At 71.4% G+C, this 56614-nt stretch carries 57 protein-coding genes and 1 tRNA gene (1 of these 58 running past the window's edge); 25 read left to right on the forward strand and 33 right to left on the reverse strand.

All coding sequences use genetic code 11. From position 1 onward, the window contains the following. Positions 1-85 precede the first annotated feature (85 nt). Positions 86-1519, reverse strand: coding sequence for an L-serine ammonia-lyase (locus tag AB0J93_RS19000; RefSeq protein ID WP_363923528.1), 1434 nt, complete (start codon positions 1517-1519; stop codon positions 86-88). Positions 1520-2019: 500 nt separating this feature from the next. On the opposite strand from AB0J93_RS19000, the gene AB0J93_RS19005 reads away from it, so the two are divergent. Then, positions 2020-2226 carry a PspC domain-containing protein gene (locus tag AB0J93_RS19005; RefSeq protein ID WP_363923530.1) on the forward strand — a complete coding sequence of 69 codons (207 nt, stop codon included), beginning with the start codon at positions 2020-2022 and terminating at the stop codon, positions 2224-2226. A 152-nt stretch (positions 2227-2378) separates the two neighbouring features. Here AB0J93_RS19005 and AB0J93_RS19010 read toward each other — a convergent pair whose 3' ends face one another. The 7 genes from AB0J93_RS19010 to pdxH all read right to left on the reverse strand — a co-directional run bounded on the left by AB0J93_RS19010 (position 2379) and on the right by pdxH (position 8458). Further along, positions 2379-3131 carry a DUF4230 domain-containing protein gene (locus AB0J93_RS19010; protein WP_363923532.1) on the reverse strand — a complete coding sequence of 251 codons (753 nt, stop codon included), beginning with the start codon at positions 3129-3131 and terminating at the stop codon, positions 2379-2381. Positions 3132-3230: 99 nt separating this feature from the next. Next, complete coding sequence (locus AB0J93_RS19015) at positions 3231-4391, reverse strand: acyl-CoA dehydrogenase family protein (RefSeq protein ID WP_363923534.1); 1161 nt, start codon at positions 4389-4391, stop codon at positions 3231-3233. After that, positions 4388-4693: a type II toxin-antitoxin system VapB family antitoxin gene (locus AB0J93_RS19020; protein ID WP_363923536.1), complete on the reverse strand. Its 306-nt coding sequence runs from the start codon at positions 4691-4693 to the stop codon at positions 4388-4390. Before AB0J93_RS19020 ends, AB0J93_RS19015 begins: the two co-directional genes overlap by 4 nt. 189 nt (positions 4694-4882) lie before the next feature. Beyond that, entirely contained in the window at positions 4883-5485 is a 603-nt protein-coding gene (locus tag AB0J93_RS19025) for a nitroreductase family protein (RefSeq protein ID WP_363923538.1), read from the reverse strand. A 41-nt stretch (positions 5486-5526) separates the two neighbouring features. Then, complete coding sequence (locus tag AB0J93_RS19030) at positions 5527-6456, reverse strand: aldose 1-epimerase family protein (RefSeq protein WP_363923540.1); 930 nt, start codon at positions 6454-6456, stop codon at positions 5527-5529. Positions 6457-6467: 11 nt separating this feature from the next. Continuing rightward, entirely contained in the window at positions 6468-7808 is a 1341-nt protein-coding gene (locus AB0J93_RS19035; protein WP_363923542.1) for an MFS transporter, read from the reverse strand. Then, the gene (gene pdxH, locus AB0J93_RS19040; protein ID WP_363923544.1) at positions 7805-8458 is read right to left on the reverse strand and encodes a pyridoxamine 5'-phosphate oxidase; all 654 of its coding nucleotides are present in this window, start codon (positions 8456-8458) and stop codon (positions 7805-7807) included. Before pdxH ends, AB0J93_RS19035 begins: the two co-directional genes overlap by 4 nt. 254 nt (positions 8459-8712) lie before the next feature. Here pdxH and AB0J93_RS19045 point away from each other — a divergent pair, with 254 nt between their 5' ends. The 3 genes from AB0J93_RS19045 to sepH all read left to right on the forward strand — a co-directional run bounded on the left by AB0J93_RS19045 (position 8713) and on the right by sepH (position 12731). After that, positions 8713-9819: a citrate synthase 2 gene (locus AB0J93_RS19045; protein ID WP_093404137.1), complete on the forward strand. Its 1107-nt coding sequence runs from the start codon at positions 8713-8715 to the stop codon at positions 9817-9819. 391 nt (positions 9820-10210) lie between these two features. Next, on the forward strand, positions 10211-11338 hold the full coding sequence (serC, locus tag AB0J93_RS19050; RefSeq protein ID WP_363923547.1) for a phosphoserine transaminase: 1128 nt from the start codon (positions 10211-10213) through the stop codon (positions 11336-11338). A gap of 310 nt (positions 11339-11648) precedes the next feature. Continuing rightward, entirely contained in the window at positions 11649-12731 is a 1083-nt protein-coding gene (gene sepH / locus AB0J93_RS19055; RefSeq protein WP_363923549.1) for a septation protein SepH, read from the forward strand. A gap of 155 nt (positions 12732-12886) precedes the next feature. On the opposite strand, the gene thpR is transcribed toward sepH, so the two are convergent. From thpR to AB0J93_RS19080, 5 genes are all read right to left on the reverse strand, one after another. Further along, positions 12887-13489: an RNA 2',3'-cyclic phosphodiesterase gene (thpR, locus tag AB0J93_RS19060; protein ID WP_363923551.1), complete on the reverse strand. Its 603-nt coding sequence runs from the start codon at positions 13487-13489 to the stop codon at positions 12887-12889. A gap of 17 nt (positions 13490-13506) precedes the next feature. Beyond that, positions 13507-14013, reverse strand: a complete 507-nt coding sequence (locus AB0J93_RS19065; protein ID WP_363923553.1) for a hypothetical protein — start codon at positions 14011-14013, stop codon at positions 13507-13509. Between the two features lie 193 nt (positions 14014-14206). Beyond that, positions 14207-15484: an MFS transporter gene (locus AB0J93_RS19070; RefSeq protein ID WP_363923555.1), complete on the reverse strand. Its 1278-nt coding sequence runs from the start codon at positions 15482-15484 to the stop codon at positions 14207-14209. Positions 15485-15565: 81 nt separating this feature from the next. Next, positions 15566-16015 carry a MarR family transcriptional regulator gene (locus AB0J93_RS19075; RefSeq protein WP_216592721.1) on the reverse strand — a complete coding sequence of 150 codons (450 nt, stop codon included), beginning with the start codon at positions 16013-16015 and terminating at the stop codon, positions 15566-15568. A gap of 130 nt (positions 16016-16145) precedes the next feature. Beyond that, complete coding sequence (locus AB0J93_RS19080) at positions 16146-17624, reverse strand: NCS2 family permease (RefSeq protein ID WP_363923557.1); 1479 nt, start codon at positions 17622-17624, stop codon at positions 16146-16148. Positions 17625-17713: 89 nt separating this feature from the next. Between AB0J93_RS19080 and AB0J93_RS19085 the strand changes: the two genes are divergently transcribed. After that, complete coding sequence (locus AB0J93_RS19085; protein WP_363923559.1) at positions 17714-17956, forward strand: DUF2530 domain-containing protein; 243 nt, start codon at positions 17714-17716, stop codon at positions 17954-17956. A gap of 21 nt (positions 17957-17977) precedes the next feature. Here the strand turns inward: AB0J93_RS19085 and AB0J93_RS19090 are convergent, their stop codons facing one another. Then, complete coding sequence (locus AB0J93_RS19090) at positions 17978-18814, reverse strand: DUF3027 domain-containing protein (protein WP_363923561.1); 837 nt, start codon at positions 18812-18814, stop codon at positions 17978-17980. Between the two features lie 87 nt (positions 18815-18901). On the opposite strand from AB0J93_RS19090, the gene AB0J93_RS19095 reads away from it, so the two are divergent. The 3 genes from AB0J93_RS19095 to AB0J93_RS19105 all read left to right on the forward strand — a co-directional run bounded on the left by AB0J93_RS19095 (position 18902) and on the right by AB0J93_RS19105 (position 22164). Continuing rightward, positions 18902-20518, forward strand: coding sequence for an MFS transporter (locus AB0J93_RS19095; protein WP_363923563.1), 1617 nt, complete (start codon positions 18902-18904; stop codon positions 20516-20518). Continuing rightward, on the forward strand, positions 20515-21165 hold the full coding sequence (locus AB0J93_RS19100; RefSeq protein WP_363923565.1) for a futalosine hydrolase: 651 nt from the start codon (positions 20515-20517) through the stop codon (positions 21163-21165). The genes AB0J93_RS19095 and AB0J93_RS19100 overlap by 4 nt, the downstream gene beginning before the upstream one ends. A 150-nt stretch (positions 21166-21315) precedes the next feature. Next, the gene (locus tag AB0J93_RS19105; RefSeq protein ID WP_363923567.1) at positions 21316-22164 is read left to right on the forward strand and encodes a 1,4-dihydroxy-6-naphthoate synthase; all 849 of its coding nucleotides are present in this window, start codon (positions 21316-21318) and stop codon (positions 22162-22164) included. Here the strand turns inward: AB0J93_RS19105 and AB0J93_RS19110 are convergent. Beyond that, on the reverse strand, positions 22125-22511 hold the full coding sequence (locus AB0J93_RS19110) for a cold-shock protein (RefSeq protein WP_281565742.1): 387 nt from the start codon (positions 22509-22511) through the stop codon (positions 22125-22127). The genes AB0J93_RS19105 and AB0J93_RS19110 overlap by 40 nt on opposite strands. Before the next feature lie 28 nt (positions 22512-22539). Then, the gene (locus tag AB0J93_RS19115; RefSeq protein WP_363923570.1) at positions 22540-23163 is read right to left on the reverse strand and encodes an HAD hydrolase-like protein; all 624 of its coding nucleotides are present in this window, start codon (positions 23161-23163) and stop codon (positions 22540-22542) included. Positions 23164-23246: 83 nt separating this feature from the next. Here AB0J93_RS19115 and AB0J93_RS19120 point away from each other — a divergent pair, with 83 nt between their 5' ends. Next, a complete protein-coding gene (locus AB0J93_RS19120) occupies positions 23247-25715 on the forward strand; it encodes a helicase-associated domain-containing protein (RefSeq protein ID WP_363923572.1) in 2469 nt (822 codons plus the stop codon). Between the two features lie 12 nt (positions 25716-25727). Here the strand turns inward: AB0J93_RS19120 and AB0J93_RS19125 are convergent, their stop codons facing one another. Continuing rightward, positions 25728-25967 carry a hypothetical protein gene (locus tag AB0J93_RS19125; RefSeq protein WP_363923574.1) on the reverse strand — a complete coding sequence of 80 codons (240 nt, stop codon included), beginning with the start codon at positions 25965-25967 and terminating at the stop codon, positions 25728-25730. A gap of 479 nt (positions 25968-26446) precedes the next feature. Between AB0J93_RS19125 and AB0J93_RS19130 the strand changes: the two genes are divergently transcribed. Continuing rightward, complete coding sequence (locus AB0J93_RS19130; RefSeq protein ID WP_363923576.1) at positions 26447-28126, forward strand: DNA repair helicase XPB; 1680 nt, start codon at positions 26447-26449, stop codon at positions 28124-28126. A gap of 104 nt (positions 28127-28230) precedes the next feature. On the opposite strand, the gene AB0J93_RS19135 is transcribed toward AB0J93_RS19130, so the two are convergent. After that, a complete protein-coding gene (locus AB0J93_RS19135) occupies positions 28231-28983 on the reverse strand; it encodes a TIGR03089 family protein (RefSeq protein ID WP_363923578.1) in 753 nt (250 codons plus the stop codon). Positions 28984-29099: 116 nt separating this feature from the next. On the opposite strand from AB0J93_RS19135, the gene AB0J93_RS19140 reads away from it, so the two are divergent. Both AB0J93_RS19140 and AB0J93_RS19145 read left to right on the forward strand, forming a co-directional pair. Beyond that, positions 29100-30137: a hypothetical protein gene (locus tag AB0J93_RS19140; RefSeq protein WP_363923580.1), complete on the forward strand. Its 1038-nt coding sequence runs from the start codon at positions 29100-29102 to the stop codon at positions 30135-30137. Between the two features lie 85 nt (positions 30138-30222). Then, positions 30223-31362 (forward strand): hypothetical protein, encoded by a 1140-nt coding sequence (locus tag AB0J93_RS19145; protein WP_363923582.1) that lies wholly within the window; start codon positions 30223-30225, stop codon positions 31360-31362. A 17-nt stretch (positions 31363-31379) separates the two neighbouring features. Here the strand turns inward: AB0J93_RS19145 and ligD (AB0J93_RS19150) are convergent, their stop codons facing one another. Continuing rightward, on the reverse strand, positions 31380-32291 hold the full coding sequence (gene ligD / locus AB0J93_RS19150) for a non-homologous end-joining DNA ligase (protein ID WP_363923584.1): 912 nt from the start codon (positions 32289-32291) through the stop codon (positions 31380-31382). Continuing rightward, positions 32281-33222: a non-homologous end-joining DNA ligase gene (gene ligD, locus AB0J93_RS19155; RefSeq protein ID WP_363923586.1), complete on the reverse strand. Its 942-nt coding sequence runs from the start codon at positions 33220-33222 to the stop codon at positions 32281-32283. The genes ligD (AB0J93_RS19150) and ligD (AB0J93_RS19155) overlap by 11 nt, the downstream gene beginning before the upstream one ends. 85 nt (positions 33223-33307) lie before the next feature. Here ligD (AB0J93_RS19155) and AB0J93_RS19160 point away from each other — a divergent pair, with 85 nt between their 5' ends. The 5 genes from AB0J93_RS19160 to AB0J93_RS19180 all read left to right on the forward strand — a co-directional run bounded on the left by AB0J93_RS19160 (position 33308) and on the right by AB0J93_RS19180 (position 37938). Next, positions 33308-34315, forward strand: coding sequence for a Ku protein (locus AB0J93_RS19160; RefSeq protein WP_363923588.1), 1008 nt, complete (start codon positions 33308-33310; stop codon positions 34313-34315). A 190-nt stretch (positions 34316-34505) separates the two neighbouring features. Beyond that, a complete protein-coding gene (locus AB0J93_RS19165; protein WP_363923590.1) occupies positions 34506-35141 on the forward strand; it encodes an FKBP-type peptidyl-prolyl cis-trans isomerase in 636 nt (211 codons plus the stop codon). Between the two features lie 179 nt (positions 35142-35320). Then, a complete protein-coding gene (locus AB0J93_RS19170; protein WP_363923771.1) occupies positions 35321-36145 on the forward strand; it encodes a hypothetical protein in 825 nt (274 codons plus the stop codon). A gap of 87 nt (positions 36146-36232) precedes the next feature. Then, positions 36233-36886: an HAD family phosphatase gene (locus AB0J93_RS19175; RefSeq protein ID WP_363923592.1), complete on the forward strand. Its 654-nt coding sequence runs from the start codon at positions 36233-36235 to the stop codon at positions 36884-36886. A 41-nt stretch (positions 36887-36927) separates the two neighbouring features. Then, a complete protein-coding gene (locus AB0J93_RS19180) occupies positions 36928-37938 on the forward strand; it encodes an NADPH:quinone reductase (RefSeq protein WP_363923594.1) in 1011 nt (336 codons plus the stop codon). Between the two features lie 183 nt (positions 37939-38121). On the opposite strand, the gene AB0J93_RS19185 is transcribed toward AB0J93_RS19180, so the two are convergent. Further along, the gene (locus AB0J93_RS19185; RefSeq protein WP_363923596.1) at positions 38122-39771 is read right to left on the reverse strand and encodes a fatty acid--CoA ligase; all 1650 of its coding nucleotides are present in this window, start codon (positions 39769-39771) and stop codon (positions 38122-38124) included. A 55-nt stretch (positions 39772-39826) separates the two neighbouring features. Here AB0J93_RS19185 and AB0J93_RS19190 point away from each other — a divergent pair, with 55 nt between their 5' ends. Beyond that, positions 39827-40318 (forward strand): NUDIX domain-containing protein, encoded by a 492-nt coding sequence (locus AB0J93_RS19190; protein WP_093404100.1) that lies wholly within the window; start codon positions 39827-39829, stop codon positions 40316-40318. Positions 40319-40385: 67 nt separating this feature from the next. On the opposite strand, the gene AB0J93_RS19195 is transcribed toward AB0J93_RS19190, so the two are convergent. Beyond that, positions 40386-40934, reverse strand: a complete 549-nt coding sequence (locus AB0J93_RS19195; protein WP_363923599.1) for a type 1 glutamine amidotransferase domain-containing protein — start codon at positions 40932-40934, stop codon at positions 40386-40388. Between the two features lie 145 nt (positions 40935-41079). Here AB0J93_RS19195 and rfaE2 point away from each other — a divergent pair, with 145 nt between their 5' ends. Together rfaE2 and AB0J93_RS19205 are read left to right on the forward strand one after the other, a co-directional pair. Beyond that, entirely contained in the window at positions 41080-42990 is a 1911-nt protein-coding gene (rfaE2, locus tag AB0J93_RS19200; RefSeq protein WP_363923601.1) for a D-glycero-beta-D-manno-heptose 1-phosphate adenylyltransferase, read from the forward strand. After that, positions 42987-43853, forward strand: coding sequence for a glycosyltransferase (locus tag AB0J93_RS19205; RefSeq protein WP_363923603.1), 867 nt, complete (start codon positions 42987-42989; stop codon positions 43851-43853). The genes rfaE2 and AB0J93_RS19205 overlap by 4 nt, the downstream gene beginning before the upstream one ends. 13 nt (positions 43854-43866) lie before the next feature. Here AB0J93_RS19205 and AB0J93_RS19210 read toward each other — a convergent pair whose 3' ends face one another. From AB0J93_RS19210 to AB0J93_RS19220, 3 genes are read right to left on the reverse strand one after another with little or no spacing between them, the layout of a single operon-like run. Beyond that, positions 43867-44970 carry a glycosyltransferase family 9 protein gene (locus AB0J93_RS19210; RefSeq protein WP_363923605.1) on the reverse strand — a complete coding sequence of 368 codons (1104 nt, stop codon included), beginning with the start codon at positions 44968-44970 and terminating at the stop codon, positions 43867-43869. Between the two features lie 8 nt (positions 44971-44978). Then, on the reverse strand, positions 44979-45512 hold the full coding sequence (locus AB0J93_RS19215; protein WP_363923607.1) for an Hsp20/alpha crystallin family protein: 534 nt from the start codon (positions 45510-45512) through the stop codon (positions 44979-44981). After that, positions 45509-46015 (reverse strand): DUF2231 domain-containing protein, encoded by a 507-nt coding sequence (locus AB0J93_RS19220; RefSeq protein WP_363923609.1) that lies wholly within the window; start codon positions 46013-46015, stop codon positions 45509-45511. The genes AB0J93_RS19215 and AB0J93_RS19220 overlap by 4 nt, the downstream gene beginning before the upstream one ends. A gap of 151 nt (positions 46016-46166) precedes the next feature. On the opposite strand from AB0J93_RS19220, the gene AB0J93_RS19225 reads away from it, so the two are divergent. Further along, a complete protein-coding gene (locus tag AB0J93_RS19225; protein ID WP_363923611.1) occupies positions 46167-46784 on the forward strand; it encodes a pyridoxamine 5'-phosphate oxidase family protein in 618 nt (205 codons plus the stop codon). Positions 46785-46932: 148 nt separating this feature from the next. Here the strand turns inward: AB0J93_RS19225 and AB0J93_RS19230 are convergent, their stop codons facing one another. The 3 genes from AB0J93_RS19230 to AB0J93_RS19240 all read right to left on the reverse strand — a co-directional run bounded on the left by AB0J93_RS19230 (position 46933) and on the right by AB0J93_RS19240 (position 49340). Then, entirely contained in the window at positions 46933-47616 is a 684-nt protein-coding gene (locus AB0J93_RS19230; protein ID WP_363923613.1) for a GPP34 family phosphoprotein, read from the reverse strand. A 96-nt stretch (positions 47617-47712) separates the two neighbouring features. After that, positions 47713-48432 (reverse strand): ABC transporter permease, encoded by a 720-nt coding sequence (locus AB0J93_RS19235; RefSeq protein ID WP_363923615.1) that lies wholly within the window; start codon positions 48430-48432, stop codon positions 47713-47715. 26 nt (positions 48433-48458) lie between these two features. Then, entirely contained in the window at positions 48459-49340 is an 882-nt protein-coding gene (locus tag AB0J93_RS19240) for an ABC transporter ATP-binding protein (protein ID WP_363923617.1), read from the reverse strand. 108 nt (positions 49341-49448) lie between these two features. Between AB0J93_RS19240 and AB0J93_RS19245 the strand changes: the two genes are divergently transcribed. Genes AB0J93_RS19245 through AB0J93_RS19255 form a run of 3 tightly spaced genes read left to right on the forward strand, consistent with a single transcriptional unit; the run spans position 49449 to position 51626 of the window. Continuing rightward, a complete protein-coding gene (locus AB0J93_RS19245; protein WP_363923619.1) occupies positions 49449-50603 on the forward strand; it encodes a histidine kinase in 1155 nt (384 codons plus the stop codon). Next, positions 50600-51205 carry a response regulator transcription factor gene (locus AB0J93_RS19250; protein WP_363923621.1) on the forward strand — a complete coding sequence of 202 codons (606 nt, stop codon included), beginning with the start codon at positions 50600-50602 and terminating at the stop codon, positions 51203-51205. Before AB0J93_RS19245 ends, AB0J93_RS19250 begins: the two co-directional genes overlap by 4 nt. A 28-nt stretch (positions 51206-51233) precedes the next feature. Further along, the gene (locus AB0J93_RS19255) at positions 51234-51626 is read left to right on the forward strand and encodes a DUF4260 domain-containing protein (protein WP_363923623.1); all 393 of its coding nucleotides are present in this window, start codon (positions 51234-51236) and stop codon (positions 51624-51626) included. A gap of 80 nt (positions 51627-51706) precedes the next feature. Here the strand turns inward: AB0J93_RS19255 and AB0J93_RS19260 are convergent, their stop codons facing one another. The 4 genes from AB0J93_RS19260 to AB0J93_RS19275 all read right to left on the reverse strand — a co-directional run bounded on the left by AB0J93_RS19260 (position 51707) and on the right by AB0J93_RS19275 (position 53912). Beyond that, the gene (locus AB0J93_RS19260; RefSeq protein ID WP_363923625.1) at positions 51707-52117 is read right to left on the reverse strand and encodes a hypothetical protein; all 411 of its coding nucleotides are present in this window, start codon (positions 52115-52117) and stop codon (positions 51707-51709) included. 260 nt (positions 52118-52377) lie between these two features. Next, on the reverse strand, positions 52378-53016 hold the full coding sequence (locus tag AB0J93_RS19265) for a hypothetical protein (protein ID WP_363923627.1): 639 nt from the start codon (positions 53014-53016) through the stop codon (positions 52378-52380). Further along, complete coding sequence (locus AB0J93_RS19270) at positions 53016-53531, reverse strand: SigE family RNA polymerase sigma factor (protein WP_363923629.1); 516 nt, start codon at positions 53529-53531, stop codon at positions 53016-53018. Before AB0J93_RS19270 ends, AB0J93_RS19265 begins: the two co-directional genes overlap by 1 nt. A gap of 308 nt (positions 53532-53839) precedes the next feature. Next, a tRNA-Thr gene (locus AB0J93_RS19275) sits at positions 53840-53912 on the reverse strand. A 128-nt stretch (positions 53913-54040) separates the two neighbouring features. Between AB0J93_RS19275 and AB0J93_RS19280 the strand changes: the two genes are divergently transcribed. Next, complete coding sequence (locus AB0J93_RS19280; protein ID WP_363923631.1) at positions 54041-55828, forward strand: metallophosphoesterase; 1788 nt, start codon at positions 54041-54043, stop codon at positions 55826-55828. A gap of 130 nt (positions 55829-55958) precedes the next feature. Here AB0J93_RS19280 and ricT read toward each other — a convergent pair whose 3' ends face one another. Beyond that, positions 55959-56614: the 3' portion of a regulatory iron-sulfur-containing complex subunit RicT gene (gene ricT / locus AB0J93_RS19285; RefSeq protein WP_363923633.1), read on the reverse strand. Its footprint extends 175 nt past the window's final position; only the last 656 of its 831 coding nucleotides appear in the window; its start codon lies beyond the right edge, outside the window; its stop codon occupies positions 55959-55961.

Below are 56614 nucleotides of genomic sequence, written 5' to 3' on the forward strand. Positions count from 1 at the left end.
GGCCCGCCTCGCCTGCACCGCCCTACTGCCGGTCGCGCTGAACGGACGACAGGTTAGCAGCCGGTGAACGCCGCCCCACGAGCGCTCAGCACTCGATCACGTTGACGGCCAGGCCACCGCGCGCCGTCTCCTTGTACTTGACCTTCATGTCGGCGCCGGTCTCCCGCATGGTCTTGATGACCTTGTCGAGCGAGACGGCGTGCACCCCGTCGCCACGCAGCGCGAGCCGGGCGGCGGTGATCGCCTTGATGCTAGCCACCGCGTTGCGTTCGATGCACGGGATCTGCACCAGGCCACCGACCGGGTCGCAGGTCAGACCCAGGTTGTGCTCCATGCCGATCTCGGCGGCGTTCTCCACCTGCGCCGGCGTGCCGCCCAGCGCCTCGGCCAGTCCTGCGGCGGCCATCGAGCAGGCCGAGCCGACCTCGCCCTGGCAACCCACCTCCGCGCCGGAGATCGACGCGTTCTCCTTGAACAGCACCCCGATGGCACCGGCCGCCAGCAGGAACCGCACCACCCCTTCGTCCGAGGCGCCCGGCACGAACCGCGTGTAGTAGTGCAGTACCGCCGGGATGATCCCGGCCGCCCCGTTGGTCGGCGCGGTCACCACCCGGCCGCCGGCCGCGTTCTCCTCGTTGACGGCCAACGCGAACAGCGTCACCCAGTCCATCACGTGCAGCGGATCCCCACCGGCACCCGCTCCTGGGCCGGCCAGCACTGCACCGGTGGGCGCGGCCCCGGCCGGGGCGTCGGCGTCGGCGTCGGCCTCCAGGCTGCGACGCAGTTCGGCGGCCCGACGCCGCACCTTCAGGCCACCGGGCAGGGTGCCGTCGCGGGTGCAGCCGCGCTCGACGCACTCCCGCATGACCCGCCAGATGTCGAGCAGCCCGGCTCGGACGTCCGCCTCGGCCCGCCAGGACACCTCGTTGGCGAGCATGACCTCGCTGATCGAGAGCCCGGTCGCGGCGGTCACGGCGAGCAGCTCTGCGCCGGTGAGGAACGGGTACCGGACCGGGGTGCTGTCCGGCTTGATCCGATCCGCTCCGGCCGCTGCCTCGTCCACCACGAACCCGCCACCCACCGAGTAGTAGGTACGCGTCCGCACCTCGGCCCCGCCCGCGTCGTACGCCGAGAAGATCATCCCGTTCGGGTGGTACGGCAACGACCGGCGGCGGTGCAGCGTGAGGTCCCGCTCCGGGTCAAAGTCGATCTCGTGCGTGCCGAGCAGGCACAGCCGGTGCTCCGCCCGGATCCGGCCCACCCGCGCCTCGACGCCGTCCGTGTCGACCGTCTCGGGAGCCTCGCCGGCCAGGCCGAGCAGCACCGCCCGGTCGCTGCCGTGCCCGTGCCCGGTTGCGCCGAGGGAACCGAACAGCTCGGCCCGCACCCGGGCGGTGTCGGTGAGCAGACCGTCGGCCTTGAGCCCGGCGACGAAGGTACGCGCCGCCCGCATCGGCCCCACCGTGTGCGAGCTGGATGGCCCGACACCCACACTGAACAGGTCGAACACGCTGATCATGACTGCACTTCCTCGCCACCGCCGGGGTCGCCGGACAGCTGCCGTTTCATGGCCGGCTCCGCCGGAGTCGGCCGGTCATGGCCGTTCCCGGGTGTGGCCCGGCCCTGGTGACGCCCAGGTGAGAGCGCCCGACCGGCGAGCCTACTCCCCCGGCCACCCCCCGACCTGGCGTTCGGGTTACCACCCGGTTGACACCTGTACGCCACCGGTGGCCCCCACCGGATCACACTCGATCCCGGATCGAGGGCCCCAGCGGCTCGGACACCACTCGATCCGGGATCAAGCATGATCATGACTGCTCGCCGGGGAGTCGGGACAAGGGTGGGTGTGGAGGCGGGACGAGGTGCGGGCGGGTGGTAGGCGTCGTCGGGTGGCTGGGCGGGTATGCACCTACGGGTCGGCGCGGTGGCGTTCATCCCTGGGACCGAGGGCGGGACGGCCACCCGTGCCTAGCGTTGATTCCAGGAGCGGCGGACCGCCGCAGAGGGGAAGTGACACCCATGAGTCGCAAACTCGTCCGGCCCCGGCAGGGGCGCATGTTCGCCGGGGTCTGCGCCGGGCTGGCGCAGCGGTTCGGCACCTCGGCCGGGTTCATCCGGCTGCTGTTCCTGCTGTCACTGCTGCTGCCAGGCACCCAGGTGATCGTCTACCTGGCGCTCTGGATCATCATGCCCAACGAGGACCGCTACCTCGTCGCCGGCCGCTGACCCGCTGCCCTGCCCGATTCCCCACGACGCCACCCACCCGCGATGCTGCAACTTCAGGGTTGTTGCTGTCTCCCCTGCGATGGAGGCAGCAACCCTGAAGTTGCTGATCCTGCATGGCCAGGCGGCGGTGCGGAGCGGCTGAGGGTTGCGGGTCAGGGGGCGATGTAGGTGACGCGGACCTGCTCGAAGCCGAGCGAGCGGAGCAACCCTTCCAGCATCTTGCGGGTGTTCTCCTCGGCGCGGGCATTCAGGCCGCTGTCCCGGGCCGCTGCGGTGATCCGGTCCTCAGCCAGCCGGTAGACCTCCTGCTGCCGGTTCGGGTCACCGCCGATCAGGTCACCGACGCGGTTGAGCAGGCCGCGCTCCTCCGCGAAGACGTAGCTCTTCTCCAGGTCGAGGTTGGTCTCGGCCAGTTGCGGCGCCGGCAGCTTGATCTCAACCGACTTCCCGTCGGCCGACTGCACGATCGCCCCCTCGGTGAGGGTGCCGAAGTCGACGTACGCCTCGACACTGCCCGACCCGACGAACAAGGTCCGCTGGTTGAGCAGCCAGTCCGGCACGTTGCGCCGGTCGTTCTGCAGGTCGACCACGACCTGGAAGTTGCCCTCGGCAGCCACGTAGCGGCTGAGGTCCTGCATCGACTCGAGCAGCGCGGGCTGCGAGCGGTCGGTCTGCTCCTTGGTGAACGGGTTGCGGAACTCGGGCAGGATCCCGGTGGTCTGCACGCCGAGCAGCACCACCACCGCGAGCGCCGCGGCGCCGAGCACCCAGAGCAGGGCACGGACCGCACCGCCACCTGACTGCGGGGCCTGCGGTGGTGTGTCCGGGGCGTCCGTGAGCACATCGCCCGACCGGTGGTCGGCAAAACTGCTGGTGGGCTCGTTGATGTCGCCGTCGCGTGCCATCGCCCTCACCGTCCTCGTCAGACGCCGTCTTTAGTTGATGACGGTAAGCCCAACGTACGACAGCCGCTCGCTGAGCCCGTCAGATGGAGCGGGCCAGGTTCAGGTGAACGCCGAGACGCCGGTGAGTCGCTGGCCGATGACCAACTGGTGGATCTCCGAGGTGCCCTCGTAGGTCAGCACGCTCTCCAGGTTGTTGGCGTGCCGCATCACCGGATAGTCCCCGGAGACCCCGTTGGCGCCGAGGATGGTCCGGCACTGCCGGGCAATGGCCAACGCCTCCCGCACGTTGTTCAGCTTGCCGACGCTGACCTGCTCCGGGCGCAGCTTTCCGGCGTCGGCCAGCCGGCCCAGCTGAAGGGCCAGCAGACAGCCCTTGTTCCACTCGACCGCCATGTCGGCGAGCTTGGCCTGGGTGAGTTGGAAGCCGGCCAGCGGCCGACCGAACTGGGTGCGGGTCGTCGCGTACGTCAGCGCGGTCTCCAGGCAGTCGCGGGCCGCGCCGAGGGCGCCCCAGACGATGCCGTGCCGGGCCTCGGTCAGGCAGCTCAGCGGCGCCTTCAGCCCGGTCGCGTCGGGCAGTTGCGCGTCCGCCGGCAGCCGGACGTCGTCGAGGGATATCTCCCCGGTCAGCGACGCACGCAGCGACATCTTCCGGGTGATCTCCCGCGCCGTCACCCCCGGCGTGTCCATCGGTACGGCGAAGCCCCGCACACCGGAGTCGGTGCGCGCCCAGATCACCGCCACGTCGGCGATCGGCGCATTGGTGATCCACATCTTGCTGCCGTTGAGCACCCAGTCGTCGCCGTCGCGGCGCGCCCGGGTGGCCATCGACGCCGGGTCGGAGCCGTGGTCCGGCTCGGTCAGCCCGAACGAGCCGATCGCCTCGCCGGCCGCCATCGCCGGCAGCCAGCGCTGCTTCTGCTCCTCGCTGCCGTAGCGCCAGATCGCGTACATCGCCAGCGAACCCTGCACCGAGACCAGCGACCGGACACCGGAGTCACCGGCCTCCAGTTCCAGGCAGGCCAGCCCGTACGCGACGGCCGTCGAGCCGGCGCAGCCGTACCCGGTCAGGTGCATGCCGAGCAGGCCGAGCCGGCCGAACTCGCGGGCCAGTTCGCGGGCCGGCACGTGACCGGCCTCGTACCAGCCGGCGACGTGCGGGCGGACCAGATCGTCGACCACCTGGCGCACGACGGCGCGGATCTGTCGCTCCTCCTCGGTCAGCGACGCATCCAGGTCGAGCAGGTCAACCGCTGTCACTCAACCGCCTCGGCGAGCAGCAACACCCGGGCGTGGATCTGGTTGCGCTGTTGCAGCGCGGCACGCAGCGCCCGGTGCAGACCGTCTTCCAGGTAGAGACCACCGTTCCACTGCACGACGTGCGGGAACAGGTCACCGTAGAAGGTGGAGTCCTCGGCGAGGAGCTTGTCCAGCGCCAGCTCGCGCTTGGTGGTGATGAGTTGATCCAGGCGCAGCGGGCGCGGCGGGATCTCCGCCCACTGCTTCAGGGTCAGGTTGTGTTCCGGATAGGGACGCCCGTCCCGGACCGCTCTGAAGATCACGACGGCACGCTCCCCTCCCCCTGGCCGGCCGGTACCACGACGCCGGGCCGGGTCGCGGCACGGCGCCGCGACCTGCGGCGCCGATGACCGTGCCAGCGTAGCCGGACTCCGCACCCCACGTTCTGCTCCCTGATGCCAGTTTCGCCACCGGTCGTCCGGTTCTCAACCGGACGAAACCACCGGTTCGGGTCAGCTCCACCGCCCGCGCCGGACGACCTCGTCCACCGGACGGCGCCCGCGACGCAGCGATGGTGACCGGTGGTCGGCGGCTCGATAACCGACAGTGAGGGCACCGATCGGGTGGTACGCCTCCGGCACACCGAACGCCTCCCGATAGGACGCCAACCGCTGTGGCGGGATGCCGAAGAAACAGGAACCCAGCCCCTCGTCCACGGCGGTGAGCATCATCAGCAGCGCGGCGAAGCCGGTGTCGACATACCAGTAGGGCACCGGCCAACGATCCGTCGACCGGTCCGCCCAGCCCTTGTCCGGCTCCGCGTACCGCTCCAGGTAGACCGAGCGGTTGGCGTGCGGCACCACGATCAGCGGTGCCCGCCGCATCCCGGTCAGCCAACGCTGCATCCCGCCGCCCTCCGGGGTGCTGGCCGCCCAGAAACGCTCCCGGTCCGCCGGCGACTCGAGCACCAGGAAGCCCCAGCCCTGCGAGAATCCGGCCGACGGGGCCCGCACCGCGTGCTCCAGCAGCCGTTCCAGCACCTCCGGCGGGACCGGCCGGTCCGGGTCGTAGTTGCGCACCATCCGACGCCGCCGGACCACCTCCGCGAACTCCACGCCGTACTCCTCACTTGCCCGCCCGGTCCGCGACCGGACGCTCAGACGCCGGGCCGGATGCCCCAACTCCCGCGCCAGGTGTCGCCCGGCGCCAGGGTGATGAGATCCCGGCCGGAGCGGAACGCGTCCGGCGGGCAGGTCATCGGCTCCACCGCCACCGACCGGCGGAACCGCTCGCCGGTCAGCGTGTCACCGGTGAAGACCTGCCACCAGCCGAACTGGTCGTCGGCCCAGATCCGTAGCCCGGCCGAGGGATCCGGCCCGGTCAGCGTCACCGAGGAGCCACCGTCGGCGTCCCGGTTCACCTGCCCGAAGGCGAGGTCCAGGACGGCGTCTCCGATGCGACGCGGCTCGGTGTAGTCGTATTCGGTGCCGGTCACCACGGCCGCACCGACCGGCAGCAGTCGACCGTCCAGCATCAGCCGGGTCCGGCCGGGTACCCGCAGTGCGATGTCCTCCACGGACACCCCCGGCAGCCGCAGGTACGGGTGCACCGAGAAGCCGAAGGGCACCGCCTCGGTGCCGACGTTCGTGACGTCGTGCTCGGCGCGCAGCCCGTCGGCTCCCACGCTCCACCTGGTACGCAGCCGCAGCGGCCACGGATATCCGGGCTGCGGCAGCAGGTCGAAGCCGACCGTGACCTCGTCCGGCCGCTGCTCGATCAGGTGCCACGACGCCCAGTTCACCAGGCCGTGGATGGCGTTGTGCCGCTCCGGCTCGGTCAGGTTCAGCTGCCTCGACTGGCCGCCGAAGGTGTAGACGCCGTCGCGGATCCGGTTCGGCCAGGGTGCGAGCACCTGCCCCGCCGAGCCCGGGCACACCTCGTCGGTGGCGTACCCGTCGACGTGCTCGACCCCGTCCTGGCGGTAGGCGCGGAGCCCGCCGCCCACCTCGACGATGACCGCCTCATGGCCGGCGGCTGAGATGCTCCACTGCGCTCCCGACAGGGGAAGCGGATCGCGGCTGTCCATGTCGCCAGACCCTAGCCGCCGACGCCGTTGTTCGCTCGCCGCGGTCGACGGCCCTCGTCGTGCTCATGTCCGCCCGCTCCGGTCGGCGGCCGGTAGCGGGTCAACGCCGGGAAGGCCACGGCGAGCAGCACCGCGAGCACCGCCGCCGCGACACCGCCACCGACCCAGGCCACCCCACTGCCGAGCCCGGCCGCCATCGCACCGGCCCGCAGGTCGCCCAGGCGCGGACCGCCGGCCACCACGACGGTGTTGACGCCCTGGAGCCGGCCGCGCATCCGGTCCGGCGCGTAGATCAACAACATGGACTGCCGTACCACCGAGCTGACCAGGTCGGCGGCGCCGGCCAGCACCAGCAGTACGACCACCAGCCAGAGCTGGCCGGCCAGTCCGGCCAACGCCACCGCGACGCCCCAGGCAACCACGGCGAGCACCAGTACCAGACCCTGCCGGCGGACCCGGCCGATCCAACCCGAGACCAGGCCGGCGAGCAGCGAGCCGATCGCGATGGAGCTGTAGAGCCAGCCCACCGCCGCGCCGCCACCGAACCGTTCCGTCGCCACCTCGGGGAAGAGGGCCCGGGGGAAGGCGAACACCATCGCGATCAGGTCGATGGCGAAGGAGAGCAGCAGCACCGGGCTGCCGGCCAGGTACCGCACCCCGTCGACGATGCTGCGCAGCCCCGCCTGCCGGGTCCCGCCGTCCGGATCGGGTTCCGGCGGCATCGCCGGTAGCCGCAGTGCCGCCCAGACCAGGGCGGCGAGCAACGTCGCGTCCACGGCGTACGCGACCGGCAGCGCCACCCCGAGATCCCAGATCGCCAGGATCAGGCCGGCGGCCAGCGGCCCGAGGACCGCGGTGGCCATGGCGGTGGTGAAGTTCAACGTGGTGGCCGCGGGCACCAGCTCGGTCGGGACCAGCCGGGCCACGAGCGCCCCCCGGGCCGGCCCGGCGATCGCGAACGCCACCGAACTCAGCGCCACCAGGGTCAGCAGCAGGACCGGGCTGCCGACCCCCAGCAGCGCCTGGACCAGCAGTCCCAGCACGGCGACCCAGAGCAGGGCCGAGCCACCCAGCAGCACCCGCCGCCGGTCGATGGCATCGGCGACCGCCCCACCCCAGAGCCCGAAGACCAGCAGCGGTACGAAGGCGGCGACGCCGAGCAGACCGACCCAGAGGGAGTCCTCGGTCAGCGCGTACATCTCCACCGGCACCGCGACGGCGGTGAACTGGAAACCGAACATCGCGATGGCGTTGCCGACCCAGAGCCGCCGGTACGCCGGCACCCGCAGCGGACGCAGATCGATCGCCCAGCGGCGCTGCTCGCGCGGCCGGTCGGTGCTGCCGACGGTCACGGTGCCAGCCGCTCCACGACCCAACCCGTGCCGGTACGTCGGAATCGCAGCCGGTCGTGCAGCCGGCTGGCCCGGCCCTGCCAGAACTCGACCGACTCGGGGTACACCCGCAGCCCACCCCAGTGCGGCGGGGCGGGGATCGGATCCACCTCGGCGAAGCGCTCCGCCGCGGCCCGGTAGGCGTCGTCGAGGGCGGACCGGTCCGGCAGCACCGACGACTGGGCGCTGGCCCAGGCACCGAGCTGCGAGCCACGCGGCCGGCTGGCGAAGTACGCCTCCGTCTCCGCCCGGTCGAGTCGTGCCACCCGGCCGGCGACGATCACCTGCCGCTGCATCGGGAACCAGGGAAAGAGCAGGCTGGCGTACGGGTTGGCGGCCACCTCGGCACCCTTGCGGGAGCCGTAGTTGGTGAACAGTACGAAACCCTCCGGGTCGTACCCCTTGAGCAGCACCGTCCGCGCGCTCGGCCGCCCGACGGCGTCGGCGGTGCCGAGCACCATGGCGTTCGGCTCGGGCAGTTCGGCGGCGACCGCGTCGGCGAACCACCTGTCGAACTGGGCGTGCCAGTCGGCGGCCAGCTCGCTCTCCATCAGGCCGGAATCGGCGGCGTACTCGTGCCGCATCCCGGCCGGCACCGGTGTGTCCCCCATCACGTTCCCGCTCCTCCCCCGTCGGGCCGGTACGCGCCCGCCGACCAGCCCGTCCGGCCCAGTCTTATCCGTGCCGGAAGGGGCCCGGCAAGCGGGATGTCGCCAGCAGCACATCGACAGCGTCTCGCGCACCCGGTCCCCAGCAGGCAAGATGTCACGAACACATCCCTGAGGGTCGCCTAAGGCGCTCACCCGGCCGGGGCCGGGACACCGAGCCCGGGCGGGCGCACCGACCACACACCAGGAGCAGTGAGATGGCCGATTTCAAACCCGGACTTGAGGGCGTCGTAGCCTTCGAAACCGAGATCGCCGAGCCCGACCGCGAGGGCGGTGCGCTGCGCTATCGCGGGGTCGACATCGAGGACCTGATCGGCCAGGTCTCCTTCGGCAACGTCTGGGCGCTGCTGGTCGACGGCCGTTTCGGCCCGGGCCTGCCGCCGGCCGAGCCGTTCCCGGTGCCGGTGCACTCCGGCGACATCCGGGTCGACGTGCAGTCCGCCGTCGCCATGCTCGCTCCGTACTGGGGTTTGCAGCAGTTGCTGGACATCTCCGACGAGCAGGCCCGCGAGGACCTTGCCCGGGTGTCGGTCACCGCACTCTCCTTCGTCGCCCAGTCCGCTCGCGGCCTCGGGCTGCCGGCGGTACCGCAGAAGGAGATCGACAAGGCGGAGACGGTCGTCGAGCGCTTCATGAAGCGGTGGCGCGGCGAGCCCGACCCCCGGCACGTCAAGGCCGTCGACGCGTACTTCATCTCGGCCGCCGAGCACGGCCTGAACGCCTCCACCTTCACCGCCCGGATCGTCGCCTCCACCGGGGCGGACGCCGCCGCCTGCATCTCCTCGGGCATCGGCGCGCTCTCCGGCCCGCTGCACGGCGGCGCGCCGTCGCGGGTGCTGACCATGCTGGAGGCGGTCGAGCGCAGCGGTGACGCGGAGGGCTACGTCAAGGGCGTGCTCGACCGGGGTGAGCGGCTGATGGGCTTCGGCCACCGGGTCTACCGGGCCGAGGATCCGCGTGCCCGGGTGCTCCGCCGCACCGCCCGGGAGTTGGGTGCCCCGCGCTTCGAGGTCGCCGAGGCCCTGGAGAAGGCCGCCCTCGCCGAGTTGCAGGCCCGCCGGCCGGACCGGGTGCTCGCCACCAACGTCGAGTTCTGGTCCGCCGTGGTGCTCGACTTCGCCGAGGTACCGGCACACATGTTCACCTCCATGTTCACCTGTGCCCGGATGGGCGGCTGGAGCGCGCACATCCTGGAGCAGAAGAAGCTCCAGCGGCTGGTCCGCCCCTCGGCCCGCTACGTGGGCCCGGGCACCCGCAAGCCGCACGAGGTCGACGGCTGGGACGCCGTCCCGCACGACGTCTGAGAGGTAAGGAGGGGCACCGTCGCGTCGCCTCGGGTGGCGGACGGGCCCCTTGTCGACGGAGCGCGGAGATCTCGGCCGACCAGCCGGGGTCTCCGCGACGCCGCGCGCCCCGACCAGCGTCAGCACGAACAGCGGCGCGCCCGGCGTACCCGGGGCGCTCGGGGTTCGTTCGGTGGTTCCGGTCGGCGGCGGGCGATGTGGTGCAGGACTCAGGCCCGGTCGTGGGACCAGCGGCCGGTCGGGGTGGCGCTGGTGCGAGGATAAGGATCGGCAGTGTCGCCGGACCGGGGCCCGGATCCCCTGACGAGCCGTGCGAGGTACGCATGGCGTCCTCGATCCGCACCGGCGTGGACCGGGCCCGCCTCGCCCATTCGGAAGGATCTTCAAGACCGTGGCTGACGCACCGACCATCCGGATTCCCGACGAGATCAAGCCCGCCGACGGCCGCTTCGGCTGCGGGCCGTCCAAGGTCCGTCCGGCGGCGGTCTCCGCGCTCGCCGAGGTGGCCACGAGCTACCTGGGCACCTCGCACCGGCAGAAGACCGTCCGCGACCAGGTGGCCCGGCTGCGCTCCGGCATCGCTCAGTTCTTCTCCCTCCCCGAGGGCTACGAGGTGATCATCGGCAACGGTGGCACCACCGCCTTCTGGGAGGTCGCCGCGTTCGGCCTGATCCGCGACCGGGCCCAGTTCGCCAGCTTCGGTGAGTTCGGTGCCAAGTTCGCCAAGGCCGTCAAGGACGCGCCCTTCCTCGGCGAGCCGACGGTCCGCAAGTCCGACGCGGGCAGCGCCCCGGCCCTCGCCGCCGAGGCCGGCGTGGACGTCTACGCCACCCCGCACAACGAGACCTCGACCGGCGTGGCGGTGCCGATCGGCCGGGTGGCCGGTGCCGACCCCGGCTCCCTGCTGCTTGTCGACGCCACCTCGGGCGCCGGCGGGCTCGAGGTCAACGTGGGCGACACCGACGTGTACTACTTCGCCCCCCAGAAGTGCTTCGGCTCCGACGGCGGGCTCTGGCTGGCCCTGATGTCGCCGGCTGCGCTGGAGCGGGCCGCCGAGGTCAAGGCCTCGGGGCGGTACATCCCGGCGTTCCTCGACCTGGTCACCGCGATCGACAACTCGCGGCTGGAGCAGACGTACAACACCCCGGCGCTGGCGACCATCTTCCTTGCCGCGGAGCAGACCGACTGGATGAACTCCCAGGGCGGTCTGGCCTGGGCGGCCAAGCGCACCGCCGAGAGCGCCTCGATCGTCTACGGCTGGGCGGAGCGCTCCTCCTTCGCCACGCCGTTCGTCACCGACCCGGCGCTGCGCTCCAACGTGGTCGCCACCATCGACTTCGCCGACGGGGTGGACGCCGGGGCGATCGCCAAGGCGCTGCGCGCCAACGGCATCGTCGACACCGAGCCGTACCGCAAGCTGGGCCGTAACCAGCTGCGGGTCGCGCTCTTCCCGGCCGTCGAGCCGGCCGATGTCGAGGCGCTGACCGCGTCGATCGACTACGTCGTCGAGCGGCTGTAGGACCGACGACAGGGCTTGACCGCAGGCCCGGCACCCCGCCTGGGGCGCCGGGCCCGGGCACAGTACGACGCCGCGGCCGACCCCGGCGAGCGGGTGAACCGGGTGGGTTGAACCGCACCACTTCGGACCGGTACGCGCCACTGTCAACCTTCGGCCGCTGACCCGCGACACAGCGGCGGAGCAGGCGGATCCGCCGCTTACCCGGGCGTGGCGTCTCCCACCGGGGGACGGATGGGCGTACCGTGGAGCGCAACGCCCCGGGTGGCCGGCTCGTGGCGTACGGCCAGCGAAGCGGGACGGAGGCAACGCGATGCGCCCAGTACGCTTCGTCGCCCTCTCCGAGGACGGCCAGGCCCTGGTGCTCGCCGACGAGGTCGGGCGGCTGCTCGCCCTGCCGTTGGACGAGCGTATCGCCGGAGCGCTGCACGCCGAGCCGGGTACGCCCACGCTCGCGGTGGCACCGGCCGCCGCCGACCCGGTGCCCTCGCTGTCTCCTCGGGACATCCAGGCCCGGATCCGCTCCGGCGAGTCCGCGGAGGACGTCGCCCGGATCGCCGGTGTCCCGGTCGACCGGGTGCTCCGTTACGCCGGGCCGGTGCTTCAGGAGCGCGCGATGCTCGCCCAGCACGCCCGGCGCACCCGGCTCAAGGGTGCCGAGAAGCCGACGCCGCTGGCCGAGGTGGTCAACGGTCGGCTCGCGCAGCACGGGATCGACACCGAAAAAATCTCCTGGGACGCGTGGCGTCGCGATGACGGCACCTGGCGGATCGTCGCGACCTGGCCGTCCGGCAAGGCCACCGCCCAGGCGGTCTGGGATCTGGACAAGGCCCGGCAGTCGGTCGCCCCGCACGACGACATGGCGCAGTATCTCTGCGCCGAGCGTCCGACGCCGATCCTGGGCCAGGAACCGGCACCGGAGCGGGGCGGCCACGCCCTGCCCGGCCCGTCGCGTGGCGAGCCGAGCCGCGGTGGGCACGGGCTGCCCTCGCCCGCCGAGTCGGGGCGCTCGGGTCGTGACCCGATCCGAGCTGGCCGCGACGCCCTGCTCGCCTCCCTCGACCGGCCACTCGGCTCGACCTCGGGCCGTGGTCTGGAACCGCGCTCACCGGCCGCGCTTGCCGGCGGTCCGGACGCACAGCGCCAGCGGGCGGTCGGCGGGGGCGCTGCGGCGCTGCTCGGCGGCGGTCAGGGCTCGGCCTTCGACGACGACGCGGACGCGCCCAAGGAGGTCCCGGCCGTGCCCTCGTTGGCGGTGCTGCGACCCCGCCGGACGAACGCACCGGCCGCTGGCGCCTCGGAGTCCAACGAGGCCGGCGGCAAGCCGCGCAAGCGCCTCCCCAGCTGGGACGACGTCCTCTTCGGCACCGGCCCGGCGGCCCGCGAGTCATCCTGACCCACGGCCCCCACCCCCCCACCCCCCGCCCCACCCCGCCCCCGCCCCTCGCTGCGTCGATCTTGCACTTTCTGTCGGGACATCAGTCCGATAACGGACGTTTCAGCGACCAAAAGTGCAAGATCGGCGAGAAGTCGGCGGGGGTGGTGACGGGGTTAGAGGGGGCAGGTGGCGAGTTGGTGGTAGTTCGACGGGGGGCCGGGGAGGCTCTGCACAAGCACCAGTTCGCGGGCCGGCCAGGGCGGGCCGAGGTAGTCGTCGAGGGTGGCCAGGTCCGCCTCGATGTCGGCGTGCGGCACCCGGTCACCCGGACGGGCGATGGTCAGGTGCGGTCGGAACGGCTTCTCGTCGCCGGGGAACCCGGCCGCGGTCAGTCCGGCGCGTACGGCGCCGGCCAGCGTCCCCAGGCGGGCGACATCGCCGCGCACGTCGACCCAGAGCACTGTGCTTCGGCCCCAGCCGAATCGACCACCGCCGCCCAGCCGCAGCACCGGCGGGCCGTCGCACCCGGCGGGCGCCTCCGCCGCAGCACCGCTGCGAGCAGCCTCCACGGCGCATGCGAGGACCTGCCGCAACTCGGCCAGCCGGGCGGGGTCGACCTCGCCGAGGAAGGCCAGGGTGAGATGGGCCCTGGTGGGCTCGATCAGCCGGACGTTCGTGCCGGCGGTCGAGGCCGCCGCCAGGCGCAACTCGGCCAACCGGGTGGTCAGGTGCGCGATGGCCTCGACCGGTGGGTAGATCGCGATGAAGAGTCGCACCTGTCACAGGGTGGCAGTTAGTGGTTCCGCTCGGGTTGCTCGGGCCGGGCGGCCGGCAGCCGTAGGCCGGCGGCGTCCAACTCGGCCTCGACGCGTACCCGTTCGATCTGCCGGTCCAGGCCGGTCAGCTCGGCGAGATGCTCGGTGATGCCCAGCGCGCGGCAGGCCAGCCGAAGCCGCTCGTCGTACGCGTCGAGCACGTCGCTGTGCCACACGACCGGTCTGGTGCCGCCGGCCCGGTCCCGGCGCAGACACCGCAGGTCGGCGGCGATCTGCTCCAGCGACCGCCGGTCCGCCCGGTCGAGCGAGTCGAGGTCGATCCGGTCGGCGACCGCGACCGCGTCGGCGGCCTCGTTCAACCGGGCGATCAGGCACCGTTCGCGGCGCCGCTGTCGCCACTCGCCGTACCGACAGATCAGCCGGTCGATGACCTCGTCGGTGCAGATGGCCAGCGCGATCAGCACCGGCACGAAGACCACGGCCGTCAGCGCCACAGCCAGGAGCAGTAAGCGTAGGACCTCCACCCATCGAAGCTATGCCGATGCGTAGCGTCACGTAACCGATTTTCCGCATTCGGCGGACCAGGTGGGCCGGCACGGCGGACCAGGTGGGCCGGTGCGATGGACCAGGTGGGCCGGTGCGATGGACCAGGTGGGCCGGCGTGATGGACCAGGTGGGCCGGCGCGACGGTGGGCCGACCTGCTGCTTGAACTCCGCTTACATCTCGGTGACGTAGAAGCGGGGCAGCGGGAGGACACGGAACCGCAGCCGGGCCCCGGCCCGGCGTAGCTGCCAGGCCAACGCCAGCAGCGCGGTGGTCAGCGAGAGCAGGCCACCGGCCCAGATGCTGGCACCGGCGCCGAAGGTCTCCGCGACCCAGCCGATGATCGGCGCGCCGACCGGGTTGGTGCCGAGGAACACCAGCACCCACAGCGCCATCACCCGCCCGCGGAACGCGGCGTCGGTACCGAGTTGCACCCGCTGGTTCGCCGCCTGGGCGAAGTAGACCATGAAGAAGCCGGTCGGCGGCAGCAGGGCGACCACCATCCAGTACGCCGGGGCCAGCCCGACGAGCGTGCCGAAGGTGGCGCAGCCGACCGCGGCACCCAGCACCAGCCACACCGAGGGGCGGCTGCGCCGCCCGGTCCCGGCGAGTGCGCCGATCAGCGCGCCGACCGCGAGCGTGGTGCTGAACAGGCCGAACGAGGCCGCCCCGGTGTTGAAAACGGTCTTCGCCAGGGCTGCCAGCGTCAACTGGAAGTTGAACAGCGACATCCCGATCACCGACATCACCACCATCGGGAGCAGGAGATCGGGGCGGCGACCGACGTAGCGCAGCCCGTCGAGGACGGTGGCGGCGGCCCGCTCGTCCCGCGGTGGCAGCGGATCCCGGTGCAGCTCGGCCGGGCGCATCCGGATCACCGTCACCAGCGGCGCGATCGAGCTGAGCGCGGTGAAGAGGAAGACCGGCCCGACGTCGAAGACGGCGATGGCCAGGCCGGCCACGGCCGGGCCGACGATCCGGGCCGAGTTGAACACGGCCGCGTTGAGCGAGAGCGCATTGGGCAGCAGCGCCGTGCCGACCAGCTCGGAGACGAACGCCTGGCGCACCGGGGTCTCCACCGCGTTGGCCACACCGAGCAGAGCGGCGAAGACGAAGACGTGCCAGAGCTGGACCAGATCGGTGAGCACCAGCACGCTCATGGCCAGCGACAGCACGGTCCAGAACACGTTGGCGACGAAGAGGAGCATCCGCTTGTCGTACCGGTCGGCGAGCCGGCCGGAGAGCAGCGTGAGCAGCAGTACCGGGGTGAACTGGAGCGCGACGACCACGCCGAGCGCGGTGGCCGAGTCGCCGGAAAGCTCGAGGACCAGCCAGTCCTGGGCGATGAACATCATCCAGACACCGATCAGCTTGACCAGTTGCCCGAATGCGAAGAGCCGGTAGTTGCGGACCTGTAGGGACTGGAACATCGTGCTCAGCCGTGCCTGCACTCTTGGTGCGCCTCCTCGCGGTCGTACGCGTCGTCAACGACGGACGGCACGGCGCGGGGCGCACACCAGGTGTGCGCGGCGTCAGGCGCGGGAGATTCGTTGCAGGATCTCCGCGGCCCGGTGCAGGGTCTCCCGGTCGGTGTCACTCAGCTCGGCCAGCCGGCGGGCCAGCCACTCGTCCCGGACCCGCTCGAACTGGTCGAGCACGGCCCGGCCCCCCTCGGTCGTCGCAAGGATGACCTGCCGGCCGTCGGTCGGGTGGGGGGTGCGCTGCACAAGGCCACGCTCCTCCAGCTTCGCGACGATCTTGGTCATCGTCGGTGGCTGCACCCGTTCGACGTCGGCGAGCTCCCGCGGCGTGAGCGCGCCCGCCAGCCGAAGGCTGGTGAGCGCGGACAGTTGGGTGACCGTGAGGTCACCAACCGGCCGGGCCTGGCGGACCCGCCGGTTCAACCGGGTGATCGCATCACGCAGCTGGAGGGCCAGCTGCGCCGGTGGCATGCTCTGAGCCGTCACCGTCCGCTCCGTCACGATAGTTAGCCTAACTAATTAGCTGACCGAGCCGCAGCGGATATGACCATGCTCACCTCGACGTTCTTCCTGCTCCGGGCCGAGTGTGCGGATCACGTCAGGTGGATCACACACCCGGCCCGGGCCGCTGTCAGAAGAGCAGCGCCTCGATCGGACCGCGCAGGAAGTACACCACGAACAGCGCCGCAACCGCGTACAGCAGCGGGTGGATTTCCCGGGACTTGCCCTTGGCCAGCTTGATCACCACGTACACGATCAGCCCGGCCCCGATCCCGTTCGAGATCGAATAGGTGAACGGCATCAACACGATGGTGAGGAAGGCCGGGATGGCGATCTCGTAGTCGGACCAGTCGATCGTCCGTACCGCCGTCATCATCAGGAAGCCGACCACCACCAGCGCGACGGACGCCGCCTCGAACGGGACGACCACCACCAGCGGCGCCAGGAACATGGCCAGCAGGAAGAGCACGCCGGTGACCAGGTTGGCCACGCCGGTCCGGGCACCCTCCGCGACACCGGCGGCACTCTCGATGTACGACGTGTTGCTGGAGACGCTGGCCGCACCACCACTGGCCGCCGCGATCGAGTCGACCAGCAGGATCTCCCTGGTGCGCGGCGGGGTGCCCTGCTCGTCGAGCATGCCGCCCTCCTGACCGACGGCCACCATCGTGCCCATCGTGTCGAAGAAGTCGGTGATGAGCAGGGTGAAGATGAACATCAGCACGACCAGCCAACCGGCCCGCCCCCACGAGTCCAGCACGTTGAACTGGCCGAGCAGGGACAGGTCCGGAACGTCGAACGGGTTGCTCGGCAGCGTCGGAACGTTTAGCGCCCAGCCCTTCGGGTTCGGCACACCGTCGACGAAGGACGGGCCGATGTTGCCCACCGCCTCCACCACCATGGCCAGCACCGTGGAGGCGAGGATGCCGACCAGGATGGCACCCTTGACCCGGCGTACCACCAGCACCAGGGTCACCAGCAGGCCGACCACGAAGACCAGCATCGGCCAGCTGACGAGTTTGCCGCCGATACCGAGACCGACCGGGACGGTGGTGTTCGCCTCGTCCGGAATCCGCCGGACGAAGCCGGCGTCCACCAGGCCGATGATGGTGAGGAACAGGCCGATGCCGACGCCGATCGCCGTCTTCATCTGGGTCGGCACCGAGCGGAACACGGCGGTACGCAGCCCGGTCAGCACCAGCACCGCGATGATCAGACCCTCGATCACCACCAGGCCCATCGCGTCGGCCCAGGTCATCTCGGGCGCGATCTCGTACGCCACCAGGGCGTTGACGCCGAGCCCGGCGGCCACTGCCAGCGGGAATCGACCGACCACGCCCATCAGGATGGTCATCAGACCAGCGACCAGCGCAGTGGCCGCCGCGATCGCGGGGATCGGCAGGGTCTGGTTGTCACCGTCGACGGCGCTGCCGAGGATGAGCGGGTTGAGCACCACGATGTACGCCATCGTGAAGAAGGTGGCCAGGCCGCCGCGTACCTCGCGAGTGAGCGTCGAACCACGGGCCGAGATCTCGAAGTACCGGTCGAAGCCGTTACGCGGCGGGCCGGAATCGGGTGGGGTGCCGTTGTCGGGCGGCGCTACTGCCATCGGGAACCTCACAGCGGATCATCGGGTTGTCGCGCGCATCGTCGCAGATGGCCGGCCTGTCGGAAAGCGGGGTCACGTACGCTGACCGGGTGCCCACCCCGCCACCCCGCCCCGAGCCGCTCGACCCGCCGATGGTGCCGTTCGCCCTCGCCGGGATGGCAGCCTGGGCCGTCGCCGGACTGGTGCTGCTGATCTTCCGCGACCGGCTGGCCGCCAGTGGCCACGAGAACTGGCTCTGGATCTGCCTGGCCGGATTCCTGTGGGGCTTTCCCGGTCTGGCGGTGATGATGCGACACGACGCCAACCGTCGCCGCCGTCGCGCCGCCGGTTGAGCCGGCAGCGGCCGGCCACGGTCAGGAGTGCCCGTACGGCTCCGCCGGCTCGCCGCTCTCGACGGACCCGGCGGCACGACTGACCGCCATCGGCTCCACCGCGCTGTCGTCGTAGACGGTGGGCATCTCGTCGACCGCCGTGTCGGCGTCGACCAACGTCTCCGAGTGGGCACCGCAGCCGTGGTCGGCGCTGACCACCCGGCCGTCGTCCGGCGCGTAGAAGTTGCCGCAGACACCGAAACACTGCCGCAGCTTGCCCGCGAGTGGCAGGTAGAAGCCACAGGTGCCGCAGCGGGCGGCGGCGGGTGCGGAGGCGGAGATCGGCGCCGAGGGGCCGTGATCGCCGTCGTACCAGCGCTGAGCCGTCTCGATCCGCCCTTCCCGCGACATCACCCGGGACCGGCCCAGCCCCAACTCCCAGACGGTCTCCTCGACCGCCGGGTCGTCGGAGAGGAGGTAGCCGGGTTGGAGTCGCTCGTCGTCCGACGGAGTCGGCAGCAGGTCGCCGGGGCCCAGGTCGCCGGGCTTCAGTCGCTCCTGCCACGGCAGCCAGCCGGGAGCGAGCAGCGCGTCCGGGCCGGGCAGCAGGACCGTCTCACAGATCGTCACCGTACGACTGCGCGGAACCCGGGTCACGGTGACCGCCCACCGCCAACCGCGGTAGCCGGCCAGCCGGCACTCGAAATAGTGAGTGACGAGCCGGTCACCCTCGGCGACAACCTGGAGGTGGTCGCCGACGTCGTCGGGGCCCACCTCGGTGATGCCGGCGCGCGCCACCTCGACGGCGGCGGCGCAGACCTGGTCAAGACGAGCGGCGCGGGCGGAGGCGGGCCTGGTCACCCGACCATTGTTCCCCATCGGGTGGGTCGACTGTGAGGCACTCCCCAGAGGTGTTCTCCGCCGGTGGCGCAGCATCGCCCCGGCCGATGGGTCAGGATGGGTGCCATGCCGCTGTTCTCCCGCGCTGAGCGGTCCCTCCTCGGGCGGACCGTCGGCACCGGCATCCGCGCCACCCGACTGATGCTGCGCGGCTCACTGACCAGTGGTCGCTGGGTGACCCGCAGCGCCGCCCGGGCCCGGTCCCGGGGTGCCGGCGGGGAGACCGGCATGGTCCGCCTGTTCGACCTGCACGCGATCTCCTGCGCCGGTGACACGCTGATCGCCATCGGGCTGGCCGGGACGATCTTCTTCAACGTGCCGCTCGGCGAGGCACGGAGCAAGGTCGCGCTCTACCTGCTGGTGACCATGGTGCCCTTCGCCATGCTCGCTCCCGTGGTCGGGCCACTGCTCGACCATTTCCGGCACGGCCGCCGGTACGCCCTGGCCACAACCATGCTGGGCCGGGCGTTCCTGGCCTGGCTGATCTCCGACTACATCCACGGCTTCGGGCTCTACCCGGCGGCCTTCGGCGTGCTGGCGCTCTCCCGGGCGTACGGGGTGGCGCGTTCCGCAGCCGTTCCCCGGTTGCTGCCGGAAGGGCTCGGTCTGTCGCAGGTCGGTGCGCGGGCAAGCGTCTACGGCACGGTCGCGGGAGCACTTGTCGCCCCGATCGGGCTGGCCGCGTTCTGGTTCGGGCCGCAGTGGCCGTTGCGGGTGGCTTCGGTGATCTTCCTGGTCGGCATGGTGATCTCCCTCCGGCTACCGCCGAAGGCCGACTCCGAGCCGCCGGAACGGGTACCGCGACCACTGCGGGCACTGCGCCGGGGCACGGACGAGCGACCACTGGGCCGGGGCAGACCCGCCGGACGGCTGGTGATCTCGACCCTAGTGGGCGCGGCCACGCTGCGCGCGGTCTACGGCTTCCTGCTGCTCTTCCTGGCCTTCACCATCAAGGCCGGCGACCTGACCACCGTGGTGTTCGGGCGTGACCTGGGGGACGAGGGATCACTCGGCCTGGTCGGCGGCGCGCTGGCCGTCGGCACCTTCCTCGCCACCGCGATCGGTACCCGACTGCGCATCCATCGCCCGGCCGCCCTCCAGTCCAGCGGCATGGTGATCGTCGCCGGGGTGGCGGTACTCACCGTGGTGAACTTCTCGCTGCCGATGGTCGCCCTGCTCTGCGTGGTCACGGCCATGATGAGCGGCATCGCCAAACTGGCTGTGGACGCCTCGATCCAGGAACGCATCCCGGAACGGTTGCGGGCCAGTTCCTTCGCCCATTCCGAGACGGTGCTGATGCTCGCCTTCGTCGCCGGTGGCGGGCTGGGCCTCGTACCCTTCGACGGCCGGATCGGCATCGCCGTCGCCGCTGGTGTCGGTGGCATCGCCGCCGCCCGTGGCCTGGTGATGGCCCGGCGACTCCGGGCCGAGAAGCTGCACGGACGGCCACTTACCGACGACGAGTTGACCGCCGAGAAGCAGGCCGAGGCGGAACACACAACCGAGGCGGAAGGCACCGGGAACACCCCCACGTCCCCGGCCCCCTTCCAGGGCGGACGTGATCCAGAGGAGCCCGGAATGGCACCACCGGGCTTCCACATCTATCGCCCGTCCTCGACGGTCACCGGTTCCGGTGGCGGCGACGACGAGACGCGGCGCAGCTCACCGGGTTCGCTCACGTGAGCGGTCTGCTCGTGGTGACCGCGGTTCCCGCCGAGGCGGAGGCGATCCAGGCCGGCCTCGCCGACCCGACCGTGGCGGTGCTGCCGGTAGGGGTGGGCCCGGCGGTCGCCGGTGCGGCGACCGCCCGGCTGCTGGCGCTAGCCGAGACGGCTGGCCGCCCGTACCGGGCGGTCGTCAGCGCGGGGGTGGCTGGCGGCTTCGCCGGCCGGATCGCGGTCGGTGGCACCGTGCTCGGCACCCGGGCCGTCGCCGCCGACCTGGGCGCGGAGTCGCCCGACGGCTTCATTCCAATCGACGAACTTGGCATGCCGGCCGAACTGCTGGGCGGTGGTCCGGCCCTCGACGCCGATCCGGCGCTGCTGGCCGCCCTGCACACAGCGCTGCCGGCCGCGACCGTGGGACCGGTGCTGACCGTCAACACCGTGACCGGCACCACCGCCGGCACCGAGGAACTGGTCCGGCGTCATCCGGAGGCGGTGGCCGAGGCCATGGAGGGGTACGGCGTGGCGGTCGCCGCCAGCCAGGCCGGCGTGCCGTTCGTCGAGCTGCGTACCATCTCGAACCCGATCGGTCCCCGCGACCGCGACGCGTGGCGCATGCGCGACGCCCTCACCGCCCTCACCGCCGCCGCCCCCGCCCTACGCTGACCCGCCAACCTCATCCCAAGATCCGCGCAACTTCGGGATGTCGCTGATTCCGGCGAGTTCAGGCAGCAACATCCGGGAAGTTGCCCGGATCTTGGGTGGGGGCACTGCCGCGCTGGCAGCGGGTCGGGTCGGCGGGGCTACGGTGGGGACGTGGCGCTCTCCCTGGCGATCTCGCCCTGCCCCAACGACACGTTCGTCTTCCACGCCCTGGTGCACGGGCAGGTACCCGGTGCGCCACCGGTGACAGTGACGTACGCGGACGTCGACGTCACCAACACGGCCGCCGAGCGCGGCGCGTTCGACCTGGTGAAGGTGAGTTACGCGGCGCTGCCGTGGCTGCTGGAGGACTACCACCTGCTGCCCTGCGGGGGTGCGTTGGGTCGGGGCTGTGGCCCGTTGGTGCTCACCCGCACCGACCGCGGCGGCGGGCCGGAGCGCGACGATCTCACCGGTGCCACCGTGGCGGTGCCCGGTGACCGGACCACGGCGTACCTGCTGTTCCGGCTCTGGGCGGCCGGACGGACGCCGCAGCGCATCGAGGTGGTGCCGTTCCACGAGATCATGCCGGGCGTGGCCGCCGGTCGGTACGACGCCGGACTGGTGATCCACGAGGCCCGGTTCACCTATCCCCGACACGGCCTCACCGCCCTGGTCGACCTGGGCGAGTGGTGGGAGTCGGACACCGGGCTGCCGATCCCGCTCGGTGCCATCCTCGCCCGGCGAGGCGTGGTCGACCCACAACAGGCCGCCGGCTGGATCCGGGACTCCGTCCAGCGGGCCTGGGCCGATCCGGCGGCCAGCCGGGCGTACGTGCTGGCGCACGCCCAGGAGATGGAGCCCGACGTGGTGGACCGGCACATCGGCCTCTACGTCAACGAGTTCACCGCGGACCTGGGTGAAGCCGGTTTCGCTGCCGTCGAGGCGCTGCTCGGCCGGGCCGCCGACGCCGGGCTCGTGCCTCAGACCTCCAGTTCGCGGGCGACCGCGTGGACCAGCTGAGCGATCTTCTGCGCGGTCCTGCGGTCCGGGAAGCGGCCCCGGCGCAGGTCGGGCTGAACCTTCGCCTCCAGCACCTTGATCATGTCTTCGACCAGGCCGTGCAGCTCCTCGGCGGGACGTCGGCGCAGTTCCGCCACGGACGGCGGAGCGTCAAGCAACTTCACCCCCATCGCCTGCGCACCCCGCCGGCTGTCCACCACGCTGAAGTCGACCCGCTGGCCGCCCTTGAGATCGGTGACCCCCGCCGGTAGCGCGGCCTTCGGCAGGAACACGTCGCCACCCTCGTCACTGGTGACGAACCCGTATCCCTTGGTCGCGTCGTACCACTTCACTCGACCCGTAGGCACCTGAGAACCTCTGCTTCGCTTGAACCGTCTACTGCCTCAAGGCTAGCCGGATCATCCCGTCGAGCGCCGCCGGGAATCCGGTGAGATCCGCCAGCACCGCCGCCGCCCCGGCGACGCGCAGCTCCTCCGCCGAACACGGGCCCGTGGCCACCGCGATCCCGGGCACCCCGGCCGCACCGGCGGCCACCATGTCCGCCACGTGGTCGCCGACGTAGTGGGTCGCCCCGTGCGCCCGCAGCGCGGTCGCCTTCTCCTCGGCGAACAGGTCACCGGCCAGCTCGTCCACGGCCAGCCCCAGATGGTCCAGGTGCAGCCGGGCCAGCCGGCCGATCTTGGAAGTGACCACCAACACCCGGCCACCCCGGTCGCGGACCGCGGCGAGGGCCGCCACGGCGCCGGGCAGCGGCACGGTCGGCGTGATCGCGTACGCCGGATAAAGCTCGCGGTAGATGGTCACCGCCTCCTCGACCTGCTCGGGCGGGAACCAGCGGGCGATCTCGGTGCGAAGTGGCGGGCCGAGCCGGGACACGGCGGCGTCGGCATCGACGGGTACACCCGTCCGCGCCGTCAGCGCGCGGTAGGTCGCGGCGATGCCGGGACGCGAGTCGACGAGGGTCATGTCGAGGTCGAATCCGACGGTCAACGAAGGCATCCTGGAAAGCTACCCGGCCAGCCGGACCGGCCGGGTCGTCCGATGGGCGAACCTGCCCCCGGCCGGGCTAGCGTGGAACGACGATGAGCACCTCACTCGCCGACCACCTGCGGTCGCTGCCCGACGAGTCCCTCGCCGCGCTCCTTCAGCTCCGGCCCGACCTCGTCGTACCGGTTCCCGCCGACGTGGCCGCCCTCGCCATCCGGGCCCAGTCCCGGGTCTCGGTGTCGCGCGCGCTCGACGGGTTGGACCAGTTCACGCTCCAGATCATGGACGCCGCCAGGTTGACCCGTGACCCGGCCGACGGCACCACCTCGGTCGACGGGGTTCTCGCCCTGGCCACCACCGGCCCCAACCCGCCCGCGCCCACCGCCGTCCGGGCCGCCGTCGACCGGCTACGTGCCCGCTTCCTGCTGTACGGTCCCGACAGCGCCCTGCACCTCGTCGGTGGCATCGACGAGATCTCCCCGTACCCTGCGGGGCTCGGTCGACCGGCGACGGAGCTGGACCCGCGCACGGCCGCGCTCTGCGCGGACCCGGCGAAGCTGCGGCGGACGCTGCTGTCCGCGCCGCCGTCGGCGCGGGCGATCCTCGACCGGCTGGCCGCCGGCCCACCGGTCGGCAGCGTGCCGCCCGGCGCGTTGCAGGCACCGGCGGTCGGCGCGGACGACGACCTGCCGCCGGACGACACCAACGGCGGGGCCCCGACCGGCTCTCCGGTGCGCTGGCTGGTCGACCACCGGCTGCTGGTGCGGGTCTCCGGCGGCAAGGGTGGCACCACCGGCATGGTCGAGCTGCCCCGGGAGATCGGGCTGCTGCTGCGCCGCGAGACCGGTCCGTTGGGCCCGTTGAGCAGCAGCCCACCCCTGGTGTCCGCGACGCCGCGCGAGCCGAAGGCGGCCGACTCCGCCGGGGCCGGGCAGACCATGGAGGTGGTACGCCACACCGAGGCGCTGCTGGAGCAGCTGGCCGCCGACCCGGCGCCGGTCCTGCGTTCCGGCGGAATCGGCGTACGGGACCTGCGCCGGCTGGCCCGGACCACCGGGTTGGACGAGTCGACCGCCGCGCTGCTGCTTGAGGTGGCGTACGCGGCGGGGCTGACCGGTGAGATGGAGCTGCCCGGTGCCGCCGGCCGGTACGGCGCCGACCAGCAGGTGCTGCCCACCGCCGGGTACGAGATGTGGCGGGCCGGTTCGCTGGCCCAGCGCTGGGAGCAACTGGCCCGGGCCTGGCTGACCATGACCCGGCAGGTCGGACTGGTCGGGCAGCGCGACGACCGGGACCGGCCGATCACGGTGCTGTCGGCGGAGGCGGAACGGGCCGGTGCCCCGGCCACCCGACGTTCGGTGCTCGGCGTACTCGCGGATCTGGAACCGGCCACCGCGCCCAGTGCCGAGGAGGTACTGGCGCTGCTGGACTGGCGGGCGCCCCGGCGCAGCCGTGGCCGGGAGAACGCGCATCGGGAGGTGCTGGCCGAGGCGGCCACGCTGGGCGTGACCGGGCTTGGAGCGCTCACCTCGTACGGACGGCTGCTGCTGGCCGAGGCGACGGCGGGCGAGGACGGCGCCACGGACGACCCGCTGGGCCTGCGGGCCGAGGCGGAGGACGGCGGCAGCGCGATCCGGGCCCTGGACACACTGCTGCCCGCCCCGGTGGACCACTTCCTCGTCCAGGCCGACCTGAGCGTGGTGGTGCCCGGGCCGCCGGAGCCGGCGCTCGCCGCCGAACTGGAGGTGATCGCCGAGCCGGAGTCGGCCGGTGGAGCGAGCGTGCACCGGATCACCACGGGCAGCGTGCGCCGGGCCCTGGATGCCGGCTACTCCGCGGAGGACCTGCACGACCTGTTCCGCCGCCGATCCCGCACGCCGGTGCCGCAGGGATTGACGTACCTGGTCGACGACGTGGCCCGCAAGCACGGTGGGCTGCGCATCGGCTCCGCCGGTGCGTACCTGCGCAGCGACGACGAGGCGCTGCTGGCCGAGGTGCTGGCCGACCGGCGGGTCGAGGCACTGGCGCTGCGCCGGCTCGCGCCGACCGTGCTGGTGACCCCGTACCAGGGCGGCCGGCTGCTGAGCGTGCTACGGGAGGCCGGCTACGCCCCGGTGGCCGAGGACGCCACCGGGTCGACGGTGCTCACCCGGCCGAAGACCCGACGGGCACCGGCCCGGGTGTCGGTGGCGACCCGGGCGCTCGACCCGCTCGCCACCCCACGCCTGCCGCTGCCGCGCCTGCTCGGCGTGGTGGAGCAGATCCGGCGGGGTGACGCGGTGGCGCGGGCGGCCCGACGGGCCCCGGCGGTGGTGCGCGGCGCGGCACCGGACGGGCCGGCTCCGGCGCACAGTCACCACGACGCCCTGGCCGTGCTCCAGCAGGCGGTACGCGACAAGGCGCTGGTCTGGGTCGGCTACGTCGACGCGCACGGGGCAACCGCGTCCCGGCTGGTGCGACCCGTCTCACTCGGCGCGGGCTACCTGCGTGCCGAGGACGAGCGCACCGAGATGCTGCACACCTTCGCGCTGCACCGGATCACCGCGGCGGTGCTGGAGAAGTGAGGGGCGGCGGATTCAGCGGCGGCTGCGCCGTACCGACCCGACGATCGCCACGACCAGCAGCAGGGCGAACCCGGTCCCGGCGGCCTCGCCGACCGAGTCGATGAAGCCCTGTTGGAGCACCAGCCAGCCGAACAGGAACCAGCCGAACAGGACGACCCCGACGATCGCGTACGCGACCACCGTGGCGGTGGAGACGGGTTCGGACGGCTCTGCCTGCTTGCGCTCGGGGACAACTTCCTGATCAACGGTCATCTGCCCTCCCCCGTACGGTCCGGCCCTGGACGTCAAGGGTGTCACCCTTGACGTCTGTCGGCCAGCACCATTTCGTACAGATCCGACTCGGCTCGTACCCTGCGAGGCCCGGCGACCAAACGGTGAGGTGGGGTCGCCGGTACGGCCCGGGCGCGCCGCTCGCCCCCGTTGGCTTCCACTGCGACGGGAACGGCCCCCGCTTTCCTGGCCCGTCCGGCCGTGGATCGAACGCGCTACGCACCGGCACCGACCGGCATGACGACCGCGAGGGCGTACGGTGGCCCGTTTCGCGACCCATCGGGCCGCCGACCTCGACAACTCGTCCCCTACTGCTAGACGCACCGGGACACCCGCTGGGTTGCGCGGGATGAGCACTTTCTCGCCACCCGCCCGCGCGTGCAACACTGGATGGTCGCCCTTTGGCAGGTCAGCCACCTGCTTCGGCGGCCGGATCAGCCGTACGGACGAGAGGATTCGGCGTGAGTGGTGGACCGCTTATCGTGCAGTCGGACAAGACCCTCCTGCTGGAGATCGACCATCCCGACGCACAGGCCTGCCGGATGGCCATCGCCCCCTTCGCCGAGTTGGAACGCTCGCCCGAGCACGTGCACACGTACCGACTGACGCCGCTCGGGTTGTGGAACGCCCGCGCCGCCGGCCACGACGCCGAGGGCGTGGTGGACGCGTTGATCAAGTATTCGCGGTACCCGGTGCCACACGCGCTGCTGGTGGACGTGGCCGAGACGATGGACCGGTACGGGCGGCTCCAACTCGCCAACGATCCGGCGCACGGCCTCGTCCTGCGCGCCCTGGACCGGGTGGTCCTGGTCGAGGTGGCCAAGAGCAAGAAGCTCGCCGGGATGCTCGGCAACCGCATCGACGACGACACCATCGCGGTGCACCCCTCCGAGCGGGGGCGGCTCAAGCAGGCGCTGCTCAAGCTGGGCTGGCCGGCGGAGGACCTCGCCGGGTACGTCGACGGCGAGGCGCACCCGATCGAGCTGGCCGAGGCCGGCCAGGACGGTGGTAAGCCGTGGACGCTGCGGTCGTACCAGCGGGAGGCGGTCGAGGCGTTCTGGGCCGGCGGGTCGGGCGTGGTGGTGCTGCCCTGCGGGGCCGGTAAGACGCTGGTCGGGGCGGCGGCGATGGCCGAGGCGAAGGCCACCACGCTGATCCTGGTCACCAACACGGTGGCCGGCCGGCAGTGGAAGCGCGAGCTGATCGCCCGCACCTCGCTGACCGAGGAGGAGATCGGCGAGTACTCGGGTGAGCGCAAGGAGATCCGCCCGGTCACCATCGCCACGTACCAGGTGCTCACCTCACGACGCGGCGGCGCCTTCACCCACCTGGACCTGTTCGGTGCCCGCGACTGGGGCCTGGTCGTCTACGACGAGGTACACCTGCTGCCCGCGCCGATCTTCCGCTTCACCGCGGACCTCCAGGCCCGCCGCCGGCTGGGCCTGACCGCCACCCTGGTACGCGAGGACGGCCGGGAGGGCGACGTGTTCAGCCTGATCGGTCCGAAGCGCTACGACGCGCCCTGGAAGGACATCGAGTCGCAGGGGTGGATCGCCCCTGCCGAGTGCGTCGAGGTCCGGGTGACCCTGACCGACGCCGAGCGGATGGCGTACGCGACGGCGGAGGCGGAGGAGCGCTACCGGATGGCGGCCACCGCCCGCACCAAACTGCCTGTGGTACGCGCCCTGCTCGACCGGCATCCGAACGAGCAGACGCTGGTCATCGGCGCGTACATCGACCAACTGCACCAGTTGGGCGAATATCTCGACGCCCCGATCGTGCAGGGCTCCACCACGAACAAGGAACGCGAACGCCTCTTCGACGCCTTCCGCACCGGGGAGATCCGGACGCTTGTGATTTCCAAGGTGGGCAACTTCTCCATCGACCTGCCCGAGGCGGCGGTGGCGATCCAGGTGTCCGGCACGTTCGGCTCCCGACAGGAGGAGGCGCAACGTCTGGGCCGGGTGCTGCGCCCCAAGGCCGACGGCCGGCAGGCGCACTTCTACACGGTGGTCTCCCGGGACACCATCGACACCGAGTACGCCGCCCACCGCCAGCGCTTCCTCGCCGAGCAGGGATACGCGTACACCATCGTCGACGCCGACGACGTCCTCGGCCCACCGTTGCCCACCGTCGACTGACCGCGTCACCAGCCAGATCCCCGCAACATCCCTGTTGTTGCTGCCTCAACTCGGGCCGATAGCAACAACAGGGATGTTGCTGCATTGGGTTGACCCTGGGGTCCTCAGAGCACGCGGGTGACCTGCTCGGCGGCGGCGACGGCGTCCCGGTCGGCGGGGTCGAGGTTGGCGCAGAGCAGCACCGAGGCACCTGCGGAGAGCGGCGCGAGCAGCCACTTGAGCGGCTGGTCGTGCTCGGCGACGTCGACAAGCAGCCGGTCACCGGTCCGCAGGTCGAGTTGCTCGGCCACCGCCTTGGCGATCGAGCCCCACTCGGCATAGCTGGTGCCGTCCGGGCTGGCCGCGTCGTTCGCGTGCAGCACGGGCCGGTCGGTCGGGGCGACGCCGTGCCGCAGCACCTCCACGGACCAGTCGAGCCAGCCGGCCGGCACGTCGACCAACGGCTGTGGCCCGGTGCCGACGAGGTACCGGTGCAGCCCGTCGGGTACGTCCTCCAGCCAGTCGTCGAGCCGTTCCGGGGTGACCAGGACCACGTCGTACGGTCGGTCGCCACCGGGCTCCAGCACCGGCAGCCCGGCGGTGGCGCGCGGCCGGAACGACACCGCCAGCCCCACCGCCCAGGCCCCCAACAGCACCGCGGCGGTACGCCAGTGCGGCGGCAGCAGCACCGCCACCCGGCTGCCCGGGGCCAGCCCGCAGCCGTCACGCAGCAGCCCGGCGGCCCGCGCCGCCAGGTCACCCAGCGCGGCGGCGGTCAGGTCGTGACGCGCGCCGGTCCGGTGGTCGAGGTAACTGAGCAGCGGTCGGTCCGGGTCGGCGAGACCGGCGGCGGACGGTACGGGAAGGGCAGCGCGCATACGTAGGTCCTACTCCTGCCACCCGGGCATGTCGAGGCCGACCCGCCCGGCGGGCCGGTGAAGACATGACTGATGGCATTGGTGGAGGGTGCCCCCTCGCATGGAGAGTCAGAGCCATGACCACCCACGGGCTAGCGCGACTCGACGGCGGCCGGCAGCCGATGCTGCGACGACTCGTACCGGTCGTGGCGCTCCTGTTCCTCGCCCCCTGGGCCGCCGAATGCTCGTGGGGCGGGTTCGCCGGCACCGACATGCTGCTCGTCGTGGTGGTACTGGCGCCGATGTACGGGGGCGCGGCGGTGCTCATCCGGGAGGCGGCCCGGCGTACCGGCGGTGGCTGGCCGATGATCGTACTGCTGGCGGCGGGGTTCGGGGTGGTCCAGGCGGGCCTGGTGGACCAGTCGCTGTTCAACCCCGACTACCTGGCCGACACCGAGTTCGCGGAGCTGAGCGCGGCGGACCGCACCCGCGTTCCGGTGCTGGGTATCAGCGCGCAGGAGGCGATCAGTTTCCTCGGCAACCATGTGGCGTTGACCATCTGCGCGCCGATCGCCATCGTCGAGTCGTACCTCTCCCCGGCCCGCCGGCTGCGGCCTTGGTTGCGGGCACCCGGCCTGGCCGCCATGACCGTCGTCTACCTGCTGGGCAGCCTGCTCGTCTTCGCCGACGACAGTGGACGCAAGGGGTTCCTGGCCAGCCCCGGTCAGCTCATCGGGGCGACGTCGGTCGTTCTCGCCCTGGTCGTGGTGGCGGCCCTGCCCCGCTGGCGGCGTCGGCCGGTGCCGGCTCCGACCGGCGCACCCCGACCGTTCCGTCCCGGCCTGTTGGTCTTCCTCGTCTACCTGGGTGTCGCCATGCTCTCCGGCTGGATCGGCGTCGCCGTGTCGGTCGTCGCCGTCACCGCGCTGGTGGGCGTGCTGGTCCGGTGGTCGGGACGCTCCGGGTGGGGTCAGGGACATGTGCTGGCCAGTGCTGCGGGAGCACTCGTCGGGGCGGCCGTGCTGGCTTACCTGGTGCCTCCGTACTCACCGGCATCGCCCACCCAGGCCCTGCTCAGTGACGTGATCGTCAGCCTGCTCGCGGCCGCCGTGCTCACCGGCGCGTACGCGCGACTGCGGCGACACGACGGGTCGGCGCCGGCCCACAAGTGCTGAGAGCGCGACCGTTGCCGGAGGCTGCCAGACTCGTGGCGCGGGCGTCCGATGTCGACGCCGGGTGTTGTCGGGCGGGAGGCTGGCAATGAGGCGATCGACGCGGCTACGGGCCGCACTGGTGATGCTCACGGTGGGCGCGGTGCTGGCCCCGCCGGCAGCCGCGGCGGCTGATCCGCTACCCAACGTCGCGGTCATCGCGACCGTGTGGGCGAACCAGCCGGCCGCGACCGAGTACACAGTCGACAACGGCTGGAGCTGGTCCTCCACCGAGGGTGACATTGTCGTACGGCGGACCGGCACCGGGGCGTACACGGTCGAGTTGCAGCACGCGGCGACAAGCACCGGCGTCGCGCACGTCGTGGCGTACGGTGGCGGACCCGTGCACTGCACGGTGGCCAGCTGGTATCGGAGCCTGCTGGGCGGTAACCACCTGCTGATCCAGGTACGGTGCTTCGGGGCGACCGGCGCACCGGTGGACAGCCGGTTCGTGGCGACCTTCACCAACCGGCAGCAGATCCATCAGGGACGGTTGGCCTGGTTCACCACCGACCAGGCGACGCCGGTCGGTCTGCGTACCGTCCCGGCCGGTCTGCGGTACGACTCGACGGGTGGGGCGATCAGCTATGAACGGCTCGGCACCGGCCGCTACCGCTTCCACATGAACCCCAACCCGGCAAGTGAGTCGGGTGCCCCGATCTTCCCGATGGCACACGTCACGGCGCTGGGCGGCAGCGCGGTGAACTGCCAGATCGACTGGCCGGACGGCCGGGAGGTGCGGTGCGCCAACGCCGCCGGTAACGACGTCGACGCCCGGTTCGCGGTCACCTACGGCTCCCGGGTCGACCTGCTCGGCCACTCGGCGGGCCCACGGTTCGCCAGCGGCACCCTCTACGGCGAGAACGTCACCGATAGTGGGTTCATCGGCGGCGACAGCTACAACTCGACGCTGCCCGGCTATGGCGGCGCCAGCGGCACGCTGCTCGGCACCGGCCGTTACCAGATGATCTTCAGCGGCACCGGAACCGCGTTCGGCACCGCCTTCGCCAACGCCCACCTGGGCATCCTTCCCGGCAGTCGGCCTCGCGGCCACTGCGTGCTCGCCGGCTGGGGGCGATCCGGGGCGAACACGGTGGTCCTGGTCAACTGCTACGCCTGGCTCGGCGTACCGGCCAACCTGAACGCCCGGATCTCCTACACCACCTGGCCCGCGGGCACCGCCATGTGAGCATGGGCGGTGGTCGTCTACTCCGGCAGTTCGGGGCCGCCGTCGAGCAGCGGGGCAAGCAGGTCGCCATGCTCCTCGACCCGCTCCAGCACCTCACCGGCGGTGTACGGCCTGGTGGCCGGACGTCGGCCCGCCGCACCGGCGGAGACCTCGTCCCAGGTCAGCGGCGTCGACACCGACGGGACGGGCTGGGCGCGCAGCGAGTACGGCGCCACCGTGGTCTTCGCCGCGTTGTTCTGGCTCCAGTCGATGAAGACCTTGCCCGGCCGCAGGTTCTTCGCCATCTTCGAGACCACCAGTTTCGGCTGGTCGCGTTCGAGTTCCTGGGCGATGCGCCGGGCGTAGGCCGACACGTCGTCGGCGGACTGGGTGCCGGAGATCGGGCAGCAGAGTTGCATGCCCTTCTTCCCGGAGGTCTTCGGGTAGGCGTCCAGGCCGTCGGCGGCCAGCCGGTCGCGCAGCGACAGGGCCACCTGGCAGCACTGCTTCAGTGCCGCAGGGGTGCCCGGGTCCAGGTCGACCACCATCAGGTCCGGGTGGGCGCCGACCTTCCACTGCGGGGTGTGCAGTTCCAGGGCGGCGAGGTTGGCCAGCCAGACCAGGGTGGGCAGGTCATTGGCGACGACGTAGTCGATGGTCTCCCGGCCCTTGGTGGAGCCCGGCGCCGGCAGCGTCTCGACGCGTACCCAGGATGGGGTGGCGGCGGGTGCGTTCTTCTCGAAGAACGAGCCGCCGGTAACCCCGTTCGGGTAGCGGATGCGGGTCAGCGCCCGGTCGGCCAGGTGCGGCAGCAGCACCGGGGCGATCCGGGTGTAGTAGTCGATCACCTCGCCCTTGGTGAAGCCGACCGCCGGATAGAGGACCTTGTCCAGGTTGGACAGCTCCAGCGTGCGGCCCTGCACCTCGACCGGGAACCGGTCAGCTGGCATCCTCGACCTCCTCGGCCGGTTTGTCCGGGCGGATCCGCAGGATCCGGGGGAACCGTAGGCGCCCGTCGGGGGTGCGTTGGCCGTACTTGACCTCCACCACCATCCGGGGAGTTACCCAGATCGCGCCCCGGGCATCCTCGCGGGGCACGTCGCCGCGGAACGGCGAGGCGGTGGTGCGCAGCGGCTCCAACTCGTGGAGCAGTTCCCGTTCGAGGGCGGCACCGATCCCACCACCGACCCGACCCCGGTAGACGAGTCGACCGTCGACGCCCGGGACCCCGACCAGCAGGCCGCCGATCTTCCGTGCGCCGGGCCGCCAGCCGCCGACGACGAAGTCGCCGGTCACCTCCAGTTTGACCTTCACCCAGTCGGGCGAACGCACCCCGGGCCGGTAGGCCGACTCGACCCGCTTGGCCATCACCCCTTCGAGGCCGTGTTCGCCGGCCGCCTCGTAGGTGGCCGGGCCGTCGGAGAAGACCGGAGGCACCGCCCATCGCGCCGCGCCCAGCGCCAGGCCGTCGAGGGCCTCCCGCCGCCGGGCGTACGACCAGCCGGTGAGGTCCCGACCGCCCAGCCGCAACACGTCGAAGATCATGTACGTGACCGGTACGGTTGCCGCCAGCCGGGCCGCCTTCGCGGCGTTACGCACGTGCATCCGCTCGGCCAGGGCGGTGAACGAGGGCCGTCCGGCCTGGTCGAACAGCACCACCTCGCCGTCGAGCAGGACGTCGTCGACCTGCTCGCCAAGCGGAATCAGCTCGGGATAGGCGGTAGTGATCTCCACGCCGGATCGGGCGTACAGGCGCGGTCGTCCGGCGGCGATGTCGGCTAACGCGCGTACGCCGTCCCACTTGAACTCGTACGCCCAATCGGGACCGGTCGGGAGCTGCCCGGTCATCGCGAGCATCGGCTTGAGCGGCGCGCCGGGCACAGGCCGACTGTAGTAGCAGGCCGAACACCTCGCGCCGGGTTCGCTGTGATGCGAGCATGGTCGATACCGGGGAAGGGAGCGCAGCATGCGGGCCATCTGGAAGGGAGCCGTGTCGTTCGGCCTGGTCTCGATCGCGGTGAAGCTGTATTCCGCGACGGAGGAGAAGGACATCCGGTTCCACCAGGTGCACCGGGCCGACGGCGGACGGATCCGGTACAAGCGCACCTGCCAGGTCTGTGGCGAGGAGGTCAGCTACGACGACATCGCCAAGGGCTACGACATCGGCGGCGGGGAGATGGTCATCCTCACCGACGAGGATTTCTCCGACCTGCCGTTGAGCACCTCCCACGCAATCGACGTGCTGGAGTTCGTGCCGGCCGAACAGGTCGATCCGATCCTCTACAACAAGGCGTACTTCCTGGAGCCGGAGGGCACCGCGACCAAGCCGTACCTGCTGCTGCGGGATGCGTTGACCGACTCGGAGCGGGTGGCGATCGTCAAGGTGGCGCTGCGTCAGCGGGAGCAGTTGGCCACCCTGCGGGTCCGTGAGGGTGTGCTGCTGCTGAACACGATGCTCTGGCCCGACGAGATCCGTAAGCCGGACTTCGGTTTCCTCGACGAGGACCTGAAGATCCGGCCACCGGAGTTGGCGATGGCCACCTCGCTAATCGACTCGATGGCCGGGGACTTTCAACCGGACGAGTTCACCGACGACTACCGGGCGGCGTTGCAGGAGGTCATCGACGCGAAGGTGGAGGGCCGCGAGGTGGTCCAGCCGGAGGAGGTGGAGGAGGCTCCCGCCGCTGCTGTCGATCTGATGGCCGCACTGAAGGCGTCCGTGGAGCGGGCCCGGGCGGCTCGCGGCGAGGCACCCGCCGGTGGTGGCGCCGAGCCGACCCCGATCTCGTCGGCACGCTCGGCGCAGAAGAAGGCGGCGGAGAAGAAGGCCGCCAAGGCTCCGGCCAAGAAGGCACCCGCGAAGAAGACCGCCGAGAAGAAAACCACCGCCAAGAAGGCTCAGCCCGCCAAGAAGACCGCGGAGAAGAAAGCCACCAAGACCGCCAAGAAGGCCACTCCGCGTAAATCCGCCTGACTGCCCTCCTGGTCGCCCGAATACGCCTCTGGGCGGTTACGGGGCGACCCGGTCTCCATGATTCTCGCAGCCCTGCCTGCGGGCGCGGGCCATCGATGGTCGGAAGTGCGTCCGACACCAGGTACCGTGTGTCGGCGACGGCTGCCCGTGGCCGGACCCACCCCACACCTCTCAGCAGGGAGTCGAGGACGTGAGCGAGCAGGAGACCAAGGCGCGGCGGCGGCTGGCCGAGCAGTTGGCGGCTCAGAAGGCAGCCGAGGCGAAGCGCCGCCGGCAGGCCTGGGCCGGTGCGTTCGCCGGGATCGCCGTCGTGGCGGTGCTGATCACCGTGTTCGTGATCGTCGGCCAGCGCGGTGGTGACGACGCGCCCGAGCAGGCCGCCGGAACGCCGTCCGCCCCGGCGGAGGCCAGCAACGAACCGGCTGCGCCGCCCGCACCGCAGCTACCGGAAGGCGCGGACCCGGCCCTGGGCAGCAAGCCGACCGTCACTGCCGGGGAGGGTGAGCTGACCAAGCTGACCGTGACCCCGCTGATCGAGGGCACCGGGCCGAAGGTGACGGCCGGCCAGTCGATCACCACCAACTACGTCGGCGTGTTCTACGAGAGCGGCGAGGAGTTCGACTCCTCCTGGGAACGGGGGCAGCCCGCCACCTTCCCGATCGGGGTCGGGCAGGTCATCCCTGGCTGGGACAAGGGCCTGGTGGGCGTGACAGTGGGCAGCCGGGTGCAACTCGACATCCCGGCCGAGGACGCATACGGCGACGGTGGGGGCGGCCGCCCCGCGGGTCCGCTGCGCTTCGTGGTGGACGTGCTCGCCGCCGAGTGAGCCTCGGGTCGGCTCGTTCCGACAGAACATCGATGCCGTTGACCACAGAGGGCTTCCGGACGGTCACCGACCGGCAGTAGGTTCGGCAGCGTCCCGGGCAGGTCGCCCGGGACGCTTGTCGAAGCGACACGGAGGTGCACGTGACGGCAGTGGACGCCGACGGGCGGACCGCCCGGTTGATGTGGACGCACTACGAGCCGGTGCACGCCGTCACCTACTTCCACCCGCGTGCCCGCGCCGCCTACGGCGCCGCCGGGCTACGCGGCTACTGGCGGGGTTACTTCGCTGGTCGCGCCGCGCCGTTCGGGCCGACCGGTCCGGCGCCGGTGATCGCCGCCTTCTACAACTTCGCGCCACACATGGTGAGCCGGGCCCTGCCGGCGGTCTGGCAGCTGGCCTCGCCGGACCAGGCGCTGCGCGCCCGGCTGACCGGGGCGGTCCAGGCGCTCGCCGAGTTGACCTACGAGTTGCCTGAGCGGCACCTCGTGGAGGCCGCCGACCTGCTTGAGGCCGCCACCGAGGGGCTCGGGACCGCCGGCCGGGTGCTCGGCGCCGCGAATGCGGCCCTGCCCCGTGGTGAGTATCCGCTGGCTCGGCTCTGGCAGGCCGCCACCACGCTTCGCGAGCATCGCGGCGACGGGCACGTGGCGGCGCTGGTGGCCGCCGATCTCGACCCGGTGGAGACCCTGGCCTGGCGGGTCGCGGTCGACATGCCGCCGGCCAACCTGCTCGGCCGGGGCTGGTCGGAGCAGGACTGGTCGCAGGCGCGCGAGCGGCTCACCGTCCGTGGCTGGCTGGACGCCGACGGAAAGCCGACCGAGCGCGGGCGGGCGGCTTTCCAGGCGATCGAGGACGCCACCGACGTCGCCGCCACCCGCCCCTGGCTCACCCTCGGCCCCGAGCGGTCCCATCGCCTACGCGAGCTGCTCGACCCGATCGCCCGCGCCGCCCACACGGTCATCCCGCCGGACAGCCCCATCGGCCTCCCGCCCCTGACGAGTTGACCAAGAGGTTTGCGTCTGACTTCTCGCGGATTCCCGACGCAAACTTCTTGATCGACGCGGTGGTGGGTGGGGGAGGATGGGGGTGTGATGGTGGATGGGGTGGTTTTCGACCTTGACGGGGTGATCGTCGACTCCGAGCCGGTGTGGGAGGAGGTTCGGCGGGCGTACGTCGCCGAGCACGGGGGCACCTGGCAGGACGACACCCAGCGACGTCTGATGGGCATGAGCACCGGCGAGTGGGCCCGGTACCTCAGCGACGAGTTGGGGGTGCGGCGCACCGCGGACCAGGTCGCCGCCGAGGTGGTCGAGGAGATGGCCCGCCGGTACGCGGCCCGGGTGCCGGTGATCGACGGCGCGGTCGACGTGGTCCGCCGGATGGCCGCGCGGTGGCCGCTGGGGCTGGCCAGTTCCTCGCCGACCCGGCTGATCGCCGCGGCGCTGGCCGCCACCGACCTGACCGATGCGTTCCGTAGCACCCTGTCGACCGAGGAGACCGAACGCGGCAAGCCGGCACCGGACGTCTACCTGAGCGTGGCCGGGCAGCTTGGCCTCGATCCGACGCGCTGCGTGGCGGTGGAGGACTCCTCAAACGGGGTCCGCTCAGCGGCTGCCGCCGGAATGGCGGTGGTGGCGGTGCCGCATGGCGCGTACCCGCTGGATCCGGACGCTCAGCGGCTGGCCGTGGCGGTGCTGGAGTCGGTCGACGAGTTGACTCCAGACGTCGTCGACCGGCTGGGCTGAACCGGCACCGGCCGGTCCCCGGCCCGCCTACGGTCGGTGGCATGAAGGCGATGGTGTACGAGCGCACCGGTGATCCCTCCGTGCTCCAACTGGTCGAGCGGCCGGTGCCGGAACCCGGTCCGGGCGAGCTGCTGGTGCGGGTCGCGGTGTCCGGGGTGAATCCGACGGACTGGAAGTCGCGCCGGCAGGGCCCGCTGCCGGCCGGCTGGCAGACGCCCGGTCAGGACGGCGCCGGGGTGGTCGAGGCGGTCGGCGAGGGGGTCGACCAGGAGCTGATCGGCGAGCGGGTGTGGGTCTGGGAGGCCGCCTGGCAGCGGCCCTGGGGTACTGCCGCCGAGTACACCCTGGTCCCGGTCCGCCAGGCGGTACGCCTGGGCGACGCCTCCTTCGAGCTGGGCGCCTGCCTGGGCATCCCCTTCCTGACGGCGCACCGGTGCCTGACCGCCGGGGAGTATCTGCCGAACAGCCTGCGACCGGGCGCGCTGAGCGATCACACGGTGCTGGTGCAGGGCGGGGCCGGCGCCGTCGGCAACGCGGCGATCCAGCTGGCGGCCTGGGCCGATGCCTGCGTGATCGCCACGGTGAGCAGTGCCGAGAAGGCGCAACTGGCTGCGGCGGCCGGCGCCTCGGCGGTGGTCAACTACCGGGAGCAGGACGTGGTGGAGGAGGTCCACAAGCTCGCGCCCGACGGGGTGCACGGGATTGTCGAGGTCTCCCCCGCGCGCAACGCGGCCACCGACGTACGGTTGCTGCGCCCCGGTGGCGTGGTCTGTGTGTACGCCGACGACGGCGGCGACGAGGTGACGTTGCCGGTCCGCCAGCTGATGGTGCCGAACGCCCGCTGGCAGTTCGTGCTTGTCTACACGATGCCGAAGGCGGCCAAGGCGCAGGCGGTGGTGGACGTCGCGGCGGCCGCCGCGCAGGGCGGGATCCGGGTGGGCGAGGACGCGGGCCTGCCGTTGCACTCCTATCCGCTGTCGGCGACCGCTGCCGCACATCAGGCGGTGGAGGACTCGGTGGTCGGCAAGGTGCTGCTCAGCGCCCGCGAATAAGCGGTCCCACCTGGGAGTTTTCGCCGTCCGCAGGACAGAGGCGAACAAGTCTCGCAATACTGGCATTGCGGGTCGCCCCGCAAGGAACGGGCGGCCCCGGCGCGGTGCGAACGCCGGGGCCGCCCACCGGAGAGAGGTCTATGCAGGCCACTACTCCCAATGGCGATGATGCGCCGAAAAACGTTACGGCGTGGCCAGTTCCCGCACATCCAGGTCGCCGTCGGCGTACCGGGAGCGCACTACCTTCTTGTCGAACTTGCCGACGCTGGTCTTCGGCACCGCCTCGATGAACGCCCACCGCTCGGGCAACTGCCAGCGCGCCACCGACCCGGCCAGGAAGTCGCGCAACTCCTCCGGGGTCGCCGAGGCACCCTCCCGGAGCACCACCGTGGCCAGTGGCCGTTCGTCCCACCGTTGGTCCGGTACGCCCACCACGCAGGCCTCCAGCACCGCAGGGTGGGCCATCAGCGCATTCTCCAGCTCCACCGAGGAGATCCACTCCCCGCCGGACTTGATCACGTCCTTGGCTCGGTCGGTGAGGGTGATGTAGCCGTCCGCCGACAGGGTGCCCACGTCACCGGTACGCAGCCAGCCGTCGCGGAACTTCTCCGGATCCGGCGCGTCGTCCCCGACGTACCGCGCGGTGATCCATGGCCCACGGACCTCCAGCTCACCGACGGAGGTCCCGTCGGCGGGCAGCGGCTCTCCGGCCGGGCCCACGATGCGGGCCCGCACCCCGGCCGGCACCCGGCCCTGCGTGTACCGGTACCGCCAGGCGTCGTCGCCGCTCGCCCCGGCCGGCGGGCGCGAGACCGAGCCCAGCGGCGACATCTCGGTCATCCCCCAGGCGTGGATCACGTCGACGCCGTGCCGCTCGTCGAACGCGTGCATCAGCGACGGCGGACAGGCCGAACCACCGACGATCACCTCCTTGAGCGAGGAGGTGTCGACGTCGTGACCGTCCAGGTGGGCCAGCAGGTCGGTCCAGATGGTCGGCACCGCACCGGCCAGGGTCGGCCGCTCGGCGGCGATCATCTCGGCGATCGGCGCGGCCTGGAGGAAGCGGTCCGGCATCACCAGCGACGCGCCGGAGAGGAAGGCCGCGAACGGCAGCCCCCACGACATCGCGTGGAACATCGGCACGATGGCCAGTTCCCGGTCGGTCGGGCCGAGCCCGAACCCCTCCGGCATACAGATCTGCAACGAGTGCAGGTAGATCGAGCGGTGCGAGTAGGCCACCCCCTTGGGGTTGCCGGTGGTGCCGGAGGTGTAGCAGAGGGCGGCGGCGTCGCGTTCGTCCACCTCGGGCCAGTCGTACACCTCCGGGCGGCCGGCCAACAGCGCGTCCCAGTGATGCACGGCGATCCGGTCGCCGGCCGCCGCCACCAGCGGAGCGGGATCGCCGCCACCGACCACCACCACGTGCCGCACGCTTGTCATGCCACCCAGGGACTTCGCCAGCAGCGGGACCAGCGTCGAGTCGACAAGCACCACCCGGTCCTCGGCGTGGTTGGCGATGTAGGTGACCTGGTCGGGAAAGAGCCGGATGTTCAGCGTGTGCAGCACCGCACCCATGCTGGGCACGGCGAAGTACGCCACCAGGTGCTCGGTGTTGTTCCACATGAAGGTGGCGACCCGCTCGTCGCCGGTCACCCCGCACTCCGTCCGCAGGGCGTGCGCGAGCCGGGCGGCGTCCCGCCCGACGTCGGCGTACGTGCTGCGCCGCGGCTCGGCGCCGGTCCACGTCACCACCTCGGCCGCGCCGTGCACGGTGGCGCCGTGTTCGAGGATCCGGGAGACCTGAAGAGGGGCGTCCATCATCGTGCTACGCATGGGTAACAAGTTAGTGTCGCCGGTCACACGTTGGGAACCCCCGTAAATTGTCCGGGTGAGCATCTCCTGGGCTGATTCGTACGTCGGGCAGCTGCGCGCCCTGGCCGGCGACCGGACGCTGATGTTCGTCGGTGCGCGAGCCGTGGTGCGCGACAACTCGGCCCGCATCCTGCTGATCCGCCGCTCCGACAACGGGCAGTGGGCGCTGCCCGCCGGCGCGATGGAGCTGGGCGAGTCGATCGCGGACTGCGCCGTACGGGAGGTACGCGAGGAGACCGGGCTCAGGGCGCTACGGGTCAGTGCCTTCGCGCTCTACACCGGCCCGGACCGCACCCACACCAACATGTACGGCCACACCTACCAGATCTTCACCACGGCGTTCCGCGTGGAGGAGTGGGACGGGCGGCTGGCCCGGGTCACCGACGAGACCATCGACGCGGGCTTCTTCCACCGCGAGGCGATGCCCCAGCCGCTCTCGGCAAGCGTCCTGGAGACCCTGGCCGACCTGGACGTCTTCGAGCAGACCAACCGCCTGATCCTGAAGTGACCGGCCGGAAACACGGCGGTGGCCTCGCCCGTGCGGGCGAGGCCACCGAATGAGCGCTGCCGCCGGATCAGTGCCGGCCCTCGGCGAACTCCTCGACGATCTTGGAACAGAAGGCCGGTAGGTCGTCGGGCTTCCGGCTGCTTACCAACCCGTTGTCGGTCACGACCTCCTCGTCGACCCACTCCGCGCCGGCATTGACCAGGTCGGTACGCAGACTGGGCCAGCTGGTCAGCCGACGCCCCCGCACCACGTCCGCCTCGACAAGCGTCCACGGGCCGTGGCAGATCACCCCGACCGGCTTACCGGCGTCGAAGAACGACCGCACGAACCGGACGGCGTCGGAATCGGTGCGCAGGAAGTCCGGGTTGGCCACCCCACCGGGCAGCACCAGCGCGTCGTACCGGGCGGGATCCGCGTCGGCCGCGCTCACATCCACCTCGTACGTGGTGGAGGGGTCCAGGTGCTCGAAGGAGGTGATCTTCCCAGGCTTGATCGACACCAGCTCGGCGGTCGCGCCGGCCTGCTCGACGGCCTGACGCGGCTGGACGTACTCGATTTCCTCCACGCCGTCGGTGGCCAGGAAGGCGACCCGCTTACCCTGCAACGTCGCTGCCATAGTGTTCTCCTCTCCGGGGGTTCGTCCGTATCCGTTCCCGGCACCGACGTCACGAAACGCGGCGCACCGGTGGCCCACCGCACGTCGCACCGGCGGGTGCCCGGCCGACAGGTTTGACCCCGCCGACCGGAGGGGAACCGCCGGCATGGCACGAGCAGCAGCGGAACAGCTCCGGCTCGCCGATGTCGTGCAGAGCTGGCTCGGGCGTCCCGTCCTGGTCATCGGCGACGCCATGCTCGACGAGTGGCGGTTCGCCGACTCCGACCGGTTGTGCCGGGAGGCCCCCGCCCCCGTCCTCACTCTGCGCCGCCGCATCTCCGCGGCGGGTGGCGCCGCCAACACCGCCGTCAACATCGCCACGCTGGGCGGGCGCTCGGTGCTGGTGGCACCCGTCGGGGCCGACGCGGCCGGCGACGAGCTGCACGACTGCCTCGACCGGGCCGGTGTCTGGGACCGCACGGTCAGCCAGCCCGGGCGGCCCACCCCGGTCAAGCGTCGGATGCTGGCCGGCGACCAGATCCTGCTGCGGGAGGACTCCGGCGACCCGGACGACCCGCTCAGCGACCAAGGGGTGGACTGCCTGCTCACCGCCCTGGACTGCGCGAGCGAGGAACTACGGGCCGCCAGCGGGGGCGAGAAGCCGACCCTGGTGGTCTGCGACTACGGAATGGGCGCCCTGCCCGCGCCGGTACGCGCCTGGCTGGTCGAGCACCGCGACCGTTACGCCACGGTCGCGCTCGACGCCCACGACCTCGCCGACTGGCGGGGCCTCGCCCCGACCGTGGTGACGCCGAGCTTCGCGGAGGCCACCCGCCTGCTCGCCCGCGCGGGCACGGTCGGGCCGACCACGAATCCGGCGGCCCCCGCTGACCCGGCCGGCACCGCGACGACCGGTGGGCACGAGCTGCACCTGGAACATCCCGAGGTCGACCCGGCCGACGGCCCCTCCGAGCTGACCGTGGGAACGGCCCCGGGTGAGGCCGGGATGCGGCGTACCGACGGACCCACCGGCGAACCCACCCCGGGCGAGAGCCGGGTGGCGATGACCCGGGACGGGCTCAGCGTGACCGGCACGGGAGTGACCGTGAACGCCGAGGTCGGTGCCGGCGTGGACCGGGCCGTCCTGGCCGAGTCCCGACTCGCCGAGCTGCGCGCCCACACCGGCGCAGCCGTGGTCGCGGTGACCCTGGACACCGAGGGCGCGGTGGTCGGCGGGGCCGACGGTGAACCCGCCCGCAGCCACAGCACACCCGTGCCCGCCAGCCACGCCGTCGGTGCCGGTGACGCGTACCTGGCGGCGATGACACTCGCGCTGGCCGCCGACGCTCCGCTGTCCACCGCCGCCCAACTGGCCCAGCTCGCCGCGACGAGCACCGTCGCCGGCACCGGCACCTGCGTGTGCCGGCGCGAGGACCTGCTGGCCGCGCTGGGCCGGCCGACACCCGACGGCCGGCAGGTGCTTGTCGACACCGGGCACCTGGCGGAGATCGTCGCCGAGCACCGACGGGCCGGCCGCTCGATCGTCTTCACCAACGGCTGCTTCGACGTGCTGCACCGGGGGCACGTGCGCTACCTGGAACAGGCCCGCGCCCTCGGTGACCTGCTGGTGGTGGCGGTCAACTCCGACGGCAGCGTACGCCGGTTGAAGGGCGCGGACCGGCCGGTCAACCCGATCGAGGACCGCGCGGCCCTGCTCGCCGCGCTGACCTGCGTCGACCACGTGGTGGTGTTCGAGGAGGATTCGCCGGCCGCCCTCATCGAAACCGTCCGGCCGGACGTCTACGTCAAGGGCGGCGACTACCCGCCCGAGCTGGTGCCGGAGGCGCCCCTGGTGCAGCGGCTGGGCGGCCAGGTACGCACCCTGGGGTACGTACCGGACCGCTCCACCTCGGCGATCATCGACCGGATCCGCGCGTACGGCCAGGAGGGCGCGACCGGCGCGGACGGCGGGCCGGCGACGCCCGCTCCCGAAGTGGAGACCTCCGGCGCGGCCGGTACCGGGAGCGCCGCCACGACCGGTGCGGATGCGCCGCCACTGACCGGCAAGGCGCCGTGAACCGACCCCTCGACGCCGGCGCGCCCACGCAGTTCCGCGTCGACCGGCTGGTCGACGTGCTGGTCCCGACCCGCAACCGTCCCACCGAACTCGCCGTCACCCTCTCCGGGCTCGCCGCTCAGGAGGGGGTGCCGGGATTCGGCGTGGTGGTCAGCGACCAGTCCGACGGCGACCCCGGATACGCCCACCCGGCGGCGGCCACCATGGTCCGGGCGCTGCGTCACCGGGGACATCCGGTGCTGCTGACCCGGCGGCTACCTCGGCGAGGGCTCGCCGAACACCGCAGTTTCCTGCTCACCGCCTCCACCGCCCGGTACGTGCTCTTCCTCGACGACGACGTCTGGCTGGAACCGGGAACGCTGCGCCGGCTGGTGACCGCGATCGACGAGTTGGGCTGCGGCTTCGTCGGCAACGGGGTGCACGGCCTGTCCTATCTGGACGACGTCCGGCCGCACACCCACCGGCACTACCGGGAGTGGCCGGGCCGACCGGTGCCGGAGCGGGTCCGGCCAGGCACGCCCGAGTGGGACCGGGCGCAGATCCACTCCGCGGCGAACCTGCTGCACGTGACGGCGTCGCTGGCGCTGACGGGCGACGAATGGCGGGCGTATCAGGTTTCCTGGGTCGGCGGTTGCGTGCTCTACGACCGGGCCAAGCTGCTCGACTCCGGCGGTTTCGACTTCTGGCGGCGGGTACCGGTGCGGCACCAGGGCGAGGACGTCGCCGCGCAGCTCGCCGTGCTGGCGCGGCACGGCGGCGCCGGTGTCCTGCCCAGCGGCGCCTACCACCTGGAGTCGCCGACCACGGTCACCGAACGCGACGTGGAGGCGTGGGAGGTCGTCCTCGCCGACCCGGACGGCTGAACCGGCAGGTTTCTCAGCGGAACAGCAGCTCGCGGGCGGCTTCGAGCACCTCGGCCACCGGAACGTCGGTGACGAATGAGTCGCGGTGCGGGCAGTCGCCGTCGCCCGGACGGTGCGGGTAGATGCCGGGTGTGCAGTCCACCCCGCAGACCGGACAGTGCACCGTCCACGAGGTGATCGGCCGATGCCGGCCCCGCAGCACGGGAGCCGTGGTGATCAGGTTGCCGACCCAGAAGATGCCGACGGTGGGGGTACCGACGGCGGCAGCCAGGTGCAGCGGACCGGTGTCGTTGGAGACCACCAGCTCACAGCCCGCGTAACAGCCGGCCAGGCCACCCAGACTGAGCGTGCCCACCTGCGGCCGGACCGGCACACCGGCGGTGGCGACCACCCGGTCGACCACCTCCTGCTCGGCGGGGGTACCGGTGACAAGTACCTCGTACCCGTCGGTGTGCAGCGTCCGGGCCACCTCCCCGAAACGGTCGGCGGGCCAGCGACGGCGGGTGTCGGTCGCCCCGGGATGCAGCGCCACCCGGGGACGCTCCGGTTCGCCGAGCACGGCCCGCGCCTCGGCCCGGTCGGCTTCGGTGACCACAAACGCCGGGGTGATCGTGGTGGCCGGAGCACCCACCAGGGCCACCGCCTCCAGGTAGCGGATCACCTCGTGTTGGTAGTAGACGTACCGCAGCCAGCGGTCCAGCGGCGGCGCGTCCTCGGCCCGCAGGCCGGCGGTGACCCGGGCGCCGAGCGCGGCCACCAGCGGATTGGAGTTGGCCCCGCCGCCGTGCAGTTGCAACGCCACGTCGAACCGTTCCGCGCGGGCACCGGCCAGGAAGTCGACCATGCTGAACTCGGGCTCGCCGTCGGTCGCCGTCCGGATCCCCGGCGCGGGCGGCACCACAAGTACCCGGTCGACCGGGCCGGGCCGGTCGCGCCACAGCTGCGCGTGCCAGGGCGCGCCGAGCAACACGATCTCCGCCTGCGGGTACGCGGCCCGCAGCGCTTCCAGCGCGGGCAGCACGAAGATGAAGTCACCGAGCGCGTTGGCGCGCAGCACGGCGATCCGGGCCACGTCGGGCACACGGTCGGCGGCCTCTCCCAGCACGGCCGGGGCCACGGGGCGCGCTACCGGCCGAAATCGCCGGTGGCGACGTCCGGCTGGTGCAGTTCCCGGTCCGCCGCCGGGTCGACACTGCTCGGCACACCACCGGAAGGGCCGGCCGAACGCGGACCGGTACGACCGACGGTGATGGTGCGTGGTGCGGGCCGGTTCGCCCGGGGCAGCCGTACCCGCAGCAGACCGTGGTCCATCACCGCGTCGATCGCCTCGGGGTCCACTCGCGACGGCAGCTGCACGCGGTACTCGAAGCCCCGGGTCTCGAATCCGCCGGGAATGCCATGGTCGGCGTTGACCTCGGCCTCCGTCCGCGCCCGTACGCACAGCTCGCGGTCGTCCAGTTCCACCGCGACCTCCTCTGGGGCGACGCCGGGCAGCCGGACGACCACCTCCCAGCCGTCGCTGGTCTCGCCCAGCTCCACCTCGGGCGGCCCCGGTCGACCACCGACCAGCCGGCTCAACTCGGCCCGCAGCGACTGCAACTCGCCCATCGGGTCCCAGCCCTGCTGACCGCCCCGCCAACCGCGTCCCGGCCTGGTCATCGCGCATCTCCCATCCGTTGACTGGCGGCCGCCGGCCGCAAGGAACTCGGCGCGTCGAGGCTGGCCTCCCGGTCGACACCGACCCCGAGCCGGTCGACGAGTTCACCGCCCAGCCAGCCGCCGACCCCGAGGATGCCGAGCGCCACCACCTCGATGGCGACCAGCGCCCCGCCCGCACCCCGCGAGTCGGCGTTGAGCCGTACCACCCAGACGGCGGCGAAGAGCAGGATCACCGCGACGTTCGCGGCGGCGTGGGTCAGCGCCACCCGCTTGGCCCGGGTACCGGAAGGGATGGCCAACAGGTCGAACGTCCCGGCCGCCGCGGCCAGCAGGCCGCCGATCAGGCCGACGCTGAGGTTCCAGTACGCCACCTCGCCGAGGAAATCCGGCCCGCCGACCGTGTCGATGACGTCGAAGAGCACGGCGGTGACCAGCAGGGCGAACGGAAACATCACAAGCATCGGATGGACGGGATGCCCCAGGATCTTGAGCCGACTCTCCATCTCCGGGCCTCCACTGCTCTCCGAGGGCGCTCGGTGGGCCGGTACCCCGGTCACCGAGGGACAAACCTCACGGGCGGGCGCGACTAGACTGACCGTGGCGGTTTCCCGCCCGGGTGCCGCCACCACGGTCAACTCCACGGGGAGGCACCCAGTGACGGTGGAGATCACATCCGCAGCCGAATTGACCGACCTGCTCGGCACCCCGGCCCCCCGCGCAGTCGCCAAGGAGCGCACCCACCTGCACGAGCGTGACCGGCAATGGCTCGCCGCGTCGCCGTTCTGCCTGGTGGCCACCGCCGGAGCGGACGGCACCTGCGACGTCTCACCCAAGGGTGATCCGGCGGGTTTCGCCCACGTGCTCGACGAGCGGACCATTGCCATTCCGGAGCGCCCCGGCAACAAGCGCGCCGACGGCTACCGCAACATCCTGGCGAACCCGCACGTCGGCCTGATCTTCCTCATCCCCGGGCGCACCGACACCTTGCGGATCAACGGCCGGGCACGGCTGCTGCGCGACGCGCCCTGGTTCGACGACATGGTGGTCAAGGGGCACCGGCCGGTGCTCGCCGTGGTGGTCGAGATCGAGCAGATCTTCTACCACTGCGCGAAGGCATTCCTCCGTTCACAGCTGTGGCAGCCGGAAACCTGGCCATCGGACCCGCTGCCCAGCCGGGCTCGTCTGATCAAGGAGGTCGAGGCCCCGGCGGACACCCTCGCCGACCTCGAACGCCACTACGGCCCCCAGTACGCCGCCACCCTCTACACCTGACCCGCCCCTCCTCCCCCCGCACCGCCACCCACCCGTCGCCGCCGGCGCCCGGCCCGCAACTTCGGTGATGTTGCTGCCTGCGGTCCATCACGACCCGACAACCTCCGCGAAGTTGCAGGCTGGGCTGCACGGGTCACAGACGGCCGGGCTAGCTTCGGGGGATCACCGTGGTGGTGACGATGACACTGTTGACGACGGTCGCGGTCATGGTCCGTGTCACGGCTTCCGCTGCGGCGCCGGCTCCCCAGTTGCCCTGCTCGAGTTCCTTGGCGCGGGTGACCACGGGTGAGGTCCAGGGAATGTCGCGGTAGAACTGGGGCAGAGTTCCGCTGCCCGACAGCAGCGCCGCGAGCGCGGCGACCCGGGCCGACGGTTCCGCGCCGTCCACGAGGACCTGCCGGACCTCCTCCAGCAGGCGCGCGCGGCGTCCGTTGCCACCGTCGCGCAGTGCGGTCGTACGGAACAGGCCGAGCACCTTCCGGGCCTCTCGGGTGATGTCGCCGCGTTCGATGAGCCGCTCCAACACCGGCTGGCGCAGTTCGGGGCCGATCGCGGCGAGCACCGTCTGCACGCCTCGGGGTTTCTCGGAGAGGTAGTCCCACGCCGATCGAAGCAGGTCATCCGACGGTGCATTACCCTCGACGATCTTCACCTTGCGCCGGTCCGCCATTGTCACCCGGTCGTTGAGGGCGAGATCCGCGAGTACGGCCCCCGCGAGGATGTAGAAGAGGGTGTTCTCTCCGGCGATGGTGCCCGACCTCGGCTGGAACAGCAGGAGCAGCAGGTCCTCCACCAGAGTCGGGGCTCCGGGTGGCGTCGTCTCGGCGGTCACGATCACTCCTTCGTCGTACGTCTCTTCGGGCAGTGTGCGGCCTGGTCGGCTGGCTGGTCGGGGCATTGCGCGGGCACCTCGATGGCGTTTGCCGCCTCAACGGCGGGGTTCCCAGCTGAAGAGGCGGGTGGCCAGCACGACGGCGACGACGACCCAGCCCAGCGTCGGGCCCAGCAGCAGCAGGGAGTCGGTCACGGCGACGCCGCCGTTCCAGGCGTTCATCACCATCTCGGTGGCGGAACCACCGGGCAGCAGCCGCTTGAGCAGGGCGAGGTTCTCGGTGCCGCTGATACCCACCCAGCTGGCCACGCCGATCACGCCGAGGGTGACGGGCAGGGTGGTGACCTGGGCGTGCTCGGGTGAGTTGGTCAGGCCGGCGGTGGCCAGCCCCAAGCCGATCAGCATGGCCACGGTAGCGACGATCGCCACCACCAGCAGGGGTACGTTGGCCGGCCCGCCGGCGACCATGGCCAGCGCGGTCAGGATCGCGGCCACCTGCACCACGGCGACGACAGTGGCGGGCAGCAGCAGGCCAGCGAGAATTCCGGCGTCCCCGATGGCCGTGGAGCGCAGCCGTTTGAGGAAGAGATTCTGCCGCCGGGACGCCAGGGTGGTCACGGTCGTGGCGTAGAGCCCGAACGCGGCCACGGTGAACAGCACGATCGCCGCGATGTAGCCGAGGCTGCCGAGGGCGGCGAAGGTCTCGTGCTGGCGGACGAAGTACGCGGAGACGACCACCGGGATGATGAAGCTGGTGACCAGCACCAGCCGGTTCCGGAAGATCTGGATCAACTCGCTGAAAGCGATGGGGAACACGGGAAGGATTCCTCTCGGGAAACGGGTCAGCCGCTGATGGCGCGGAAGACGTTGTCGAGGCGGGTCGGCCCGGCCTCCAGGTCCCGCAGCTCCACGGCGTGGTCCTGCGCCCAGGAGAGCAGGATGTGCAGGTCCTTCTGCAGGCCGAAGGTCTCGATCGCGACCTTGCCGTCGCCGCCCGTGGCAGCCTGCAACGGCAGCGCCGGCGCCGTCGGCGGCAGCGAGAAGCGGATGACCGCCGGGAGCGTGCGGGTCAGCTCGGAGACCGTGCCCTCCTGGTGGAAGGTGCCCTCGTGCATCAGCCCGATCCGGTCGGCACGCTGCTGCGCCTCCTCCAGGTAGTGCGTGGTGAGCACGATTGTCGCGCCGTTCTCGCGGAGCCGATCCACGGTCGTCCACAGGTGGTCGCGGGACTGGACGTCCAGGCCGGTGGTCGGCTCGTCGAGGAAGATCAGCTCCGGGGTGCCGTAGACGGCGGTGGCGAAGTCCAGCCGCCGCTTCTCCCCGCCGGAGAGCTGGGACACCTTCCGGCCGGCCTTGCTGGTGAGGTCGACGACGTCGAGCACCCGGTCGACGTCGTCGGTCCGCCGGGTGAGGGTGCCGATCAGCCGGACCGACTCGCGAACCGTCAGATCCGGGGAGAAACCGCTCTCCTGGAGCATGACGCCCATGCGGGGACGGACCACCCGGCGGTCACTCGGTTGGCGCCCGAACACGCGCACGGTGCCGGAGGTCGGCGTCCGGTGTCCCTCGATGGTCTCCAGGGTCGAGGTCTTTCCCGCCCCGTTGGTGCCGAGCAGCGCATACAGTTCCCCACGCCGGACCTCGAAGGAAAGGTCCTTCACGGCGTGGAAGTCGCCGTACTTGACGTTGAGCCGTTCGACTTCGATCACTGGTGTCGTGGACATGTCCCAATGACAGCAGCGCCCGCTCCAATCGGTCAGGGTCGCCATGTCACCAGCACGTATGACGTGGTGTCACTGCTCGCCCCGCCTGGACATGGGAATACTGGCTGGGTGACCGCGAGATCGCCGGCCTTCACCAAGACGACGCAGAAGCGACTGCGCCGGATCAATCTCCTGACGTCGCTTCCGCCGGTCGTGTTCGCCGCGGTGGTTCTCCTGGCCACCGACGCGCACACCTGGTGGCATCTCATCGTCCTGGCCCCGGGTGCCGTGGCGGCGGTGGTGGCCTTCGAACGCTGGACGGCGGACGACCTGGCCCGGGTCGCCCTGCCCTGCACGATCGTCGGGGCTGTGGTGTGGCCGCTCGGGGTGCTGCTGACCGGCAGCCCCAACGCCTACTGGGGCGTCTGTGCCGTAGGTTCCCTCGCCCTACGCCAGGTACCGCGCCGTCGGACGCTGGTAGCGGTCGGGCTGTTCAGCTACGTCGCCGCCATCGGCACGATGCGGCTCCTGGTACAGCAGGACGACGTACGCGGCGTTCTGATCAGCTACGTTCTCATCCCCACGGCCCTCACCATCCTGGTGACGATCCTGACCATCATCGGCGAGCGTTTCTACGACCTCATCCGGGAGCTCGATCACGCCCGGGAGCGTGAAGCGGAACTCGCGGTCATCCGCGAACGCGTCCGCTTCGCCAGCGATCTGCACGACATCCAGGGCCACACCCTGCACGTGGTCAAGCTGAAGATCGCACTGGCCCGGAAACTGGTGCTCCGCGACGCCGATCGAGCCGAGAAGGAACTGCAGGAGACGTACGCTCTGGTCAGCGACACCATCACCCAGACCAAAGAGCTGGCGTACGCCCAGCGTCGGCTCAACCTCTCGGCGGAACTCGAAAATGCGAAGAACCTGTTCGAGGCTGCGGGCATCCGGGTCCGGGTGACCCGGGAGGCGGAGGTGGGCCCGCGCAGCAGCGAACTGCTCGGCCAGGTCCTGCGCGAGACCACCACGAACATCCTGCGGCACGCGCAGGCCACCCAGGTGCAGATCACGCTCTCCGAAGCCGGCATCGCGATCGCCAACGACGGCGTGACAAGCGATACGCTGCCCGAGCTCAGAGGGCTCTCCAGCCTCCGACAACGGCTGGCAGCCGACGGCGGCGAACTGGCCGTGGAGCAGCAGGACGGGCGCTTCCTGACCGCCGCGAGGTTCCCGCCCGCTCGTGCCGATGCTCCCACCGGCGGCGCTGCGAAGGATGACCGATGACCACCACCATCGTGCTCGCGGACGACGAGGCCCTGCTGCGCAAGGCGCTGGCCGCGCTGCTTCCGCTCGAAGGCGACATCGACATCGTCGCCGAGGCGACCGACGGCGAGACCGCCGTCGAGGCCACCCTGCGACACCGGCCCGACGTGCTCGTCATCGATCTGGAGATGCCCGGCGTGGACGGCCTCGGTGCCATCACTCAGATCCGCCGCGTCCGACCGGAGCAGGTGGTCCTCATGCTGACCCGGCATGCTCGGCCCGGCGTGCTGCGTAAGGCGCTGAAGCTCGGCGTCCAGGGCTTCGTCAGCAAGTCGGCCGAGCCGACTCACATCGCCTCGGTCATCACCGACCTGCACGCGGGCAAACGGTGGATCGACCCGGACGTCTCCGCGCTCGCCATCGTCGACGACTGCCCACTCACCGAGCGCGAACTCGACGTGTTGCGGGTGACCAGCGAGGGCTACTCCGTCGCCGACATCGCCGCCCGGCTTCACCTCGCTCAGGGCACCGTACGCAACTACCTGTCCAACGCCATGCAGAAGACCCAGACCCACACCCGTCATGAGGCCGCGCGTTACGCCCGCGAACACGACTGGTTGTGACTCGGATCGTCACCTAGGGAGTTGTCGGTTGTTGAACCCGGTCCAGACGCAGCGCATCGAGGGCGTCGCCGTGGCAGCCTTCGCCGTCGTGGTTACCGTCGCCGTCGGGTACGCCTGGTGGTGGCTGCTCGCCCTCTTCCTGATCTTCGACCTGTCCATGGTCGGCTATCTGCGTGGCCCGCACGTGGGTGCCTTCTGCTACAACCTGGGGCATTCCTACGCGCTGCCGGCGCTGCTCGGCGCGATCGCGGTGGCCGCCGCCGCTTTCCGTGAGCCGATCGACTGGCTCGGGATCCTCGCCATCGCGTGGGTGTTCCACATCGCCGTCGACCGCGCCCTCGGCTACGGCCTCAAGACGACTGAGGGATTCGAGCACACCCACCTCGGACGCATCGGAAAGGCCAAGCGGTCCGCCAACTGATCACCTTGACCATGCCGTGACGGCCCGTGCCACACCTGCCGCAGCAGCTGGCTTGGCTGCTTCCTTGGCTGCTCCCGGGGCTAGGTGCTCCGCCCGATGTAGCCCCGGGTCCATGACTCCATGAATCGACCCCAGGTGATCGGTCGGGCTCGGCGCAGGTAGGCCGCAATCAGGGCCAGTCCGCCACCGCCCGTCGAGAGGAGCAGCCAACGGGGCAGCTCGCGCGATACCGGTGCTGGGGCACAGGCGGTGGGCGTGTAGTCCACGGTCAGCCGCGTCTGTGCCGGCGGGATGCGCCCTCCGGGAAACGCCTTCCGGTCGATGCCGCAGTAGGCCGGTCCGTCGCTCGAATCGATCGATAGCAGGGCCAAGGCGGGGCGTCCGCTGCGGTCGGCCTCGACGGAGACCACGGTGCCGGGGACCAACTCGCCAGCCGGCGGCGGCCCCAGATCGGCGAACAGGCCCGCTAGGAGAAGCGCGGTCGAGGTCATGACGCCAAATATGGTGAACCTGGGCCATAGCGGTAAGCGAGACGCTCGCCGCCGTTTGCGGCCCGAGAAAGGCATGGCCGAGACGTTAGTCGGATCGAGCAAGACCATTTTCGCGGCATCCGGCAGATTCGCTTGGCTCGTTTGGCTGCTCAGCCTGGCGAGGGTGCAATCGAAAGGCCCAGGTCATGATCGGCGATGAAGCCGGTCGTCCCGCCTAACCCGCCGCGCACCTTGCGGAGGTGCACGGCGGACGCCGGACGTCAGCCGGCGATGCGTTCGACCCCCGGCTGGACATGGATGCCGTCGGCGAACTCGATGATGTCCTGCTGGGTCCAGCCGCTGGCGTCCCAGATCTGCACCAGCATCCAGACGCCGTCGGGCTGCTTGACCCACAGGTTCTTGCCGCCTTGGATGCCATCGGCGGCATTGAGCACGCCAGGCTTGCCGCCGACCTCGAGTTGCGTACCGGTCGGGGTGGAGCGGTCGTCCTTCGACTGCAGCATGATGCCGATCTTGCCGATGAACGCCAGCGGGTTCTTGTCCGCCGCGTTCTTCGGAGCGATCGTCAGCTCGCTGGTAGTGCCGCCCTGGATCTCCCAGCCCGCTGGGACTTTGTCGATCGTGAAGCCTTGAGGCTGCTTGCCCTCGTAGGCCACGAGGCGGGTAGCCACGACTTGGGCCGACGCGTTGTCGGGAGTGGTGGTGGTCGGGCCGGCCTGGGTGCCGTAGGTGACGGCGACGGCCAGCGCGGCGACCGCGAAGGCCGAGGCACCCAGCGCGCGGGCGGACCGGCGGCGGCGCAGCGCCCGGCGGCCCCGAGCCAGGTCGGCGTCGGCCTCGGCGGCCGACGGCTCGGCGGCTGGGCCGGCGATCCGGTCGAGCCGGTCGTGCAGATCCATCATCGGGTGACTCCTGTCAGGGAAGATTCGTCAAGGGCGGCCCGCAACCGGTCCAGGGCACGGGCGGTCTGGCTCTTCACCGTTCCCTCGGAGCAGCCGAGGGCGTCGGCGGTGTCGGCTACGGAAAGGTCGTAGAAGTAGCGGAAAACCACTGCGGCGCGCATCTTTGGTGGCAGGTCGCGAAGGGCCGCGCGCAGGCCGTCGTCGAGGTCGCCGCCGCTGCCCGGTTCGGCGCGGGAACGGTCCGGAAGTTCCGCCACCGAGCGTTCGTGGCGGCGCCACCACCGACGGCGTTCGTCGGTGAGCGCGTTGACCAGGGTCCGGCGCAGGTAGCCCTCGATGTTGTCCGCCCGCTGGACCGCCGGCCAGGCGACGTACAGCTTGGTCAGTGTGGACTGGACCAGATCCTCGGCCAGATGCGCGTCACCGCCGGTCAGCAGCGTCGCCGTTCGTACCAGCCCGGAGCGCCGGCTGAGCACGAAGCTGTGGAACTGCTCGTCACGGTCACGTTTCACACACGCTCTCCTTCACTCTCACAGCCCCCTGACGATTCGCGAGCGAGCGGGGTTGCACGGCGGAGAACGAAGGCCCGATGGTTTGTCGCCCGGTCCGGCAGTGCCTCGGAGCCCCACTGCTCGACGGACGGTTCCGGATGGCGTCCGCGAGCGCGTCCGCAACGTGTGCGAGGGTTCTCGCGTCGTCGGGGTCGAGCCGGCACGCGGACAGGTGTGCCTCGGCCGCGCCGAACAGGTCCCCCTCGCGGTGAGGTTGTCGACCTCGGGAAACGGCGAAGCCCAGGTCGATGACCTGGGCTTCTGTACCGAGCCGCCTGACGGAATCGAACCGTCGACCTACGCATTACGAGTGCGTCGCTCTGCCGACTGAGCTAAGGCGGCAACGGTGGTCAAGTGTACGGCACGCACCGATTCCCGGCCGAGCGGGATTGCTCCCGAGTCGAACGAACCGGGCACCCGGGGCGTTTCCGGGGTCGTCGGGTCACCCGGGTCGCACTACGCTGCGGCGAATGACCGACGATCACACCCCTCGCGACGAACCGGTCGACGTCGGGCCGCCGTCCAGCGACCGGACGCCGCCGCCGGGGCCGTACGCCGGGGAGGCCGCCGGAGGTCGAGCGGCCCGGCGGCCCCGCAGTACCGATCCGCTGGAGCTTGGCTTCACGCCCCGCAAGCCGGTGCCGTGGCTCGCGCCGTTCCTGCTGATCAGCACCGGGCTGCGTACGCTGCTGGCGATGCTGTTCGGTGCGTACCTGGACAAGCGGGAACTCCAGAAGGCGCTGGACGCGGAAATCGCCCGGCAGGTGGGGCCGGACGGGGGGCTCTGGCTCGACTACGTGGCCGACCTGGGTGACGGGTTCAACGCCACCTATTCCGTGGCCTACCTGCTCGCCCAGCGGGAGATCACCGTGGACGGGCACCGGCTGCCCCGGGCGCAGACCCTGGTGATGGGTGGCGACCAGGTCTACCCGTCGGCGGAGTACGCGGCGTACGAGGACCGGTGCAAGGGGCCGTACCAGGCGGCACTGCCGGCCACCCCGCCGGAGCAGCCGACGATCTTCGCGGTGCCCGGCAACCACGACTGGTACGACGGGCTGACCGCGTTCCTGAGGCTGTTCGTCCGTACCCGGGACCGGCACTTCGGTGGCTGGCGTACCGGCCAGTCCCGGTCGTACTTCGCCGCCGAACTTCCGGCCGACTGGTGGCTGCTCGGTCTCGACGACCAGTCCGGCTCGTACGTCGACGACCCGCAGCTCACCTACTTCGACGCGGTGGCGAAGCGGCTCGGGCCGCAGAGCCGGGTGATCCTGGCGGTGCCGGCTCCGGCCTGGGTGAAGGCCGTCGACCAACCCACCGCGTACGACTCGATCGACTACTTCATCCGGACCATCGTCGCGCCCACCGGCGCTCAGGTCCGGCTGCTGATCTCCGGCGACCTGCACCACTACGCGCGGTACACCGGGCCGGACGGGCGGCAGTTGGTGACCTGCGGCAGCGGTGGTGCCTACCTGTACCCGACACACAAGCTGCCCGAGCGCATCGAGGTGCCGCCGCGCGACACCCTGGCCCGCCGGTCCAGCCCGTCCCGGGCGTACGAGTTGGCTGGCCGGTACCCCAACGCCGCCCGCTCCCGCCGGTACGGCTGGGGGATCTTCGCTCGGCTGCCGCGCCGCAACCCGGGCTTCTCGACGTTGCTGGGCGTCCTGCAAACCCTGCTGATGCTCTCCATGGCCGGCGTGACCGACTTCCGTTCCGAGGCCTCCGAACAGCGGCTGTTCAGCGTGCCGCTGGTGATGATGGTGCTGGTGACGGTGCTCGCGGCGGCGATGTTCGCGAAACCGCCCAGTTCCAGCGGCAAGCGCCACGCCCGGCACTGGATCCTCGGCGTCGGGCACGGGTTGGCGCACGTCGGGCTGGCTGCCGCCGGCACCTGGGCCTGGCTCGCCCTGCCGTTCCACGACTGGTCCTGGCCGCTGCCGGCGGTGGCTGCGGCAGTGGTCTACCTGCCGGTGATCGGGCTGGTGGCCAGCCAGTTGGTGGCCGCGTACCTGCTGCTCGCGAGCGCTTTCGGGGTCAATGTCAACGAGTTGTTCGCCGGGCAGGGCATCGAGGACGCCAAGGGCTTCGTCAGGATGCGCATCGATCCCGACGGCACGCTCACCCTCTACCCGATCGCCGTCGACCGCGTCGCCCGCGACTGGCAGGTCAACCCCGACCACTCCCCCGAGTCCTCCTGGCTAACCCCCACCACCCCCCTGACCCCCCACCTGGCCGAACCCCCCATCACCCTCACCTGACCACCCCACCCCACCCCACCCCACCCCACCCTTACCGTTGATCATGAGGTTAGCGGCGATGTCGATCTCTGAAACTGCCGCTAACCTCATGATCGACGCGGACCAGCAGGGGTGGATCGCGGGGATGGGGTCAGCGGGTGTCGTAGGCGCGGCGGGAGCCGCAGACGTCGGCGCGGGAGCACCTGGAGCGGGAGCCGTCGGCGTCCATGCGGACGGTCACCGCGTCTCTCGGGACGCTGTGGCCGACCACGCGGCCCTCGCCCTCGGGCGTGGTGACCCGGGTGCCGATCGCCGGGGCGGATTCGGCGAACTTGGCGTACAGGGGATGTTCGTACTTGAGGCAGCACATCAGCCGACCGCACGCGCCGGAGATGCGCAGCGGGTTGAGTGGGAGATCCTGGTCCTTGGCCATCCGGATGGTGACCGGCTCGAAGTCGTTCAGGAAGGTGGCGCAGCACAGATCCCGCCCGCAGGAGCCGATGCCGCCCTGCACCCGCGCGGAGTCGCGGGCCGAGAGCTGGCGCAACTCCACCCGGCAGTGCAGCGTCGCACCGAGATCACGAACCAGGGAGCGGAAGTCCACCCGGTGCGGGGCGGTGAAGTAGATGGTGCTGCGCTCACCGCCACTCTCGCCGTTGCCGAGCACATGGTCGACCGCCACCACCTTCATCGGCAAACCGTGCTCGCGGATCAGCCGCTTGGCGGCGACCTTCGCCTCGGCCTTGCGCCGCCGCAGTTCCTCGTCGCGGCGCAGGTCCTCCTCCTGCGCGAGCCCGGCCAGCCGGG

The organism is Micromonospora sp. NPDC049374, from assembly GCF_040677165.1.
In the GTDB taxonomy this organism is placed as follows: Bacteria; Actinomycetota; Actinomycetes; order Mycobacteriales; family Micromonosporaceae; genus Micromonospora.

Coding starts and splice junctions, on each gene's coding strand:
- sepH (WP_363923549.1), top strand. CDS start 11,649: ATGCGCCCAGTACGCTTCGTCGCCCTCTCCGAGGACGGCCAGGCCCTG.
- AB0J93_RS19265 (WP_363923627.1), bottom strand. CDS start 53,016: ATGGATCTGCACGACCGGCTCGACCGGATCGCCGGCCCAGCCGCCGAG.
- rfaE2 (WP_363923601.1), top strand. CDS start 41,080: ATGGCACGAGCAGCAGCGGAACAGCTCCGGCTCGCCGATGTCGTGCAG.
- AB0J93_RS19080 (WP_363923557.1), bottom strand. CDS start 17,624: ATGGCAGTAGCGCCGCCCGACAACGGCACCCCACCCGATTCCGGCCCG.
- AB0J93_RS19185 (WP_363923596.1), bottom strand. CDS start 39,771: ATGCGTAGCACGATGATGGACGCCCCTCTTCAGGTCTCCCGGATCCTC.
- AB0J93_RS19170 (WP_363923771.1), top strand. CDS start 35,321: ATGTGGACGCACTACGAGCCGGTGCACGCCGTCACCTACTTCCACCCG.
- AB0J93_RS19005 (WP_363923530.1), top strand. CDS start 2,020: ATGAGTCGCAAACTCGTCCGGCCCCGGCAGGGGCGCATGTTCGCCGGG.
- AB0J93_RS19145 (WP_363923582.1), top strand. CDS start 30,223: ATGAGGCGATCGACGCGGCTACGGGCCGCACTGGTGATGCTCACGGTG.
- ligD (WP_363923584.1), bottom strand. CDS start 32,291: ATGCCAGCTGACCGGTTCCCGGTCGAGGTGCAGGGCCGCACGCTGGAG.
- AB0J93_RS19215 (WP_363923607.1), bottom strand. CDS start 45,512: ATGACCAGGCCGGGACGCGGTTGGCGGGGCGGTCAGCAGGGCTGGGAC.
- AB0J93_RS19030 (WP_363923540.1), bottom strand. CDS start 6,456: ATGGACAGCCGCGATCCGCTTCCCCTGTCGGGAGCGCAGTGGAGCATC.
- AB0J93_RS19000 (WP_363923528.1), bottom strand. CDS start 1,519: ATGATCAGCGTGTTCGACCTGTTCAGTGTGGGTGTCGGGCCATCCAGC.
- AB0J93_RS19260 (WP_363923625.1), bottom strand. CDS start 52,117: ATGACCTCGACCGCGCTTCTCCTAGCGGGCCTGTTCGCCGATCTGGGG.
- AB0J93_RS19195 (WP_363923599.1), bottom strand. CDS start 40,934: ATGGCAGCGACGTTGCAGGGTAAGCGGGTCGCCTTCCTGGCCACCGAC.
- AB0J93_RS19160 (WP_363923588.1), top strand. CDS start 33,308: ATGCGGGCCATCTGGAAGGGAGCCGTGTCGTTCGGCCTGGTCTCGATC.
- AB0J93_RS19250 (WP_363923621.1), top strand. CDS start 50,600: ATGACCACCACCATCGTGCTCGCGGACGACGAGGCCCTGCTGCGCAAG.
- AB0J93_RS19115 (WP_363923570.1), bottom strand. CDS start 23,163: ATGCCTTCGTTGACCGTCGGATTCGACCTCGACATGACCCTCGTCGAC.
- AB0J93_RS19280 (WP_363923631.1), top strand. CDS start 54,041: ATGACCGACGATCACACCCCTCGCGACGAACCGGTCGACGTCGGGCCG.
- AB0J93_RS19125 (WP_363923574.1), bottom strand. CDS start 25,967: ATGACCGTTGATCAGGAAGTTGTCCCCGAGCGCAAGCAGGCAGAGCCG.
- AB0J93_RS19120 (WP_363923572.1), top strand. CDS start 23,247: ATGAGCACCTCACTCGCCGACCACCTGCGGTCGCTGCCCGACGAGTCC.
- AB0J93_RS19045 (WP_093404137.1), top strand. CDS start 8,713: ATGGCCGATTTCAAACCCGGACTTGAGGGCGTCGTAGCCTTCGAAACC.
- AB0J93_RS19090 (WP_363923561.1), bottom strand. CDS start 18,814: ATGGGGAACAATGGTCGGGTGACCAGGCCCGCCTCCGCCCGCGCCGCT.
- pdxH (WP_363923544.1), bottom strand. CDS start 8,458: ATGGGGGACACACCGGTGCCGGCCGGGATGCGGCACGAGTACGCCGCC.
- AB0J93_RS19240 (WP_363923617.1), bottom strand. CDS start 49,340: ATGTCCACGACACCAGTGATCGAAGTCGAACGGCTCAACGTCAAGTAC.
- AB0J93_RS19010 (WP_363923532.1), bottom strand. CDS start 3,131: ATGGCACGCGACGGCGACATCAACGAGCCCACCAGCAGTTTTGCCGAC.
- AB0J93_RS19135 (WP_363923578.1), bottom strand. CDS start 28,983: ATGCGCGCTGCCCTTCCCGTACCGTCCGCCGCCGGTCTCGCCGACCCG.
- AB0J93_RS19140 (WP_363923580.1), top strand. CDS start 29,100: ATGACCACCCACGGGCTAGCGCGACTCGACGGCGGCCGGCAGCCGATG.
- AB0J93_RS19175 (WP_363923592.1), top strand. CDS start 36,233: ATGGTGGATGGGGTGGTTTTCGACCTTGACGGGGTGATCGTCGACTCC.
- AB0J93_RS19095 (WP_363923563.1), top strand. CDS start 18,902: ATGCCGCTGTTCTCCCGCGCTGAGCGGTCCCTCCTCGGGCGGACCGTC.
- AB0J93_RS19180 (WP_363923594.1), top strand. CDS start 36,928: ATGAAGGCGATGGTGTACGAGCGCACCGGTGATCCCTCCGTGCTCCAA.
- AB0J93_RS19220 (WP_363923609.1), bottom strand. CDS start 46,015: ATGGAGAGTCGGCTCAAGATCCTGGGGCATCCCGTCCATCCGATGCTT.